At 61.6% G+C, this 43,115-nt stretch carries 38 protein-coding genes and 1 pseudogene; 27 read left to right on the top strand and 12 right to left on the bottom strand.

What is annotated here, in order from left to right:
* Nucleotides 1-490 precede the first annotated feature (490 nt).
* Nucleotides 491-2,536: a phenylacetic acid degradation bifunctional protein PaaZ gene (paaZ, locus tag L2I46_RS25340; protein WP_065805966.1), complete on the bottom strand. Its 2,046-nt coding sequence runs from the start codon at nt 2,534-2,536 to the stop codon at nt 491-493.
* A 286-nt stretch (nt 2,537-2,822) separates the two neighbouring features.
* Here paaZ and paaA point away from each other — a divergent pair, with 286 nt between their 5' ends.
* From paaA to paaY, 13 genes are all read left to right on the top strand, one after another.
* Nucleotides 2,823-3,752 (top strand): 1,2-phenylacetyl-CoA epoxidase subunit PaaA, encoded by a 930-nt coding sequence (paaA, locus tag L2I46_RS25335; protein WP_032452647.1) that lies wholly within the window; start codon nt 2,823-2,825, stop codon nt 3,750-3,752.
* 11 nt (nt 3,753-3,763) lie between these two features.
* Nucleotides 3,764-4,051, top strand: coding sequence for a 1,2-phenylacetyl-CoA epoxidase subunit PaaB (gene paaB / locus L2I46_RS25330; RefSeq protein ID WP_023289451.1), 288 nt, complete (start codon nt 3,764-3,766; stop codon nt 4,049-4,051).
* 7 nt (nt 4,052-4,058) lie between these two features.
* Nucleotides 4,059-4,814: a 1,2-phenylacetyl-CoA epoxidase subunit PaaC gene (gene paaC / locus L2I46_RS25325; protein ID WP_032452648.1), complete on the top strand. Its 756-nt coding sequence runs from the start codon at nt 4,059-4,061 to the stop codon at nt 4,812-4,814.
* 11 nt (nt 4,815-4,825) lie between these two features.
* Nucleotides 4,826-5,323, top strand: a complete 498-nt coding sequence (gene paaD / locus L2I46_RS25320) for a 1,2-phenylacetyl-CoA epoxidase subunit PaaD (RefSeq protein ID WP_023289453.1) — start codon at nt 4,826-4,828, stop codon at nt 5,321-5,323.
* A gap of 7 nt (nt 5,324-5,330) precedes the next feature.
* Nucleotides 5,331-6,401, top strand: a complete 1,071-nt coding sequence (paaE, locus tag L2I46_RS25315; RefSeq protein ID WP_023289454.1) for a 1,2-phenylacetyl-CoA epoxidase subunit PaaE — start codon at nt 5,331-5,333, stop codon at nt 6,399-6,401.
* Nucleotides 6,398-7,165 (top strand): 2,3-dehydroadipyl-CoA hydratase PaaF, encoded by a 768-nt coding sequence (gene paaF, locus L2I46_RS25310; protein ID WP_117134106.1) that lies wholly within the window; start codon nt 6,398-6,400, stop codon nt 7,163-7,165. The genes paaE and paaF overlap by 4 nt, the downstream gene beginning before the upstream one ends.
* A gap of 2 nt (nt 7,166-7,167) precedes the next feature.
* Nucleotides 7,168-7,956: a 2-(1,2-epoxy-1,2-dihydrophenyl)acetyl-CoA isomerase PaaG gene (gene paaG / locus L2I46_RS25305; RefSeq protein WP_050534152.1), complete on the top strand. Its 789-nt coding sequence runs from the start codon at nt 7,168-7,170 to the stop codon at nt 7,954-7,956.
* Entirely contained in the window at nt 7,957-9,381 is a 1,425-nt protein-coding gene (locus tag L2I46_RS25300) for a 3-hydroxyacyl-CoA dehydrogenase (RefSeq protein ID WP_236948305.1), read from the top strand.
* Nucleotides 9,371-9,793 carry a hydroxyphenylacetyl-CoA thioesterase PaaI gene (paaI, locus tag L2I46_RS25295; RefSeq protein WP_236948302.1) on the top strand — a complete coding sequence of 141 codons (423 nt, stop codon included), beginning with the start codon at nt 9,371-9,373 and terminating at the stop codon, nt 9,791-9,793. The genes L2I46_RS25300 and paaI overlap by 11 nt, the downstream gene beginning before the upstream one ends.
* On the top strand, nt 9,793-10,998 hold the full coding sequence (gene pcaF / locus L2I46_RS25290) for a 3-oxoadipyl-CoA thiolase (RefSeq protein ID WP_044522629.1): 1,206 nt from the start codon (nt 9,793-9,795) through the stop codon (nt 10,996-10,998). Before paaI ends, pcaF begins: the two co-directional genes overlap by 1 nt.
* A gap of 26 nt (nt 10,999-11,024) precedes the next feature.
* Nucleotides 11,025-12,341 carry a phenylacetate--CoA ligase PaaK gene (paaK, locus tag L2I46_RS25285; RefSeq protein WP_023289460.1) on the top strand — a complete coding sequence of 439 codons (1,317 nt, stop codon included), beginning with the start codon at nt 11,025-11,027 and terminating at the stop codon, nt 12,339-12,341.
* A gap of 99 nt (nt 12,342-12,440) precedes the next feature.
* The gene (paaX, locus tag L2I46_RS25280; protein WP_072199087.1) at nt 12,441-13,367 is read left to right on the top strand and encodes a phenylacetic acid degradation operon negative regulatory protein PaaX; all 927 of its coding nucleotides are present in this window, start codon (nt 12,441-12,443) and stop codon (nt 13,365-13,367) included.
* A 9-nt stretch (nt 13,368-13,376) separates the two neighbouring features.
* Nucleotides 13,377-13,973, top strand: a complete 597-nt coding sequence (gene paaY, locus L2I46_RS25275) for a phenylacetic acid degradation protein PaaY (RefSeq protein ID WP_032452657.1) — start codon at nt 13,377-13,379, stop codon at nt 13,971-13,973.
* A 32-nt stretch (nt 13,974-14,005) separates the two neighbouring features.
* Here the strand turns inward: paaY and nadS are convergent, their stop codons facing one another.
* The 3 genes from nadS to azoR form a co-directional block, all read right to left on the bottom strand.
* Complete coding sequence (gene nadS, locus L2I46_RS25270; protein WP_032452658.1) at nt 14,006-14,290, bottom strand: NadS family protein; 285 nt, start codon at nt 14,288-14,290, stop codon at nt 14,006-14,008.
* Between the two features lies 1 nt (nt 14,291).
* Complete coding sequence (locus L2I46_RS25265) at nt 14,292-14,624, bottom strand: type II toxin-antitoxin system RelE/ParE family toxin (RefSeq protein WP_236948304.1); 333 nt, start codon at nt 14,622-14,624, stop codon at nt 14,292-14,294.
* A 243-nt stretch (nt 14,625-14,867) separates the two neighbouring features.
* Entirely contained in the window at nt 14,868-15,473 is a 606-nt protein-coding gene (azoR, locus tag L2I46_RS25260) for an FMN-dependent NADH-azoreductase (RefSeq protein WP_002902889.1), read from the bottom strand.
* A 203-nt stretch (nt 15,474-15,676) separates the two neighbouring features.
* On the opposite strand from azoR, the gene hrpA reads away from it, so the two are divergent.
* A complete protein-coding gene (gene hrpA / locus L2I46_RS25255; RefSeq protein ID WP_272909873.1) occupies nt 15,677-19,579 on the top strand; it encodes an ATP-dependent RNA helicase HrpA in 3,903 nt (1,300 codons plus the stop codon).
* Nucleotides 19,580-19,639: 60 nt separating this feature from the next.
* Here hrpA and L2I46_RS25250 read toward each other — a convergent pair whose 3' ends face one another.
* The 6 genes from L2I46_RS25250 to L2I46_RS25225 form a co-directional block, all read right to left on the bottom strand.
* Nucleotides 19,640-20,314 carry an O-methyltransferase gene (locus L2I46_RS25250; RefSeq protein ID WP_072199069.1) on the bottom strand — a complete coding sequence of 225 codons (675 nt, stop codon included), beginning with the start codon at nt 20,312-20,314 and terminating at the stop codon, nt 19,640-19,642.
* Nucleotides 20,315-21,694 (bottom strand): efflux transporter outer membrane subunit, encoded by a 1,380-nt coding sequence (locus L2I46_RS25245; protein WP_236948301.1) that lies wholly within the window; start codon nt 21,692-21,694, stop codon nt 20,315-20,317.
* On the bottom strand, nt 21,691-22,776 hold the full coding sequence (locus tag L2I46_RS25240; protein WP_032452665.1) for an HlyD family secretion protein: 1,086 nt from the start codon (nt 22,774-22,776) through the stop codon (nt 21,691-21,693). The genes L2I46_RS25245 and L2I46_RS25240 overlap by 4 nt, the downstream gene beginning before the upstream one ends.
* Nucleotides 22,777-22,804: 28 nt before the next feature.
* Nucleotides 22,805-24,457: an MFS transporter gene (locus L2I46_RS25235; protein WP_060590855.1), complete on the bottom strand. Its 1,653-nt coding sequence runs from the start codon at nt 24,455-24,457 to the stop codon at nt 22,805-22,807.
* Nucleotides 24,457-24,888 carry a MarR family winged helix-turn-helix transcriptional regulator gene (locus tag L2I46_RS25230; RefSeq protein WP_023289469.1) on the bottom strand — a complete coding sequence of 144 codons (432 nt, stop codon included), beginning with the start codon at nt 24,886-24,888 and terminating at the stop codon, nt 24,457-24,459. The genes L2I46_RS25235 and L2I46_RS25230 overlap by 1 nt, the downstream gene beginning before the upstream one ends.
* A gap of 134 nt (nt 24,889-25,022) precedes the next feature.
* Nucleotides 25,023-25,937, bottom strand: a complete 915-nt coding sequence (locus L2I46_RS25225) for a LysR family transcriptional regulator (RefSeq protein WP_023289470.1) — start codon at nt 25,935-25,937, stop codon at nt 25,023-25,025.
* Between the two features lie 100 nt (nt 25,938-26,037).
* On the opposite strand from L2I46_RS25225, the gene L2I46_RS25220 reads away from it, so the two are divergent.
* Genes L2I46_RS25220 through L2I46_RS25190 form a run of 7 tightly spaced genes read left to right on the top strand, consistent with a single transcriptional unit; the run spans nt 26,038 to nt 33,520 of the window.
* Nucleotides 26,038-27,036, top strand: coding sequence for an aldo/keto reductase (locus L2I46_RS25220; RefSeq protein ID WP_023289471.1), 999 nt, complete (start codon nt 26,038-26,040; stop codon nt 27,034-27,036).
* A 49-nt stretch (nt 27,037-27,085) separates the two neighbouring features.
* Nucleotides 27,086-28,273, top strand: a complete 1,188-nt coding sequence (locus tag L2I46_RS25215; RefSeq protein ID WP_023289472.1) for an MFS transporter — start codon at nt 27,086-27,088, stop codon at nt 28,271-28,273.
* Complete coding sequence (locus tag L2I46_RS25210) at nt 28,270-29,334, top strand: aldo/keto reductase (protein ID WP_023289473.1); 1,065 nt, start codon at nt 28,270-28,272, stop codon at nt 29,332-29,334. Before L2I46_RS25215 ends, L2I46_RS25210 begins: the two co-directional genes overlap by 4 nt.
* Before the next feature lie 60 nt (nt 29,335-29,394).
* A complete protein-coding gene (locus L2I46_RS25205; protein WP_032452667.1) occupies nt 29,395-30,879 on the top strand; it encodes an FAD-dependent oxidoreductase in 1,485 nt (494 codons plus the stop codon).
* A gap of 2 nt (nt 30,880-30,881) precedes the next feature.
* Entirely contained in the window at nt 30,882-32,087 is a 1,206-nt protein-coding gene (locus L2I46_RS25200; RefSeq protein WP_023289475.1) for an acetyl-CoA C-acyltransferase, read from the top strand.
* Nucleotides 32,088-32,100: 13 nt separating this feature from the next.
* A complete protein-coding gene (locus L2I46_RS25195) occupies nt 32,101-32,886 on the top strand; it encodes an AfsA-related hotdog domain-containing protein (RefSeq protein ID WP_023289476.1) in 786 nt (261 codons plus the stop codon).
* On the top strand, nt 32,867-33,520 hold the full coding sequence (locus L2I46_RS25190; protein ID WP_236948300.1) for an HAD family hydrolase: 654 nt from the start codon (nt 32,867-32,869) through the stop codon (nt 33,518-33,520). Before L2I46_RS25195 ends, L2I46_RS25190 begins: the two co-directional genes overlap by 20 nt.
* Nucleotides 33,521-33,582: 62 nt before the next feature.
* Here L2I46_RS25190 and L2I46_RS25185 read toward each other — a convergent pair whose 3' ends face one another.
* Both L2I46_RS25185 and L2I46_RS25180 read right to left on the bottom strand, forming a co-directional pair.
* Nucleotides 33,583-34,857 (bottom strand): Glu/Leu/Phe/Val family dehydrogenase, encoded by a 1,275-nt coding sequence (locus L2I46_RS25185; RefSeq protein WP_032452671.1) that lies wholly within the window; start codon nt 34,855-34,857, stop codon nt 33,583-33,585.
* Nucleotides 34,858-35,069: 212 nt separating this feature from the next.
* Nucleotides 35,070-35,216: pseudogene (locus tag L2I46_RS25180) on the bottom strand (hypothetical protein).
* 169 nt (nt 35,217-35,385) lie between these two features.
* On the opposite strand from L2I46_RS25180, the gene L2I46_RS25175 reads away from it, so the two are divergent.
* From L2I46_RS25175 to L2I46_RS25150, 6 genes are read left to right on the top strand one after another with little or no spacing between them, the layout of a single operon-like run.
* Nucleotides 35,386-36,591, top strand: coding sequence for a bifunctional succinylornithine transaminase/acetylornithine transaminase (locus L2I46_RS25175; protein WP_032452672.1), 1,206 nt, complete (start codon nt 35,386-35,388; stop codon nt 36,589-36,591).
* An 18-nt stretch (nt 36,592-36,609) separates the two neighbouring features.
* On the top strand, nt 36,610-37,632 hold the full coding sequence (gene astA / locus L2I46_RS25170) for an arginine N-succinyltransferase (protein ID WP_077253900.1): 1,023 nt from the start codon (nt 36,610-36,612) through the stop codon (nt 37,630-37,632).
* Nucleotides 37,623-39,089 carry a succinylglutamate-semialdehyde dehydrogenase gene (gene astD / locus L2I46_RS25165; protein WP_023289481.1) on the top strand — a complete coding sequence of 489 codons (1,467 nt, stop codon included), beginning with the start codon at nt 37,623-37,625 and terminating at the stop codon, nt 39,087-39,089. Before astA ends, astD begins: the two co-directional genes overlap by 10 nt.
* Nucleotides 39,090-39,110: 21 nt before the next feature.
* Complete coding sequence (gene astB, locus L2I46_RS25160; protein WP_032452675.1) at nt 39,111-40,451, top strand: N-succinylarginine dihydrolase; 1,341 nt, start codon at nt 39,111-39,113, stop codon at nt 40,449-40,451.
* A gap of 10 nt (nt 40,452-40,461) precedes the next feature.
* Nucleotides 40,462-41,457 carry a succinylglutamate desuccinylase gene (astE, locus tag L2I46_RS25155; RefSeq protein ID WP_105490541.1) on the top strand — a complete coding sequence of 332 codons (996 nt, stop codon included), beginning with the start codon at nt 40,462-40,464 and terminating at the stop codon, nt 41,455-41,457.
* Between the two features lie 9 nt (nt 41,458-41,466).
* On the top strand, nt 41,467-42,897 hold the full coding sequence (locus L2I46_RS25150; protein ID WP_032452677.1) for an amino acid permease: 1,431 nt from the start codon (nt 41,467-41,469) through the stop codon (nt 42,895-42,897).
* Nucleotides 42,898-43,115: the final 218 nt, after the last annotated feature.

Genomic DNA, 43,115 nt, shown 5'->3' with positions numbered 1-43,115 from the left:
CTACCTGTCCGGGTCTGACTGCCAGTAGGCCCGCGCAAGCGCAGCGCCGCCGGGCAAGGACAGCGGGCACGGAGCCGGTTTTGTGCCGGGTGGCGGCTGCGCCTTACCCGGCCTACCTGTCCGGGTCTGACTGCCAGTAGGCCCGCGCAAGCGCAGCGCCGCCGGGCAAGGACAGCGGGCACGGAGCCGATTTTGTGCCGGGTGGCGGCTGCGCCTTACCCGGCCTGGAGGGTTCGTGCGACCTGTCCTTGATTTACCCACTTGCGCGACTAAAACTGCCGGGGCTGGCCGGAGCCCGGGGGTACAGGGGGCGGCGGCGACGGGCCGCCGCCTGTGCGCTCCCTGCGTCGTAAGAGACATAACGCAGAGGACTAACCGGCAGCGCAAACTACGCTGAAGCCGCAGATAACATAAAGGACTTCCCGCGGCGAAACCGTTGCACACCGCTTGCAGTCTCAATGGCTCAAGGTTCGGCCAACAGATTCCGCCATTACGCCGGGAAATCCCCCTGCTGGCGCGCCACCAGGGTCAGAATGGAATACAGCGCCACCGCCTGCTGGTGCTGGTTGAAAATCTCCACCGCCCATTCCACCACGCCGGTAGCTTTCTCCTCGGCGCTACGCTGACGTTTAACGGTTTTCCGCTTACAGGTCAGACGCACCTGGATGGTGTCTCCCGGCTTGACCGGTTCAATAAAGCGCAGGTTTTCCATGCCGTAGTTGGCGATAACCGGCCCGACGCCGGCATCGACGAACAGACCGGCCGCCGCGGAGATCAGGAAATAACCGTGGACCACGCGCTCGCCGAAAATCGAGTCGGCGGCGGCGATTTTGTCCATGTGGGCGTAGAAATGGTCGCCGCTCAGACAGGCGAAGTTAACGATATCCGCTTCGGTCAGGGTCCGCCGCGGGGTCAGCAAACTGTCGCCGGGCTGGATCTCTTCGAAATATTTGCGGAACGGGTGAATGCGGTCTTCGCTCACCTGGGCGCCGCGCACCCACTGCTGGCCAATGGTCGCCAGCATCGTCGGGCTGCCCTGGACGGCGGTGCGCTGCATATAGTGTTTCACCGAACGCAGTCCGCCGAGCTCTTCGCCGCCGCCGGCGCGGCCGGGGCCGCCGTGCACCAGCTGCGGCAGCGGCGAACCGTGGCCGGTTGACTCGACCGAGGACGCCTCGTTCAGTATCTGAATACGGCCATGGGCGCGGGCGGCGCCGAGGATAAACTCGCGCGCCAGTTCGCCGCTGGCGGTGACCAGGGTGCCCGCCAGGCTGCCGCCGCCGGCGCGAGCCAGCGCCAGGGCATGCTGGCGATCCTGGTAGGGCATCAGGGTCGCCACCGGACCAAAGGCTTCAATGGCGTGAACCGCTGGGGTTTCATCCGGCTGCGCGCAGTAGAGCAGCGTCGGCGGGAAAAAGGCCCCGGCCGCGCTGAGGTCCGCCTGTCCGCCAAGCAGCGCTTCGCAGCCGGCGGCAATCAGTTTATTGACGCTCTCCTGAACGTCCTGACGCTGCTCGTGATTAACCAGCGCCCCCATCTTAATCCCTTCCTGCGCCGGGTCGCCGACGGTCACTTTATGCAGGCGGGCGATCAGCGCATCGCTAACCGCATTGATCTGCGCCAACGGTACGATGATGCGGCGGATAGCGGTACATTTTTGCCCGGCTTTCGCCGTCATCTCGCGGACCACTTCCCGGATAAACAGCGCGAACTCCGGCTGCTCCGGCTTGACGTCTTCGCCTAACACACAGCAGTTGAGCGAATCCGCTTCCATGGTAAAGGGAATCGATTTGGCCACCAGGTTGGGGTGCGACCGCAGCTGCTGGCCGGTGGCGGCTGAGCCGGTAAAGGTCACCACGTCCTGGCTGTCGAGATGGTCGAGCAGATCGCCCGCGCCGCCGCAAATCAGGCTGATGGCGCCTTCCGGCACCAGGCCGCTGTCGACAATCGCCTTCACCATGGCCTGGGTGAGCTGGGCGGTGGCGGTGGCCGGTTTAACGATCGCCGGCATGCCGGCCAGCCAGGTGGGGGCCAGTTTTTCCAGCATTCCCCAGCAGGGGAAGTTGAAGGCGTTGATATGCACAGCGACGCCTGATTTTGAGGTCAGCACGTGACGCGCGGCAAAACCGCCCTGTTTAGAGAGCGGGATCAGCTCGTCTTCCGGCCACAGGATATCGTCCGGCAGTTCGCGACTACCGAGCCCGGCATAGGTGAAAAGGGTGCCGATGCCACCTTCGATATCCACCCAGCTGTCGGCGCGGGTGGCGCCGGTTTGCGCGGAAATCGCGTAGAACTGGTCTTTCTGCTCCAGCAGATGTTTCGCTACCGCTTTTAACATCGCGCTGCGTTCAATAAAGGTCATGGCTTGCAGAGCCTGACCGCCGCGCTCAATTGCGAAGCGGCGCGCCTGCGCCATATCCAGGCCTTCGCTGGTCACCTCCCACAGCGCCGCGCCGGTGATGGCGTGATGGATAGTACGGGCGCGGCCCCGGCCGGTCTGCCAGGCGCCGGATAAGTAGCTGGCTAACTGCTGCATCGCGAATCTCCAAATATGTTACGTGGAATGTCTATAAATAGTTCTTTTATGAATCATAAAATGCAAGCTCGTATTTAATAAATTATTAACATTGTGATCGCGATGACGTTATGTTTTCGGCCTAATTAACTGTATTTGTTGAGGTTTACAAAAGGTTTTGCGGAGGCTATCACAAAAAGAGCAAACAAAATTTGTGGTTTTCTTTAACCAATATGTAACCTTCAATAAACAAAGTGATTCACATAAACGATTGTTGTGTGAATATCGGAATCATAAAGGTGATGACGTGACAGAAGAACAACGCTTTGACCAGCGCATCGCGCAGGAAACGGCCATCGAACCGCAGGACTGGATGCCGGATGCCTATCGTAAAACCCTGATCCGTCAGATTGGTCAGCATGCGCACTCGGAAATCGTCGGCATGCTGCCGGAAGGCAACTGGATCACCCGGGCGCCCACTCTGCGCCGCAAAGCGATCCTGCTGGCTAAAGTGCAGGATGAGGCCGGCCACGGGCTGTATCTCTATAGCGCCGCTGAAACCCTTGGCTGCGCGCGGGAAGATCTGTATCAGAAGATGCTCGACGGGCAGATGAAATACTCCTCCATTTTTAACTACCCGACGCTGAGCTGGGCCGATATCGGCGTGATCGGCTGGCTGGTCGATGGCGCGGCCATCGTCAACCAGGTGGCGCTGTGCCGGACGTCCTACGGCCCCTATGCCCGGGCGATGGTCAAAATCTGCAAAGAAGAGAGCTTTCACCAGCGCCAGGGATTCGAAGCCTGCATGGCGCTGGCGCAGGGTAATGACGCCCAGCGGCAGATGCTGCAGGACGCCATTAACCGCTTCTGGTGGCCGGCGCTGATGATGTTTGGCCCCAACGACGACAACTCGCCGAACAGCGCCCGCAGCATGGCGTGGAAAATCAAACTGCACTCCAACGACGAGCTGCGTCAACGCTTCGTCGACAACACCGTGCCGCAGGTGGAGATCCTCGGCATGACCGTCCCGGACCCGGAGTTGCACTTTGATGAAGCCAGCGGCCACTACCGCTTCGGCGAGATCGACTGGCAGGAGTTTAACGAGGTGATTAGCGGCCGTGGCGTGTGCAACCACGAGCGGCTGGCCGCCAAGCGTAAGGCCTGGGAAGAGGGCGAGTGGGTACGCGAAGCCGCGCTGGCCCATGCGCAAAAACAGCAGGCCCGCAGCGCGGCATAAGGAGAGACAACATGAGCAAAGTTTACTGGCCGTTATATGAAGTGTTCGTTCGCAGCAAACAGGGGCTTTCCCATCGTCACGTCGGCAGCCTGCATGCCGCTGACGATCAAATGGCGCTGGAGAACGCCCGCGACGCCTACACCCGCCGCAGCGAAGGCTGCTCCATTTGGGTGGTGAAGGCCAGCGAAATCGTCGCCTCGCAGCCGGAAGCGCGCGGCGAATTCTTCGACCCGGCGGAAAGCAAAGTCTACCGTCATCCGACCTTCTATACCGTGCCGGACGGCATGGAACACATGTGAGGCGGCGATGAATAACCCCAATCCTGTAGCCACCTACGCTCTGCGTCTTGGCGACAACGGCCTGGTGCTGGCCCAGCGCTTAGGCGCCTGGTGCGGCCATGCCCCGGAGCTGGAGATCGATCTCGCATTGGCCAACATCGGCCTCGATCTGCTTGGCCAGGCGCGCAACTTTTTGAGCTATGCCGCCGAGCTTAACGGCTGCGGCGATGAAGATACCCTGGCCTTTGGCCGCGATGAGCGCCAGTTCAGCAACCTGCTGCTGGTGGAGCAACCGAACGGCAATTTTGCCGACACCATCGCCCGCCAGTTCTTTATCGACGTCTGGCACGTCGCCCTGTACAGCCGGCTGGTGAACAGCCGTGACGCGCAGCTGGCGGCCATTGCCGCCAAAGCGCTGAAAGAGGTGCGCTACCACCAGCGCTTCAGCCGCGGCTGGCTGGAGCGTCTTGGTCACGGCACCGAGGTTTCAAATCGCAAAATGCAGCAGGCGGTCGACAATCTGTGGCGATTTACCGGCGAACTGTTCCTTGCCGATGACCTGGAGCTCAGCCTGGCCGGGCAGGGCATTGCGGTTGATCCGCGCGAGCTTCAGGCCGAATGGCAAAGCACCGTGCATACCGCGCTGCTTGACTCAGGCTTATCGGTCCCGCAGGAAGCGGCCTTTCGCAGCGGCGGCAAACAGGGGCTGCACAGTGAACATCTCGGCCCGCTGCTGGCGGAGATGCAATATCTGCAGCGTTCCCATCCCGGCCTGCAGTGGTAAGGGAGGGGACGATGCAACGTTTAGATGACATCGCTCCCGCCGAGGTGCGCGCCATCTGGGGAGTGTTAAGCGCGATCCCGGATCCGGAAGTGCCGGTACTCACCATCACCGATCTCGGCATGGTGCGTAGCGTCGCGCGCCACGGCGACGGGTGGGTGATTGGCTTTACCCCGACTTATTCAGGATGCCCGGCGACGGAGCATCTGCTGAGCGAGATCCGCGCGGTGATGAGCGAGCATGGTTATCTGCCGGTCCACATCGTCCTGCAGCTGGACCCGCCGTGGACCACCGACTGGATGAGCCAGGAGGCCCGCGAGCGCCTGCGCCAGTACGGCATCAGCCCGCCGCAGGGGCACGCCTGCCACGCGGAAATGCCCGCCGAGGTGAGCTGTCCGCGCTGCGGCAGCACCCGCACCTCGCTGATTAGCGAATTCGGTTCCACGGCCTGCAAAGCGCTCTATCGCTGCGACAGCTGCCGGGAACCCTTTGATTACTTTAAATGTATTTGAGGTTGCCATGACGACGTTCCATGCGCTTAAGGTCGCGAGAGTCGAGCCGGAAACCCGCGATGCGGTGACCATTACGTTTGCGATTCCGCAAGCCCTGCAGGCGGAGTACTGCTTTCGTCCGGGCCAGCATCTGACGCTGAAAGCCCGACTGGGCGGTGAAGAGCTGCGCCGCTGTTACTCCATCTGCCGCAGCCCTACGCCGGGAGAGATCAGCGTCGCGGTCAAAGCCATCGACGGCGGGCGCTTCTCGCGCTTCGCCCAGCACGCTATCCAGCAGGGGATGGAGCTGGAGGTAATGGTGCCGCAGGGGCATTTCGGCTATCAGCCGCAGGCTGAACGGCAGGGCGACTATCTGGCGATCGCCGCCGGCTCCGGGATCACGCCGATGATGGCGATCGTTAGCGCCACCCTGGCCACCGAGCCGCACAGCCGCTTCACGCTGATCTACGGCAACCGCAGCAGCCACAGCATGATGTTCCGCCAGGCGCTGGCCGATTTAAAAGACCGCTATCCGCAGCGCCTGCAGGTGGTGCATCTGTTCAGCCAGGAGTCGATGGACAGCGATCTGCTGCAGGGGCGCATCGATGGCGACAAACTGCGCCAGCTCGCGGACCATCTGCTGGATTTCAGCCGTTTCGACGAGGCCTTTATCTGCGGCCCGGCGACAATGATGGATGAGGCGGAAACGACCCTGCGCGAGCTCGGCGTGCCGGAGCACGCCATTCATCTCGAACGCTTCAATACGCCGGGCGGCAGCGTTAAGCGCGCCGCCGGGGTGCAGGCGGAAGGGCGCACGGTAACCATCCGCCAGGACGGGCGCGATCGGCTGATCGCCCTCAGCGCCGAAGACGACAGCATTCTGGATGCCGCATTGCGCCAGGGGGCAGACCTGCCGTTTGCCTGCAAGGGCGGGGTGTGCGCCACCTGTAAATGCAAAGTGCTGCGCGGCGAAGTGGCGATGGCCGCCAACTATAGCCTCGAAGCGGATGAGCTGGCGGCGGGTTACGTGCTGAGCTGCCAGGCGCTGCCCACCAGCGGCGACGTGGTGGTCGACTTTGACGCGCGGGGGATGGCATGAGCGAGCTGATGATCCACCGCCATGGCCGGGTGCTGCAGCTGACGCTCAACCGTCCGCAGGCCCGCAACGCGCTGAACAATGCCTTATTAACCCGGATTGCCGAGGCGCTGGAGGCCGCGGCCGCTGATGACAACGTCAGCGTCTGCGTCATCAGCGGCAATCCGCGCTTCTTTGCCGCCGGAGCCGACCTGAACGAGATGGCGGAGAAAGATCTCCCGGCGACCCTGGATGATATCCGCCCGCGGCTGTGGGCGCGTATCGATGCCTTCCCCAAACCGCTGATCGCCTCGGTCAACGGTTACGCCCTCGGCGCGGGCTGCGAGCTGGCCCTGCTGTGCGACCTGATTGTCGCCGGGGACAACGCCCGCTTTGGCCTGCCGGAAATTACCCTCGGCATCATGCCGGGCGCTGGCGGCACCCAGCGGCTGATCCGCAGCGTTGGCAAGGCGCTGGCCAGCCGGATGGTGCTGAGCGGCGAGAGTATAGACGCCCGTCAGGCGCAGCAGGCCGGACTGGTAAGCGATATCTATCCGGCGGCGTTAACCGATGAATATGCTCTGCAACTGGCGACCACCATCGCCCGCCACGCGCCGCTGGCGCTCCGGGCGGCGAAACAGTCGCTGCGCCTGTCGCAGGAGGTGAGCCTGCAGGCCGGTCTCCAGCAGGAGCGCCAGCTGTTCACTCTGCTGAGCGCCACCGAAGACCGCCGCGAAGGCATCGACGCCTTCTTACAAAAACGTACCCCGGACTTTAAAGGACGCTAATCGTGGAAGCTTTCATTCTCAGCGCAGTGGAACAGGGCGTCATGACCATTACCCTCAATCGCCCGGACCGCCTCAACAGTTTTAACGACCTGATGCATCAACAGCTGGCGGAATGCCTGAAGCAGGCCGAGCGCGACGACGGCGTGCGTTGCCTGCTGATCACCGGCGCCGGCCGCGGCTTTTGCGCCGGCCAGGATTTGAACGACCGCAACGTCGACCCCAGCGGCCCGCCGCCGGATCTCGGCCTGTCGGTGGAACGCTTTTACAACCCGTTAGTGCGTCGTCTGGCGGCGCTGCCGAAACCGGTGATTTGCGCGGTCAACGGCGTAGCCGCTGGCGCAGGGGCCACCCTGGCGCTGGGCTGCGATATCGTGCTGGCCGCGCGTTCGGCCAAGTTTGTGATGGCCTTCAGCAAGCTCGGGCTGGTGCCGGACTGCGGCGGCAGCTGGTTCCTGCCGCGGGTGGCCGGCCGCGCGCGCGCCATGGGGCTGGCGCTGCTGGGCGATAGCCTCAGCGCGGAACAGGCCGCGCAGTGGGGGATGATCTGGCAGCTGGTGGATGATGCCGAACTGGCGGACACCAGTCTGCAGCTGGCGCGCCATCTGGCGGCTCAGCCGACGTTGGGTCTTGGGCTGATTAAAAAGGCGCTGCTGGCGGCGGAAACCAACGGTCTCGACGCGCAGCTGGACCTGGAGCGCGATTATCAACGCCTCGCCGGGCGCAGCGATGATTACCGCGAAGGGGTCAGCGCATTTCTGGCCAAACGGCCACCACAGTTCAGCGGGAAATAGATAATGACGACATCCATAGCCAACGTGGCGGTGATCGGCAGCGGCACCATGGGGGCCGGCATCGCCGAAGTGGCGGCTGCCGCCGGGCATCCGGTGATGATTTACGACATCGATCATCAGGCCATCGCCCGGGCGATCGAGGGTATTGCCAGGCGGCTCGCCTCACGGGTCGAGCGCGGCAAACTGGCGTCAGAGCAGGCCGACGCGCTGCTGGCACGCCTGCATCCGGCCCACGATTTAGCCGCGCTGGCCGACGCAGATTTAGTGATCGAAGCGGCCTCTGAACGCCTGGAGGTAAAAACGGCGCTGTTCGCGCAGCTGGCGGCGATCTGCGCGCCGTCAACGTTGCTCACCAGCAACACCTCGTCGATTTCGATTACCGCCATCGCCGCCGGGGTAAAGCATCCCGAACGCGTCGCCGGGCTGCACTTCTTTAATCCGGCGCCGGTCATGAAGCTGGTGGAGGTCGTCAGCGGCCTGGCGACGTCTGCGGAAGTGGTGGAGCAGCTGTGCCAGTGCGTGAGCGGCTGGGGGAAACGGCCGGTGCGCTGCCGCTCGACGCCCGGCTTTATCGTTAACCGCGTGGCGCGCCCATTCTACGCCGAAGCCTGGCGGGCGCTGGAGGAGCAGGTGGCTGCCCCGGAGGTTATCGATGCCGCTTTGCGTGACGGCGGCGGTTTCCCGATGGGGCCCCTGGCGCTGACGGACCTGATTGGCCAGGACGTTAACTTCGCCGTGACCTGCTCGGTATTTAACGCTTTCTGGCAGGACCGCCGTTACCTGCCATCGCTACTCCAGCAAGAGCTGGCGCTGGCCGGGCGGCTGGGCAAAAAGAGCGGCCATGGCGTCTATCGCTGGCCTGCGGAAGTCAGGACGGCGGCGGCGCTGCCGCCGGTTGCCCATGGCGCTCAATCCGTCATCACTATAAGTGACAGTGTCACCGAGCTGGACGAGCTGCTGTTGCTGGAGACCGAAGGCGAGACTGCCCTGGCGCTGAGCGTTAATCATCGCCGTCCGGTGGTGGTGTATGACCTGTGCGCCAGCGATACGGTGGTGCTGGCCGCAGCGGCGACCAACGCGCCGGCGGCGACGGACAAAGCGGTGCACTACTTCCAGCAGCAGGGCAAGAACGTGCTGCGTATCGCCGATTATCCCGGCCTGCTGGTGTGGCGCACGGTGGCGATGCTGATTAACGAAGCGCTGGATGCACTACAGAAAGGGGTGGCCAGCGCACAGGATATCGATACCGCCATGCGTCTGGGCGTCAATTACCCGCAGGGCCCGCTGGCGTGGGGGGACAGCCTCGGCTGGCACCGCGTGCTGCGCCTGCTGGAGAACCTGCACCACCATTATGGCGAGGAGCGCTATCGCCCCGGCTCCCTGTTGCGCCAGAAGGCGCTGATGGAGAAGCACCATGAGCAATGACGCCTGGCGCAACGCGCGCGCGATGTACGAAAAAGATACCTGCGCCAGAACGATGGGGATCGAACTCATCGAGATGGACGACGGTTTTGCGCAGATGACCATGACCGTCTCGCCGGGCATGCTTAACGGCCATCAAACCTGCCACGGCGGTCAGCTATTTACCCTTGCCGATACCGCTTTCGCCTACGCCTGTAACAGCCAGGGGCTGGCGGCGGTGGCTTCGGCGGCCAGCATTGATTTTCTCCGCCCGGCGTTTGCCGGCGACCGGCTGGTCGCCACCGCCAGAGTCAAACAGCAGGGCAAGCTGACCGGGGTCTACGACATTGAAATTGTTAATCAACAGCAAAAAATTGTGGCCCTGTTTCGCGGCAAATCGCACCGCATCGGTGGCACAATCACAGGAGAAGTGTAATGCGCGAGGCCTTTATTTGTGACGGGATCCGCACGCCGATTGGCCGCTACGGCGGCGCGCTGGCCAGCGTGCGCGCCGACGACCTGGCGGCGATCCCGCTGCGTGCGCTGCTGAGCCGCAACCCCAGGCTTGACCCGACCGCGATCGATGATGTGATTTACGGCTGCGCGAATCAGGCGGGCGAAGATAACCGCAATGTGGCGCATATGGCGACGCTGCTGGCCGGCTACCCGCATACGGTGCCGGGTACCACCCTCAACCGCCTGTGCGGCTCCGGGCTGGACGCCGTCGGTTTTGCCGCCCGGGCGATCAAAGCCGGCGATGCCGATCTGCTGATCGCCGGCGGCGTGGAGTCGATGTCGCGCGCGCCGTTTGTGATGGGGAAGGCCAGCGCGCCGTATCAGCGTCAGGCGGAGCTGTTCGACACCACCATTGGCTGGCGTTTTGTGAACCCGCTCATGGCGCAACACTTCGGAACTGACAGCATGCCGGAAACCGCCGAGAATGTAGCCGAATTGTTAAATATCAGCCGCGCCGATCAGGATGCTTTCGCCTGGCGCAGCCAGCAGCGCACGGCGCAGGCCCAGCGCGACGGCATTCTGGCGCAGGAGATCGTGCCGGTGCAGGTTGTCGGCCGGAAAGGGGCGCTTAGCGACGTGCGCGAGGACGAGCATCCGCGACCGGAAACCACGCTTGAGCAGCTGGCGCAACTGAAAGCGCCGTTCCGTCAAGGCGGCGTCATTACCGCGGGCAATGCTTCCGGCGTCAACGACGGCGCCGCGGCGCTGATCATCGCCAGCGAACAGCAGGCCGCTAGCCAGGGGCTCACGCCGCGGGCGCGGATCGTGGCGATGGCGACGGCGGGCGTCGAGCCGCGCCTGATGGGGCTGGGGCCGGTACCGGCGGTGCGTAAAGTGCTGGAGCGGGCGGGGCTCAATATTAACGATATGGATCTGATTGAGCTGAATGAGGCCTTCGCCGCCCAGGCGCTGGGGGTGCTCAGACAGCTCGGCGTGCCGGACGATGCGGCGCATGTGAATCCCAACGGCGGCGCCATCGCGTTAGGCCATCCGCTGGGCATGAGCGGCGCGCGTCTGGCGCTGAGCGCCAGCCTTGAGCTGCAGCGCCGCGGCGGGCGCTATGCGTTGTGTACGATGTGTATTGGCGTGGGTCAGGGCATCGCCATGATCCTCGAGCGAGTGTGAGCTAATTTACCTGCGAGTACCCTACAATGATAACTACTACAAAATTAGATCCGATTGAAACCGCCTCGCGTGATGAGCTGCAGGCCCTGCAAACCCAGCGTCTGAAGTGGACGCTGAATCATGCGTACAACAATGTGCCAATGTATCGTCGTAAATTCGACGCCGCAGGCGTGCACCCTGACGACTTCCGCGAACTGAGCGACCTGACCAAATTCCCGTGCACCACCAAACAGGATCTGCGCGACAACTATCCCTTCGATACCTTCGCGGTGCCGATGGAGCAGGTGGTGCGCATTCATGCCTCATCCGGCACCACCGGCAAACCGACGGTGGTGGGTTATACGCAAAACGATATTGATAACTGGGCCAATATCGTCGCCCGTTCGCTGCGCGCCGCCGGCGGCACGGCGAAAGATAAAATTCACGTCGCCTACGGCTACGGCCTGTTTACCGGCGGCCTCGGCGCGCACTACGGCGCGGAACGCTTAGGCGCGACGGTGATCCCGATGTCCGGCGGACAGACCGAAAAACAGGCGCAGCTGATCCGCGATTTCCAGCCGGATATGATCATGGTGACGCCCTCATACTGTCTGAATCTGATTGAAGAGCTGGAGCGCCAGATGGCCGGCGATGCCCGCGGCTGTTCATTACGCGTCGGCGTCTTTGGCGCCGAGCCGTGGACCCTGGCGATGCGCGCGGAGATCGAGCGCCGGCTGGGGATCACCGCCCTGGATATTTACGGTCTGTCAGAGGTGATGGGCCCGGGGGTGGCGATGGAGTGTCTGGAAACCGTTGACGGCCCGACCATCTGGGAAGACCACTTCTTCCCGGAAATCGTTAACCCGGACGACGGCACGCCGCTGGCCGATGGCGAACACGGCGAACTGCTGTTCACCACGCTGACCAAAGAGGCGCTGCCGGTGATCCGCTACCGTACCCGCGATCTGACGCGCCTGCTACCGGGCACTGCGCGCACCATGCGCCGTATGGACCGCATCAGCGGACGCAGCGACGATATGCTGATCATCCGCGGGGTTAACGTCTTCCCGTCGCAGCTGGAAGAAGAGATCCTTAAGTTTGAACACCTGGCCCCGCACTACCAGCTGGAGGTGAATCGCCGCGGCCATCTCGATTCGCTGGCAGTGCGCGTGGAGCTGAAAGAGAGCGGGCTGGCGCTGAGTCACGAGCAGCGCTGCCAGATTTGTCACCAGCTGCGCCACCGCATTAAGTCGATGGTCGGGATCTCCACCGATATCACCATCGTCAACTGCGGCAGCATTCCGCGCTCTGAAGGCAAAGCCTGTCGCGTATTCGACCTGCGTAAAGCGGTGGTCAGCGGTTAATTCTCTCCCCGATAACCCGGCTGAGGCCTTTACGCCGTAGGCCGGGTATTTCCTGTGCTATGATTCATAAAGGAAAAATATAACAACAGAATGAATCAGATGAGTAAACTCGACGCCTTTATTCAACAAGCGGTGACGGCGACGCCGATCAGCGGCACATCATTAATCGCCTCGCTGTATGGCGACGCCTTATTACAACGCGGTGGGGAAGTGTGGCTGGGCAGCGTCGCGGCGCTGCTGGAAGGATTAGGCTTCGGCGAGCGTTTCGTCCGCACCGCGCTGTTTCGCCTCAATAAAGAGGAGTGGCTCGATGTCGTCCGTATCGGCCGCCGCAGCTTCTATCGTCTGAGCGACAAAGGGCTGCGCCTGACCCGACGCGCGGAACATAAAATTTATCGCGCGAACGCTCCGGAATGGGACGGCACCTGGCTGCTGCTGCTTTCGGAAGGCCTGGAGAAAAATGTGCTGGCCGACGTCAAAAAGCAGCTGCTGTGGCAGGGGTTTGGCGCGCTGGCGCCGAGCCTGTTAGCCTCGCCGTCGCAAAAGCTGGCGGATGTCCAGTCGCTGCTCCATGAAGCGGGGGTCGCCGAAAACGTCATCTGTTTTGAAGCCCACTCGCCGCTGGCGCTCTCCCGGGCGGCGCTGCGCAGCCGGGTGGAGGAGTGCTGGCATCTCACCGAACAAAACGAGATGTATGAGGCCTTTATCTCGTTATTCCGGCCGTTACTGCCGCTGCTGCGCGACTGCGACCCCGCGGAGTTAACGCCGGAACGCAGCTTTCAGATCCAGCTCCTGCTGATTCATTTCTATCGCCGGGTGGTGCTCAAAGATCCGCTGCTGCCGGAAGAGCTGCTGCCGGCGCACTGGGCGGGGCAGACCGCCCGCCAGCTGTGTATCAATATTTACCAACGGGTGAGTCCCGGCGCGCTGGCGTTCGTCAGCGAGAAAGGTGAAAGCTCGGTCGGCGAGCTTCCCGCGCCGGGCCCGCTCTATTATCAGCGCTTTGGCGGTTTGCCGGGCGCATAAGGAGGTTGCATGCCGATTTATCAGATTGATGGACTGACCCCGGTGGTGCCGGAGGAGAGTTACGTCCACCCGACCGCGGTGTTGATTGGCGACGTGATCCTCGGCAAAGGGGTCTATGTTGGGCCCAACGCCAGCCTGCGCGGCGATTTTGGCCGCATCGTGGTCAAAGACGGGGCCAATATTCAGGACAACTGCGTGATGCACGGCTTCCCCGGCCAGGATACGGTGGTGGAAGAGGACGGACATATCGGCCACGGCGCTATTCTGCACGGCTGCGTGATTGGCCGCAACGCGCTGGTGGGCATGAGCGCGGTGATTATCGACGGGGCGACCATCGGCGAAAACAGCATTGTCGGCGCCTCGGCCTTTGTCAAAGCCAACGCCGAGATGCCCGCTAACCATCTGATCATCGGCAGCCCGGCAAAAGCGATTCGCGTCCTGAGCGAACAGGAGCTGGCGTGGAAAAAACATGGCACCCGTGAATACCAGGTGCTGGTGGAACGCTGTAAGCAGACGCTGCATCAGGTCGAGCCATTACGGGAAGTGGAAGAGGGGCGTAAGCGGCTGGAGTTTGATGAAAACCTGCGGCCAAAAACGCAGCGCTAACTTTCCAGGGCAACCCGGAGGGGCTCAGTGGATTAGTGCTCAGCCAGTTCGCGAAAGAACGCCGGGTTGGCCTGGATAACCGCCAGTACTTTTGCTGCCAGGCCTGTCGGGTTGCGCCGCCTGGACTCCCAACTTTTGATAGTATCCACGCTGGTACCCAGCGCTTTTGCCATTTCCGCCTGCGAAACATTAAGCTGCGTGCGGATGGCTTTCACATCAGCAACTTCATAACGCGTCGCTCGGGCTGGGGCCTTGTAGCCGTCTTTGATCTCAACAGCCTCTTCCAGGGACGCTTTAAGCTCGTCGAAGTAACCCATTTCAAACCTCATTTTTTAGTCGCCGGGTCAGTTTCCTGAGTTCGTTTTTTTCCGCTGCGCTCAGGCTCTCTTTGATGTGCTTCGGGTAGGCTAAGACGAGATAGATAATCTCGCGGGTTGCCAGAAAATAAATCACCCGCACGCCGCCGCTTTTTCCCTGTGAGCCTGTCGCCATTCTTATTTTCCGTAACCCGCCGGTATCCTGGATAAGATCGCCGAAATCCGGATTGCCTATGAGTTGCCTCTGCAGTGCCCTCAGATCTTCATCGCTGGCCAGCTGTTTTATCTGGCGGGTAAATAGCGACGTTTCGATAAATTCAATGGCATGACACACGAAAACGCTCCTTGCTAAGGTACCATGTACACCATCGAGTGTACATAGTACGCGCTCCTGTTTTTGACCATGACAACGGTTGCCGTCAGCGACCGGGAGTGAGCCAGATTCGCGCGGCGACAGCCATGGTACAGGCTGGTGGCTTAAGGCGTTGGAATGATGTGTGAATTTACGAGGCGGCTCGTAAAAGGGCGATGGGCGAGGGGGAAAAAACACTCCCACCGGGCGGCGGGAGTGGAAATATTAGGCTGCAACCACGCTGTCGATGGCCGCTTTCGCGTCAGACTGCGCTTTGGCCGCGACTTCCGGGCCGTAAGCGATACCTTCGGCGAACACGAAGTTCACGTCGGTGATGCCGATAAAGCCGAGGAAGGTGGACAGGTACGGGGTGACCAGGTCGGTCGGGGTATCTTTATGGATACCGCCGCGGCTGGTTACGACGACCGCGCGTTTACCGGTCACCAGACCTTCCGGCCCTTTCTCGGTGTAGCGGAAGGTCACGCCGGCGCGAGCCACCAGGTCAAAATAGTTTTTCAACTGCGTCGGAATGTTGAAGTTGTACATCGGCGCAGCGATAACAATCACATCATTGCCTTTCAGTTCGGCGATCAGCTCGTCGGAAAGGGCCAGCGCTTCCTGCTGACGCGGCGTCAGCGGCGCGTCGCTCGGACGCAGGGCGCCAACCAGTTCACCATCCAGAACCGGGATCGGATTAGCGGCCAGGTCACGTACGGTGATCTCGTCGCCCGGGTGTTTTTCCTGCCATTGTTCAACAAAATAGTCGGAAAGCTGACCAGATTGTGAGTACCCTGCCAGAATACTGGATTTCAGAACTAATACTTTGCTCATGGGTGTTTCCTTTTTTAATGTGATTGACGGGTCAGTGCCCTGGTGCTTGATGACACTGTATTCACAATCGCGCCACAGAGATAGCGCAATATATCGAATCCTATGTTCAGATTTTTTGAACAAGGCACGGATGGCACAGATGTGGTACTCTAAGGCAATACTTCAAAAGAGATTTTCCCGGCAGAGCTCTGCCCGATAACGCTATGACAGAACAACAAAAAATCACCTTCCCCCAGCTTTATCAACAGCTCGACGGCCTGATGCTGCGCGACAAAACGCGCTTTGCCCGCCGTCTGCACGGCGTGAAGAAGGTTAAAAATCCTGAATCGCAACAGGCCATCCTCCAGGAGATGGCGCAGGAGATAAGCCAGGCAGCCGGTAAAGTCCTGCTGCGCGAAGCGGCGCGACCGGCCATCACCTATCCGGAAAACCTGCCGGTTAGCCAGAAAAAACAAGAAATTCTCGAGGCGGTACGCGATCACCAGGTGGTGATTGTCGCCGGGGAGACCGGTTCGGGTAAAACCACCCAGCTGCCAAAAATCTGCATGGAGCTGGGCCGCGGGCTGAAAGGGCTGATCGGCCATACCCAGCCGCGTCGTCTCGCCGCGCGAACCGTCGCCAACCGTATCGCCGAGGAGCTGCAAACGGAGCCGGGCGGTTGTATCGGCTATAAGGTCCGCTTTAGCGATCACGTCAGCGACAACACCATGGTCAAGCTGATGACCGACGGTATTCTGCTGGCGGAGATCCAGCAGGATCGCCTGCTGATGCAGTATGACACCATCATTATCGATGAAGCGCACGAGCGCAGCCTGAACATCGACTTCCTGCTCGGCTATCTGAAAGAGCTGCTGCCGCGCCGTCCTGACCTGAAAATCATCATCACCTCGGCGACCATCGACCCGGAACGTTTCTCAAAGCATTTCAATAATGCGCCGATTATCGAAGTCTCCGGGCGGACTTACCCGGTGGAAGTGCGCTACCGGCCGATAGTGGAAGAGGCGGACGATACCGAGCGCGATCAGCTGCAGGCGATCTTTGATGCCGTCGACGAGCTGGGGCGCGAAGGGCCAGGGGATATTCTGATCTTTATGAGCGGCGAGCGGGAGATTCGCGATACCGCCGATGCGCTGAATAAGCTGGATCTGCGCCATACCGAAGTGCTGCCGCTGTACGCTCGCTTGTCCAACAGCGAGCAGAACCGCGTCTTCCAGCCGCACAGCGGACGGCGCATCGTGCTGGCGACCAACGTGGCGGAAACCTCGCTGACCGTGCCGGGCATCAAGTACGTTATCGATCCCGGTACCGCGCGTATCAGCCGCTACAGCTACCGCACCAAGGTGCAGCGCCTGCCGATCGAGCCGGTTTCCCAGGCCTCCGCCAACCAGCGTAAAGGCCGCTGCGGCCGCGTCTCGGAAGGGATCTGTATTCGTCTTTATTCAGAAGACGATTTCCTGTCGCGCCCGGAATTTACCGACCCGGAAATTCTGCGCACCAACCTGGCGTCGGTCATCCTGCAGATGACCGCCCTGGGCTTAGGCGATATCGCCGCCTTCCCGTTCGTTGAAGCGCCGGATAAGCGCAACATTCAGGACGGCGTGCGCCTGCTGGAAGAGCTGGGCGCGATCACCACCGATGAGCAGGCCACCGCCTATAAGCTAACGCCGATGGGCCGCCAGCTCAGCCAGCTGCCGGTGGACCCGCGCCTGGCGCGGATGGTGCTGGAGGCGCAGAAGCACGGCTGCGTGCGGGAAGCGATGATCATCACCTCCGCGCTGTCGATTCAGGATCCGCGCGAGCGGCCGATGGATAAGCAGCAGGCCTCCGACGAGAAGCACCGCCGCTTTCACGATAAAGAGTCTGATTTCCTCGCCTTCGTCAATCTGTGGAACTACCTCGGCGAGCAGCAGAAGGCGCTGTCGTCGAATCAGTTCCGCCGCCAGTGCAGGGTCGATTTTCTGAACTATCTGCGCGTGCGCGAGTGGCAGGATATCTACACCCAGCTGCGTCAGGTGGTGAAAGAGCTTGGCCTGCCAATCAACAGCGAACCGGCGGAATACCGCGAGATCCATACTGCGCTGCTGACCGGTCTGCTGTCGCACATCGGCATGAAGGATGCCGATAAACAGGAGTTTACCGGCGCGCGTAACGCCCGCTTCTCCATCTTCCCGGGGTCCGGTCTGTTTAAAAAGCCGCCGAAGTGGACGATGGTGGCGGAACTGGTGGAAACCAGCCGGCTGTGGGGCCGCATTGCCGCCCGCATTGAGCCGGAGTGGGTGGAGCCGGTCGCGCAGCACCTGATCAAACGCTCATACAGTGAGCCGCACTGGGAGCGGGCGCAGGGCGCGGTGATGGCGACGGAAAAGGTCACCGTCTATGGCCTGCCGATCGTTGGCGCGCGTAAGGTCAACTACAGCCAGATCGATCCGGCGCTGTGCCGCGAGCTGTTTATCCGCCACGCGCTGGTGGAGGGTGACTGGCAAACGCGCCACGCCTTCTTCCGGGAGAACCTGAAGCTGCGGGCGGAAATCGAAGAGCTGGAGCATAAGTCGCGCCGCCGCGACATTCTGGTGGATGACGAGACCCTGTTCGAATTCTACGACCAGCGCATCAGTCACGACGTCATCTCCGCCCGGCATTTTGACGCCTGGTGGAAGCAGGCCAGCCGCGACACCCCGGATCTGCTCAACTTTGAGAAGAGCATGCTGATTAAGGAAGGGGCGGAGCAGGTCAGCAAACTGGACTATCCGAACTTCTGGCACCAGGGCAATCTGAAGCTGCGTCTGACCTATCAGTTCGAGCCGGGCGCCGACGCCGACGGCGTGACGGTGCATATTCCGCTGCCGCTGCTTAATCAGGTGGAGGAGGCCGGGTTTGAATGGCAGATCCCGGGTCTGCGCCGGGAGCTGATTATCGCCCTGATAAAATCGCTGCCGAAGCCGGTGCGGCGCAATTTCGTCCCGGCGCCCAACTATGCGGAAGCGTTTCTTGGCCGGGCGACGCCGCTGGAGCTGCCGCTGCTCGACTCCCTCGAGCGCGAACTGCGGCGGATGACCGGCGTGACCATCGACCGCGAAGCCTGGCAGTGGGATCAGGTGCCCGATCACCTGAAAATCACTTTCCGGGTGGTGGATGATAAAAACAAGAAGCTGCAGGAAGGGCGCTCGCTGCAGGCGCTGAAAGAGGCGCTGAAGGGCAAAGTTCAGGAGACGCTGTCGGCGGTCGCTGATGACGGCATCGAGCAGAGCGGGCTGCATATCTGGAGCTTTGGCACCCTGGCGGAGAGTTACGAACAGAAGCGCGGCAACTATAAGGTAAAAGCCTGGCCGGCGCTGGTGGACGAGCGCGACAGCGTGGCCATCAAGCTGTTTGATAATCCACAGGAACAGCAGCAGGCCATGTGGCGCGGTCTGCGTCGCCTGCTGCTGCTTAACATTCCGTCGCCGATTAAGTATCTGCACGAGAAGCTGCCGAACAAAGCCAAGCTCGGGCTCTATTTTAACCCGTACGGCAAAGTGCTGGATCTGATTGACGACTGCATCTCCTGCGGCGTTGATAAGCTTATCGACGAGGCGGGCGGGCCGGTGTGGACGGAAGAGGGCTTTAGCCAGCTGCATGATAAAGTTCGCGCCGAGCTCAACGAGACGGTCGTGGAGATCGCCAAACAGGTCGAGCAGATCCTCACCGTGGTGTTCAATATCAACAAACGGCTGAAAGGCCGGGTGGATATGACCATGGCGCTGGGGCTGTCGGACATCAAAGCGCAGATGGCGGGGCTGGTTTACCGCGGCTTTGTCACCGGCAATGGCTTCCGTCGTCTTGGCGATACGCTGCGCTATCTGCAGGCGATTGAAAAGCGTCTGGAGAAGATGGCTATCGATCCGCACCGCGACCGCGCGCAGATGCTGAAAATCGAGAGCGTGCAGCAGGCGTGGCAGCAGTGGCTGAATAAGCTGCCGCCGAACCGCCGTGAAGACGACGATGTCCGGGAGATCCGCTGGATGATCGAGGAGCTGCGGGTGAGCTTCTTCGCCCAGCAGCTGGGGACCCCGTACCCTATCTCGGACAAACGCGTGCTACAGGCGATGGAGCAGATTACGCCGTAACCTGGCCGGTTGTCCCCGGTGGCGCTGCGCTTACCGGGGCGACGGGCCAGGCGTCCACGCTTAAGCGTTGACCCACGCCAGGGTAAAGCCGTCCCAGCCTTTCGTGCCCACGGTTTGCAGCGCCGTTGCCGTCAACCGTGGCTCGGCGCCCATCATCTCAATGAACTGACGCACGCCCTGAACGCGCTCGTCGGCGCTCTGTGGGTTGACCACTTCGCCGTCGCGTACCACGTTATCGCCAATAATTAAGGTTCCCGGGCGGGAATAACGCAGCGCCCAGCGCAGATAATGGGGGTTATTCGGCTTATCGGCATCGATGAAGATCAGGTCGAAAGCGGGACATTCGCCAAGCGCCTCCAGGGACTGTAGCGCGGGCCCCTCCCGCAGCGTGACCCGCTGGTCAACACCCGCCAGCTGCAGATTCTCCCGCGCCACGCGGGCATGATGCGCGTCGGCCTCCAGGGTGAGGAGTTGGCCGTCGGCAGGAAGCTCGCGCGCCATCCAGATGGTGCTATAGCCGCCGAGGGTGCCGATCTCCAGGATCCGCTTAGCCTGGGTAAGCCGTACCAGCAAGGCGAGAAACTGACCCTGATTGGCGGCGACATCGTGTGCCGGGAGCCCGGCACGATGGTTGTTTTCCAGTACCCGATCGAGCATAGGATCGCTGGGAATTAAGGCCTCAATCAAATAATTGTCTACTGCAGACCACTGTTGTTGCATATGACGCTTCCCCATTTAGCTCCCTGATGAGTCAGACCAGCCGCCTCCCAGCGCCCGGTATAGATCGATCTGCGCCAGCAGCAGGTTATTCTTCACCTGTACCACGCTAAGCTGGGTGGAGAACAGCGTTCGCTGGGCATCAAGCACATCCAGATACGAAGAGTAGCCGTTACGGTAGCGGTTCTGCGCAATGCGCAATGTTTCTTCCGCCACCGCCTCCTGCCCCTGCAGTTCGGTCAGCTGTTCGCCGTAGCGGCTAATGGCGTCCAGGCTGTCATTGACCTCTTTAAACGCGCCGCGCACCGTTTTCTCATAGCTGTACAGCGCCTGGTTGCGCTGGGCCATGGAGACATCCACCTGGGCATTTAACGCCTGGCGGTTAAGCAGCGGCGCCAGGATGCTACCGCCAATGCTCCAGAGTCGCAGCGGGTTGTCCAGCAGATCCGGCAGCGTCCGGTCCTGCAGGCTGCCGGTGGCGGTCAGGTTGATAGACGGCAGCAGCTGCGCCTGGGACGAGGCCAGGGTGGCATCGGCGGCGACCAGCTGACGCTGGGCCTGTACGATATCCGGGCGGCGGTTGAGCAAGGTGGACGGCAGCTGCGAGGGCAGACGCAGCGGGGTGAGCCCGGCGAATTCGCCGCGTTTTATCGCGCCGGGGTTATCCCCCAGCAGCACGCTGAGGGCGTTTTCCTGCTGCGCAATCTGGTGCTGCAGCGGCGGGAGCTGCGCCCGCGTGGAGCGCAGCTCCGAATCCGCCTGCATCAGCTCAAGGCGCGAGGTATACCCGGTTTCATACTGACGTTTGGCCAGGCGCCAGGCGTCTTCCCGCGCCTGGAGCGTCTGCTGCGTGACCCGCAGTTGCTCATCCAGCGACAGCAGCGTCACGTAGCCCACGGCCACCGAGGCGGTGACGCTCAAATTGGCCGCGTCGGCAGCGGCTTTCTGCGCCTCGAGGCTGGCCCCGGCGGCGCTGGCCGCGCTGCGGTTCGCGCCCCAGATATCGACATCATAGCTGGCGGTCAGGCCGCCTTTATACACCGTACTGTGGATCGGCAGGCCGGTGGCGGCGGACTGCGCTCGGGCGCGGGTGCCGGTCAGGCTGGCATCCAGCGAGGGAAAAAGACTGCTGTCGGCGGCATACGCCCGCGCCTGATACTCATTCACCCGCTCGCGGGCGATCAGCACATCGCTGTTATAGCGCAGCGCCCGGTCGACATACTGATTCAGCGCGCTGTCATGAAAATTGCGCCACCATACGCCTTCCACCGGGCTGGCAGGGCCAACGTCGGCCCGCCAGGCGGCAGGGATGGCGAGCGTCGGCTGGGCGCGCTGCACATCGGCGGACTGACAGCCGACCAGCGCCAGGACGATGGCAAGGGTGACCGGGCGGATCATGGCTGCTTCTCCGCGCGGGTATCAATGGTCACCTGCACCGACATGCCGGGGCGCAGGCGCTCGCTGTTGCGTTGCCCCTCGTTAACCGTGATGCGTACCGGGATGCGCTGGGCGATCTTGACGAAGTTGCCGGTGGCGTTGTCCGGCGAAATGGCGCTGAACTCCACCCCGGTCGCCGGGGAGATACTCTGCACCTTGCCGTGGAAGGTCTCGCCGTTGAGCGCGTCAACGGTGAAGGTAACCGGCTGGCCGATACGCACATCGGCCAGCTGGGTCTCTTTCAGGTTGGCGATCACCCAGTGCTGCGGCGGCACCAGCGAAGTCAGATGGGTTCCGGCGCTGACGTAAGCGCCAAGACGCACCGAAATCTGCCCCAGCTGGCCGCCGGTGGGGGCGATGATCTGCGTATTCTGCAGGTCGATCTGCGCCAGCTCGAGGGCGGCTTTGGCGCTGGCCACGTCGGCCTCCAGTGAATCGCGATTGACGATGGTCGATTCGCGGTCCTGGCGCGACATCTCCAGCGCCGCTTTCGCCTGTTCAATATCCGCTGCTCCCTGGGCGGCGCTGGCGCGGGCGGAATCCCGCTCGCGGATCGACAGCGATCCATCGGCGGTCAGCTCCTGCACCCGTTTTAAATCCGCCTGGATTTTCAAATTCTGCGCGCGGGCGTTTTGCAGCGCGGCTTCATTTTTGGCGATCGTCGCCTCGGCGCTTTTGCGCTGCTGCAGGTTGTTGCGCAGCGCCGCCTCCTTCATCGCCAGGGTGGCCTGGGCCTGGTGCACCCGCTGCTTATAGATGCGATCGTCTATCTGGAACAGCACCTCGCCCGGCTGAACGATGGCGAAATCCTTGACGTTGACGGCAGTAATGTAGCCGTTGACCTGCGGACTGATAAAGGTGGTCTGCCCGCGCACGTAGGCGTTGTCGGTAAACTGGCTATGGCGGGTGAACGGCGGCAGTTGCCAGGCATAGAGGATCACCAGTACGCCGACGAGGCCTATCGCCGCGGCGGTAAAAATGGAGACCACGCGAATGTTGTTCCGGGTGTTGGCCTGTTGTTTGGCCGCATCCTGCTGACTCATAACGACTCCAGAGATGAAATGATGATAATTATTTGCTGCCGGTGGCGCGTTTTAAGGCGATACGGGCGGTCAGTCGTAAGCGAATTAAGCGCCAGAAAACCCACACTAACGTCCCGGCGGAGATCGCCGCCGTCAGCAGATAGGTGTCATTCCAGGCGAGAATATTGGCCTGCAGCGTCGCGGCGTTTTGCAGCAGGGTGGTGGCCTGAACGTTAAGCAGCGTGCTGTCGCCGATCTGGCTCTGGTACATCTGGCTGTACTGCTGCAGCCGCTCGACGATCAGCGGGTTGAGCGTGGTGATCTGGTCCGCCAGCTGGCTGGAGTGAAATTTCTCCCGCCAGGTCTGGAAGGTGCCGAGTATCGCCGACCCCAGCAGACCGCCGATGTTCTGGCTCATGCCGAACAGCACCGAGAAGCTCACCAGGTTGCGCGGATCGGCGAACACCCCGCCAATGCCGGCGAGCATCGCCGGCGCCAGAAAGAAGGCGCTGCCGAAGCCAAGCAAAAACTGGCTGAACATCAGCTGTTCCGGACGGGTGAGGGCGTTGGACTGGCTGTCGAGCAGCGAGGCCACCATGATCAGCGCCAGGGCGGTGGCGGTCGGCCAGTAGAGCTTCTGCGGGTTAAGCGTCAGGCAGCTGGCGATGATCCCGCACAGAATGCCGGCGAAAATTGACCACGCGAGGTTGATCATCTGTTCGTTTTGCAGGCCAACGTACTGCAGCCAGCCGATCACCCCGGTATTCTGCTCCGCCAGCACGATGCGGATCAGCAGCATAATCAGACCGAGGCGCAGGATACTGCCGCTGGAGAGCCATTTGGTATTGAGCAGGGGATTGCTGCGGTTATGCTCAAAGGCGATGGCGGCGACGATCAGCACCACCGCCGCGGCCAGCGACCAGCCGATCCACGGCGCTTCGAACCACCACTCGAGCCGCCCCAGCGAGAGCACCGCGCAGACCAGCGCCATGCCGGGGGCCAGCAGGAAGAAGGTAATAAAATCCTTCTTCTCGAACACCTTTTTACGATCGCTCGGCGGCAGCTTCAGGGCGATGACGCAGGCCAGCGACACCAGCGCCAGCCCCAGCTCAAAGAAGTAGAGCCCGCGCCATTCATCGATCTGCAGCAGCTCGGTGGAAAAGAGGCGCGCCAGCGGAATGGCCAGCGACGAGCCGGTGATACCGATAGTCAGCCCTTTCAGGCGGTGGCGGGCGGGCCAGGCCTGCACCTGATAGTAGATCCCCAGCGAGCTGAGCGCCGCGGCCACCATGCCGTGGGCGGCGCGGACCATCATCGCCGAGCTGAGATCGTTGACGAACAGGTGGAAGAAGGTGACCAGCACATAGAGCACCAGAAAGCCTTCGGTAAAGGCGCGCAGCCCGAACTGCTGACGAAATTTCACCAGCAGCAGGTTAATGGAGACATTGGTCATGACATACACCGCCGGTAGCCAGGCGATCTCCGTCGACCAGGCGGCGAAGGTGCCCTGCAGCAGCTGCAGATTGGCGGTGACCACCGCGTTGCCCAGCGCGCCGGTGAGGCACACCAGCAGCCCGACCACCCCGTAGGCCAGGCGCTTCGCCGGGCTGTGCAGCGGCGTCGATGGCGAGCCGAGCAGGGCCGGTTTTTCATGCGGCGCCCAGTCATGAGGGACGTAGGGGTTACTCTGGCGACGGGGCATTATTTCTTCTCCACTTCGCGCAACAGCTTTTCCAGCACCCGCTGAGTTTGTTCCCGCTCCTGCGGCGTGATCGCCGTCAGGATCTCTTCACGCAGATCGTCCGCCACCGTTTTGACCTGCTCGAAGAGGGCCTGCCCCTGGTCGGTGACCACCAGCAGCCGCTTGCGTTTATCGCGGTCGGTGGTGACGCGCTCCACCAGGCCGAGGGCCACCAGGCGGTTGATCAGCGGCACAATGGTCGGGCTCTCCACTCCCAGCTCCTGCGCCAGTTCGCTTTGCGACAGCGGCTGGTGGTGGCGGGCGATGGCGGCGACCGCCACCCAGCTGGCCTGGCTGAGACCGAGGTTTTTCAGCCGACGATTAACCGCCAGCCGCCAGTGATGGGCGGTCAGATATAAAAGATGGGAGAAGTTAAGCTGTCGATGGTCCATAGGTCGTCTGCCAAAATCGTTAGAGCTCTAACGAGTTTATGTCTGACAACCGGCGGAATTCAAGGGAAAGGATAAAAAATGGTTAACGGTGTGTGCGTTTATTGTGGCGACAGGAGGATACCCCCTCAGGCCATTTACTCATGGAGGATGCTCTTATTCTGCGCCATCACCCAGGTGATAAAAGCGCGCAGGGGCGCGGGAATATGTTTGCGACTCGGATAGTAGACGCAGAAATGATCCGCCGGGTAGCGGTAGCTGGGTAATAAGCGGACCAGGCTGCCGGCGTTCAGTTGCGCCGACACCAGCGACTGATAGACGAAGGCGATCCCCAGTCCGCTCTCCGCCGCCTGGATCATCGCCGTATCGGAATCGACGACCAGATCGCCCTTGACGGCGACTTCGCCTGGCTCGCCGTCGGGGCTGATAAATTCCCACCGGTACTTTTCGCCGCTGGGAAAACAGCGGTTGATGCAGCGGAAATTGACCAGCGACTGCGGGGTGTCGGGCGCTCCGGCCTCGTGGAGATAGTCCGGGCTGGCCACCGGGATCAGCGACAGCTTCTCGCCAAAGGGGATGGCAATCATATCTTTGGGCACGTCCCGGGAATAGCGAATGCCAGCGTCAAAACCGGACTCGATAATATTCACTTTCCGATCGGTGGTAAACAGCTCCAGCGTCACGTCAGGATAGGCGGTTTTAAATGCAATAAAATAGCGCTGAAAGAAAAGGTCGAGAACAATGCGCGGTAAATTGACTTTCACCACCCCTTCCGGGGTCAGACGGTGATAATTCAGACTGTCGACCACCCGGCGATAATCATTCACCACCGGCGTCATATTATTAAGAAATTCCTCACCCACCGCGGTTAAAGACAAACTGCGCGTCGAACGATTGAGCAGGCGCACGCCTAATTTTTCTTCCAGATGATTAATAGCGCTGGTGAGGGCCGGCGGTGAAAGATTTAATGCTCTGGCAGCTTGCCGAAAACTGCCATGTTTCACTATGAGTATTAATATTTCAATTTGTTGCAAATCAGGCAACGTTTTCATTGTTAATTTCCAGCTAACACCGCGTTCGGAATAGATTAATTGTTATCAATGTAAAAGGGAAGTATATATTTAATAACATTCAGCACGTAAGGAAAATAAGGTGAAAACACGTTATCTCGGAAAAGAGAAGTTCCAGGTTTCCGCATTGGGTCTCGGGTGTATGGGAATGAGTTTCGCCTATGGCGGCGCTGAGGAGTCGCAGGCGATAAATACCATCCATGCCGCAGTGGACATGGGGGTGACCTTCCTGGATTCCGCCGAAGTGTATGGGCCTTTTGACAATGAAGTCCTTGTTGGGAAAGCGATTAAAGGCATCCGCGATAAGGTGCAGATTGCCACCAAATTTGGCTTTCGTATTCTGCCGACCGGCCAGGGGCTGGAGCGGATGGCCGGCGTCGACAGCCGTCCGGAACATATTCGCGAGGCGGTGGAAGGGTCGCTGAAGCGGCTGAATATCGAGACCATCGATCTGCTCTATCAGCACCGCGTCGATCCTGCGGTGCCGGTGGAAGAGGTGGTGGGCACCATGGCCGACCTGGTCAAAGAGGGTAAAATTCGCCATATCGGGCTGTCGGAAGTGTCAGCCCAGACGCTGCGCCGGGCCTGCAAGGTGCATCCGATCGCTGCGGTGCAGACGGAATACTCGCTATGGACCCGTGAGCCGGAGGGCGGCATCCTCAAGGCCTGCCGCGAACTGGGCGTGGGCTTTGTCCCTTACAGTCCGCTGGGCCGCGGCTTCCTGACGGGCCAGATCACCGACCCCGGCGTCTTCGCAGCCGATGATTTTCGTCGCAATCTGCCGCGCTTCCAGGCCGAAACCATGCGCAAAAACCAGCAACTGCTCGACCGTCTGCAGCAGGTCGCCAGCCGCTACGAGGCCACCCTGGCGCAGATGGCCCTCGCCTGGGTGATGAGCAAAGGGGAAGATATCGTGCCGATCCCCGGGGCGCGAAAAATGAACCATCTGCGCGATAATGCCGCTGCAGCCGATATTATGCTCTCCCCTGAGGATATTCTCGCCATCGATCATATTTTCGCTCCCGAAAACGTCGCCGGATTACGCTATAACCAGGGCGACTTTAATTTAATCGATAAATAATCTCCTGAATACGCTCCTCCCGCCGGTCTGGCGGGAGATAAGGTAACTTATGACTATTGCTGTTTCCCGTCCGGCGGGATTGCCTGCGGCGGTGTATGCGCTTTCCGTGGGTTCATTTGGTATTGGCACCACCGAATTTGTGATTATGGGTTTATTACTCGATGTAGCCCATGACTTTCATATATCCATTACGCTCGCCGCCTGGTCTATTACCGCTTATGCCTGTGGGGTGGTGATTGGCGCGCCGCTGCTTACGCCGCTATTAAGCCGTTATCGCAAAAAACCGGCGCTGTTATTTTTAATGATCTTATTTTCCATTGGAAATTTAGGCTGTGCGATCGCCGGTAATATGACCATGCTAATTATTGCCCGGGTAATAACTGCGTTCGCTCACGCCTCGTTCTTCGGAATAAGTTCGGTCTATGCCGCGGAGCTGGCGCCGGTGGATAAACGGGCTTCGGCGGTCTCCGCCGTGTTTCTCGGCGCCACCCTGGCCAATATTCTGGGCGTGCCGCTCGGCGCCTGGGTGGGGCAGTACCTTGGCTGGCGCTATACCTTCTATATGGTCACGCTGATCGGCATTCTCTCCGCCCTGGCGGTGATCGCCCTGGTGCCTGGCCGTCAGGCGCAGCCGTCGGCCCAGAGCCGGATCCGCGATGAGCTGAAGGTGCTCCGTCATCCCGCGGTGCTGCGCAGCCTGCTGATCACCGCCCTCGGGTTCTCCGGCGTCTTCGCCGCCTTCACCTACATCGCGCCGATGCTGAAAACCGTCACCGGGATGAGCGACCACCTTATTCCGCCGGTGCTGATGCTGTTCGGCGTCGGGATGGTCGCCGGGAATCATCTTGGCGGCCGACTGACCGACGGCGGCGTCCGCCGGGCGCTGCTGCTAACTCTCGCCTTGCTCAGCGTCGTCCTGTGTCTTTTTCCGTGGGCGATTCAGACGCTGCCCGGCGCCTGCGCGGCGGTGTTTCTGCTGGGGGCGGCGATGTTCTCCACCATTCCGCCGCTGCAGATGCAGGCCCTGGACAGCAGTGAGAGCGGCAAAAGCATGGTCTCTTCGTGCAATATCGCCGCCTTTAACCTCGGCAATGCCGGCGGCGCCTGGTTTGGCGGGCTGCTGCTCGCCTCCGGCGTTTCTCTCTCGCACATTCCCCTGGCCGGTGCTTGCCTGACCGCCAGCGGATGGGTTATCGCTAGTGTGACGTTGTCACCTTTAAAAGGAAGTCAAGCATGAAGTATCGATATTTAGGTTCCACCGGGCTGTCGGTTTCGGAGCTCTGTTTTGGCGCCATGACGTTTGGCGAAAAAGGGGCCTTTCTCGGCGCGCCGGGGCGCAACTGGTCGGAATTCGGCGTGGTGCCTGAGCAGACGGCCTACGATCTGGTGTACAAAGCGCTGGACGCCGGGATTAACTTTTTTGATACCGCGGACTGTTATAAGAACGGCCAGGGCGAAGAGCTGCTCGGCAACGCGCTGAAGGGAAAACGCCAGCAGGTGATTATCGGCACCAAAGGACGCTGGCAAACCGACCCCAACCCGAACGCGCTGGGGGCGTCGCGCTACCATATCATCAATGCCGTCGAGGCCAGCCTGCAGCGGCTGAAGACCGATTATATCGATATCTATCACCTTCACGGGTTCGATCCGCGCACCGCGCTGGAGGATACCCTGCGCACGCTGGATACACTGATCCGCGCCGGGAAAATTCGCTATATCGGGGTCTCCAACTACGCGGCCTGGCAGCTGGCGAAGGCGCTGGGGATCTCGGAGCGCCTTGGGCTGGAGAAATTCTGCGTCTATCAGGGCTATTACAATATCGCCGCGCGTGAACTGGAGCATGAGATTATTCCGCTCAGCGTCGATCAGAACGTCGGCATCACCGTCTGGAGCCCGCTGGCCGGGGGCTTTCTCACCGGCAAATACCCACGCAATCAGGCGTTTCCCGAGGGCAGTCGCCTGGCGAACGCCACGCCGTTCGAATCCGCGCCGATCGCCAACCGCGAGCAGGCCTGGCAGACCCTGGAGGTGATGCAGGAGATTGCCCGCCAGCGCAACGCCAGCGTCGCGCAGGTGGCGCTCAACTGGCTGCGTACCCGTCCGGGGATCGCTTCGCTGGTGATCGGCGCGACCAAACTGGCCCAGCTGGAGGATAACCTGGCGGCGCTGAACTGGACGCTGAGCGACGAGGAGACGGCGATCCTCAACAGCGTGAGCGAGAAAGAGAAACCATACCCCTACTGGCATATCTGCAATGTCGCCGGCGATCGTCGTCTGGCCGATGATATCTATCCCTAATCACCCTACACCCAGGCAACACGCGTATGCCCCGCACGGGGCATACAGAGAGGCTCGATCGTGAAAAAAGTACTCATTGTTGGCGCCGGCCCGGTAGGGTTAATCATTGGCTGCTATCTGAATAAGTATGGAATTGATTTTGATATCATTGATAAAAATACCCACAGCACCACCTGGTCCAAAGCGCTGAGCGTCAGTCCGGCGACCATTAAAGCCTTCCACGGCTTAGGCCTTGCCGGGGAACTGATCGCCCAGGGAAAGCAGGTTCAGTCAGTCTACGCTTACTATAAAAACCGCAAATTCCTGCATATCGATAACCGCCGACTCGCCACCTGCTACCCCTTCCATGTCAGTATCCCGCAGCCGCGGACGGAGAAGATCCTCGAAACGGCGTTGGCCGACGCCGGGCGGGTGGTAAAACGTGGGCACCAGCTGGTCTCCTGGCGCCGGGAGGGGGAACGCTATCACGTCTCCCTGCTCGACGATGCCCGCCGGGCCTATTCCGCCGCTTATGACTATATTATCGGCGCCGACGGCGCGGCCAGCACCGTCCGCGAGCTGGCCGGGATCGGCTTTAGCGGTCATGACTATCCGCTGCATTTTGTGATGGCGGACGTGCAATTCGACCGCGCGGCGGCGCTCCCGGGAACCTCCTACCATATTGATGAGCAGGGCTTTTTGATTTTCCTGCCCATGCCGGACAATCAGGTCAGGATCGTGATTAAAAAAGCCGGGCGCCTACCGACGCCGCGTCCGGTGCCGGACCTGCAAGAGATCAACGCCGCGCTGGCGCGGTTCTGTCCCGAGGTTCCTCCGGCGCAGGCGCTGACCTGGTCTTCCAGCGCCAATTTCTATAACCGCATCGCCGATGACAATCTGCAGCATCATATTATGCTGGCGGGAGATGCCTTCCACCTGTTCAGTCCCATTGGCGGGCAGGGGATGAACACCGGCGTCCAGGATGCGGTGAACCTCGCCTGGAAGCTGGCTTTCTATCTGCACGGCGTGGCCACTGACCGACTGCCGGCGTCCTATCGCGCCCAGCGCTTCGCGGCGGTGAGCGGCGTGCTTCGCTCCACCGATCGCGATACCGGCCTGATTGCCGGTCTGGTGCCGAGAAATCATATCGACGGGGTCTACTTTCCGGAGTTCTGCAACCGTCACTACTATCGTCACCAGCTGCCGCTGCAGTACGCCGGTTTCACCGCAACGCAGGCGCAGCACCCGGACGGCCTGGCAGGGCACCATGTTCCCTGGTACGTTTTTGCCTCGCCGCAGGCGATGTTTCGCAACAGCTATGACGTCTTCGCCAGCGGTAAGGTGGTGATCTTTTCCGCCCGCGCCGCTTGTCCTCCTATGTCCCGCCTGAAGCAGGCCGGCTGGTTTATATTCTGCCCCCTCGAACCGGCGGACGAGGCGTTTCTCGAAGCGCTACAGATCGGCCCCGATGACTATGCGGTGGTCAATCCCGATGGCTATGTGGGCTTTACCGGCAGCGAAGCCGGGACACGGCAGTATCTTTCCTCGCTCTACGTAATGGAATAATCATGAACAAAGTCTATATCGTCGCGGCCTGCCGTACGCCGGTGGGGCGCTTTCTTGGCGCCCTGAAAACGGTCTCCGCGGTGGAGCTGGCCGCGCTCACCGTCAGGCACAATCTGCAGCAGGCCGGCATTGACCCGGCGTGGATCGATGAGGTGATCTGCGGCTGCGTCCTTGCCGCCGGGCAGGGGATGGGACCGGCGCGTCAGGTTGCGCTGCGGGCGGGGATCCCGGTGCAAAAGCCGGCTTACACCCTGAATATGATCTGCGGTAGCGGCATGAAAAGCCTGACCGAAGGGGCGATCCATATCCAGAGCGGTTATGCCGACCTGGTGGTCGCCGGCGGAATGGAAAATATGAGTCAGGCGCCGTTTTTGCTGCGGGGAGAGATAAGGGGCGGGATGAAATTCGGCGCGTTCAGCAGTGAAGATGTGATCCAGCGCGACGGATTAACCGATCCGCTGCTGCAGATCCCGATGGGGGAAACGGCGGAGGCCATCGCCGCGCAGGAGCAGATCTCGCGCGCGGCGCAGGACCAGTATGCCCTGGAGAGCCATCACAAAGCCTCCGCCGCCAGCCGCGCCGGCTATTTTGCCGATGAGATGGTGCCGGTGACGGTCAGCGCGAAGCGGGGCGTCAGCACGGTCCGCGAGGATGAGCCGATCCGCCATGATCTTAGCGCCGAGCAGCTGGCGGCGTTGAAACCGGCCTTTCGCGCTGACGGCAGCGTCACGGCGGGCAATGCATCCGGGCTGAACGATGGCGCCGCGTCGGTGATCCTCGCGTCGGCGCGCGCCGTTGCCCGCTATGGCCTGCAGCCGCTGGCGGAGATTGTCTCCTTTGGCGAGGGCGGCGTCGACCCGTCCATGATGGGGCTTGGCCCGCTGCCGGCGATAGCGTGCGCCCTGCGCCGCGGGCGTTTTCAGCTCAGCGATATGGCCCGGCTGGAGATCAACGAAGCCTTTGCCGCACAGGTGCTGGGGGTGGTCAAGGGACTGGCCAGAGCGCATCAGATGACGGAGGAGGAGATTGCTTCCCGGCTGAACGTCCACGGCGGCGCGATCGCCCTCGGCCATCCGCTGGGCAGTTCCGGGACGCGGATTGTGGTCAGCCTGGTGCACGCGCTGCGCCGGGAGAATCAACCGACCGGCCTGGCGTCGCTGTGCATCGGCGGCGGGATGGGGATTGCGTTACTGGTGAAAACGATCTGAGGAGACAAGCGCCATGGAAAAATTAATTGTGGTGGGTGAGAAATTTACCGATTTTGCCCGGCGGCATGAGAATGTGCTGACGGTGAATGAGTTTGAGCGGTTTGTCTGGAGCGGCGAGCTGGCCGGGGTCGATAAAATCGTTATCGGTCAGGGGGTACAGCTCGACGACATCTCCCGCACCATCTGCATTATTCGTCAGCACTATCCGGACACAATGCGCCAGATCGTCAATCTGCAGGATCTCTATTATCAAAACAATCGCGATCATCAGCGGCTGGTACATAAACGTAAAAAAGCGAATATCCTCATCACCTCGCCGGAAAAACGCGATGAGGATAGCTATTGCGCGCGCCTGATCCTGCAGGATGCCTCGGAGCTGCTCTGCGACCACCAGACCGGGCAACATATTCAGGGGATGGTGCTGATCGAGGCGGCGCGGCAGACCATCATCGCCACCACGGAAAAATTCCTGCTGGCGGAGGCCGGCGTGGCGATGGCGGAGAAGTACTTTACCCTGAGCTCGCTGCAGGTGGCCTTTTCCTGCTTTGTTTTTCCGCTGCCGGTGACCATCGTCCTCAACGTGGTGTCGCGCAAAAGTTCAGCCCATGGCCGCTTCACCTGTGAATGCTCGGTGGGGTTTGACCAGACCGGCACTCGCAAAGCGGAAGTTGGCTTTAGCTTCAGCGTCTATGACCTTAACTACATCACTCGCAAAGAGTGCGAGCAGGCGGCGCAGTGCCATCAACATTATCTGGTCAGTATTGAGCAGGGGGACGGGGATGAGCATCGCCTTTTTTGATGTGGATGAAACGCTGATTACCGGCAAAAGTATGTTCCTGTTTCTGCACCGCTATGCCGCGGAATATCCGCTGCAGTGCGGTTTGACGGCCGCGGCGATTGTCCGGCAGCTGCAGGCGCTCAGCGAAGCGGGTCAGCCGCGGGAGGCGATCAACCGCTACTATTACTCGCTGTTTCGCCACGAGTCGCGCCCCCGGGTGCGGGCGGTCGCCGAGCGCCTGTATCACGAAGGCGGATTTGGTTTTCACCGCGAGGTGGCGGCGCGCCTCAGGCAGCACCAGGCGCGGGGGGATGACGTGGTGTTTGTCTCCGGGTCGATGACCGACATTCTCTGGCCGGCGATGGCGGCGCTGGGGGTGGAGCATGCCCTGTGCTCAGAGCCGGTCGTGGTGGATGACCGCTATACCGGCGAGCTCTGGCGGACCGCCATCGGCGAACACAAGGCGGCGCATGCCCAATGCTATGCGCAGGAACAGGGCCAGCCACTGGCGGCATGCTACGCCTTCGGCGATCATATCTCGGATCTGCCGCTGCTCGCCGCGGTCGGCCACCCCTGCGCGGTGAATCCCTCTCCGGGGCTGCTGGCGGAGGCGCAGCGTCGGGGATGGCCAGTGCTGTGGTCCACCGGCGGCTGACGGCGCGACGGCAAAAAAAAGGGGCGGCGCAATGCCACCCCTGATTCGCTCCCTGACGGGGATCAGCCCGGGTAGATGCCGCGGTCTTTACGCGCCATCAGGATGCGCTCGCAGGCCACGATATAGGCGGCGGTACGCAGGGTACATTCTTTCTCGGCCGCTTTATCGCAGACGTGAATAATGGCGTCGGTCATGATGCGGTCCATCTTGGCGTTGATCTCCTCTTCGCTCCAGAAGAAGCTGGCCATGTCCTGCACCCACTCAAAGTAGCTGACGGTCACCCCGCCGGCGTTGCAGATAACGTCCGGCACCACGATCACCCCGCGCTCGGCCAGCACATCGTCCGCTTCCGGATAGGTTGGGCCGTTAGCCCCTTCCAGCACCAGTTTGCAGCTCAGTTTCTCAGCGCGCTCGCGGGTGATTTGCCCTTCCAGCGCCGCCGGGATCAGGATGTCCATCGGGGTGGTCCAGAATGCCTCTTTATCGATCTCCTGGGCGCCCGGGAAACCGGCGATCTGCTTTTTCTCCGCCTGCCAGGCGGTGAGGGCGGTCATATCAATCCCGCCTTCGTTGTACAGGGTGGCGGTGTGATCCTGAATGACCACTACGCGGGCGCCGACGCCGGCGAACAGGCGCGCCGCTTCGCTACCGACGTTACCAAAGCCCTGCAGCGCCACTTTAGCGCCTTCAATTTCGATGCCGGCGCGACGGGCCACTTCCCGGCCGGTGACGAACACGCCGCGTCCGGTGGCTTTTTCACGACCGAGGGAGCCGCCGAGGTGGATCGGCTTGCCGGTGACCACGCCGGTGATGGTGGTGCCATGGTTCATGGAGTAGGTGTCCATCATCCACGCCATCACTTTGCCGTTGGTGCCAACGTCCGGCGCCGGAATATCTTTCTGCGGCCCGATGATAATGCCGATTTCGCTGGTATAGCGGCGAGTCAGGCGTTCCAGTTCACCTTCCGACAGCGAGAAGGGGTCGACGCGGATGCCGCCTTTGGCCCCGCCGTAAGGAATATTGACCGCGGCGCACTTAATGGTCATCCAGGCAGAAAGTGCCATGACTTCGTTAAGATCAACATCCGGATGGTAGCGAACACCACCTTTACCCGGCCCACGCGAAAGATTGTGCTGAACGCGATAGCCCTCGAAGTGGCGAATGGTGCCGTCGTCCATCTGCACAGGGATGTCAACGATCAGCGCACGCTTCGGATGGCGCAGGGTTTCCACCCAGTAGGCAAGATCGCCAAGATAAGGCGCGACACGGTCGATCTGGCGCAGGTAGGTGGTCCATGGAGATGTACTACTTTCAGATGCGTAAGATAACTTTTCCATAAGAGTCCTGTTTCTCAGTGTTATTTATGTCGTGTAAAACCGTGGAATAGCTACAGCAGTAAACTCTGTGCAATGAATGGTATCACCAATTTTATAAAGCGGTATTTGACGGCAATTCCGATTTTTAAATTTTTGTTAGAAATTTTATTTTTTAAGTGAATAACTACGCACGAGAACCACCCGCAAGCTGTGCATTTTAATTCACTTTTTATTCACTTAAGTGCATAAGAAAATATTTTTTCTATGTTTTTCATTATCTTGATGATCTTCAAAAAGTGAATAAATTGCGTTTCCCCATATTGACAATCTTATTGTTCACAGGCCAGCATTAGCCCACACAACAACATGGCGTTAACCATGAATTAACAAATACCCGTAAAAAGAATAGGGCTTAAGTTTTCTGTGGTGAATATTTTTACCATCGCAGCGGGCGCGCTCGTGCCCAAAATAAGCCGAGGGTCAGGGTTAATGTCGATTGTCCAACGCGGCGGGAGCATTTTCCGTCGTCTTACGTTCCGGAGATGAATGATGTCAGGCAGTATGACTCGCGAAGATTTTGACGCTTACCTGGTTCCCTGTTTTGCCCCCGCGCCGTTTATTCCGGTGAGGGCGGCGGGCTCCCGCGTCTGGGACCAGCAGGGGAAAGAGTATATCGATATGGCCGGCGGCATCGCAGTGAACGCCCTCGGCCATGCCCACCCGGCGCTGGCTGAGGCCCTGCAGGGGCAGCTGGCGAAACTGTGGCATATCGGCAATGGCTATACCAACGAACCGGTGCTGCAGCTGGCGAAAACCCTGGTGCAGTCCACCTTTGCCGACAAGGTGTTCTTCTGCAACTCCGGCGCTGAAGCGAACGAGGCGGCCCTTAAGCTGGCGCGGAAATATGCCCACGATAAGTTCGGCGGTGAAAAAAGCGAAATCATCGCCTTCAACCACGCCTTCCATGGCCGCACGCTGTTCACCGTCTCCGTCGGCGGCCAGCCGAAATATTCCAGCGATTATGCGCCGCTGCCGCAGGGCATTACCCATCTGCCCTATAACGATATCGAGGCGGCCACCGCGGCGATCTCCTCACGTACCTGCGCGGTGATCGTCGAGCCGATTATCGGCGAAGGCGGGGTGATCCCGGCGGACCCGGCGTTCCTCCAGGCGCTGCGCGCCCTCTGCGATCGCCATCACGCCACCCTGATATTCGATGAGGTGCAGACCGGCGCCGGGCGTACCGGCCATCTCTACGCCTACCAGCATTACAACGTCGTCCCGGACATCCTCACCAGCGCCAAAGGGCTGGGGGGCGGCTTCCCGATCGGCGCGATGCTGGCGAAAGAGGCCTGGGCGCAGGTCTTCCAGCCAGGCACCCATGGCACCACCTTCGGCGGTAACCCGCTGGCGGCGACCGTCGCCAACGCCGTGCTGGCCCATCTGGATGCGCCGCTGCTGGCGGGCGTCGGCGAGCGCCATGCGCTGATCGTCGACCAGCTGAATGCCCTCTCTGCCCGCTACGATGCGTTCAGCGCCGTGCGCGGCGCCGGTCTGCTGATCGGCGCCGAGCTGGCCGGACCGCTGCGCGGGAAGGCCAAAACCCTGACCAACCTGGCGGCGGAAGAGGGGGTGATCGCCCTGATTGCCGGTCCGGACGTGCTGCGCTTCGCGCCGGCGCTCAATATCCCGCTGGCGGATATTGCGCAAGCCTTCGTGCGCCTTGATCGCGCCGTTGCCCGCTTAACCCGCTAACCGGGAGGACGGCCTGTGATGCTATTTCGTCCCGTAAGGGAAAACGATCTTGACGACATCGTCCGCCTTGCCGCGCGGGCGGGGGTGGGCATGACCTCTTTACCCCATGATGCCGGGCGCCTGGCCGCCCGGATACGCCGCAGCATTGACACCTTCGCCGGCGTGCTGCCGCGCGGCCAGCAAGGCTTTCTGTTTGTGCTGGAAGACACCGCGCTGGAGCGGGTGGTGGGGGTCAGCGCCATTGAGGTGGCGGTGGGCCTGGACGAGCCCTTTTACAATTTTCGCATTCAGAAAACGGTTCGCGCCTCGAAAGCGCTGGGAGTCTATAAGCCTCAGGAGCTGCTCAATCTGAGCTATGACCACACCGGTCACAGCGAGCTGTGTACGCTGTTTCTCGACCCCGGGTATCAGCGCAACCGCAACGGTCTGCTGCTCTCCAAGGCGCGGTTTTTGTTTATCGCCGCCTTCCGCGAGTGGTTTTCGCCGCACCTGTTTGCCGAACTGCGCGGCTGCAGCGATGAGCAAGGGCAGTCGCCGTTCTGGGATGCGCTGGGCCATCACTTCTTCGAGATCCCGTTCGCCGATGCCGACCGGCTGACCGGCACCGGCATGAAAACCTTTATTGCCGAGCTGATGCCGGCGTACCCGATCTATATCTCGCTGCTGCCGGAGAATGCCCGTCAGGTCATCGGTCAGGTGCATCCCAACACCGCCCCGGCGCGGGCGATCCTCGAGAAAGAGGGGTTCAGCTGGCGCGGCTCGGTGGATATTTTCGATGCCGGTCCGGTGCTGGAGGCGGAGACCGATCAGATCCGCGCCGTGCGCGACTGCCAGTGCCTGCCGGCTCAGCAGCTGACGGGCACGCTGTCGGCGCCGACGCTGGTCGCCAACGGTCAGTTCGATAATTTTCGGGCGCTGCTGGTGGCCCACGAAGAGCAGGTCTCACTGGACGCCGCCGCGCTGGATGCGCTGCAGGTCACTGAAACCGACCGCGTTTACACGGTAACCCTGAACCCAGAGGAAAACAGATCATGGCGGTAAAAGCACAGTTCATAGCCGGGCAGTGGCAGCCGGGCAGCGGCGCTACGATGAGTAAACTGGCCCCGGAGGATCAATCTCTGCTGTGGCAGGCGGCCAGCGCGGGGGCCGACGACGTCCAGGCGGCCTGCGCCGCGGCGCGGGCGGCGTTTTATCCCTGGTCGCACCGCCCGCTGGCCGAACGTATTGACGTCGTACAGCGTTTCGCCGCGCTGCTGGAGACGCACAAAGAGGCGCTGGCGACCCTGATCTCCCGGGAGACCAGCAAGCCGCTGTGGGAGACCCGCACCGAAGTGCAGGCGATGATCGGCAAAGCCGCCATCTCCGTCGAGGCCTATCACCAGCGGACAGGCTTTCACGAGTCGACCCTGCCGGACGGTAAAGCGCAGCTGCGCCACAAGCCGCACGGCGTGATGGCGGTCTTCGGTCCCTACAACTTCCCGGGCCATCTGCCCAACGGGCATATCATTCCGGCGCTGATCGCCGGTAACACCGTGGTGTTTAAACCCAGCGAGCTGACGCCGGCCACTGCGGAACTGACGGTCCAGCTGTGGCAGCAGGCGGGCGTCCCCGACGGGGTGATTAACCTGCTGCAGGGCGGGAAAGCCACCGGCCAGGCGCTGCTGGAAAACCGCGATATCGACGGCGTGCTGTTCACCGGCAGCGCGGCGGCGGGTTTCCACTTCCATCGCTACTTCGGCGGTCAGCCGGAGAAGATGCTGGCCCTCGAGATGGGCGGCAACAACGCGCTGATCGTGGCCGACGTGGCCGATGTCGATGCGGCGCTGCATGTGATTATCCAGTCGGCGTTTATCTCCGCCGGACAGCGCTGCACCTGCGCGCGCCGGCTGATCGTTCAGCGCGGCGAGCAGGGGGATGCGCTGCTGCGGCGACTGGTGGAGGCCAGCGCGCAGATCCGCGCCGGGAAATGGGATGACCAGCCGGCGCCGTTTATGGGCGGGGTGATTTCTCTTGAGGCGGCGCAGAACATGCTGGCGGCGCAGCAGAAACTGGAGGCGCTCGGCGGCAAGGTGCTGCTGCGTATGCGCCAGCCCGACCCGCACTCCACGGTGCTGACCCCGGGGATCGTCGACGTCACCGGTATCGAGGTGCCGGATGAAGAGTACTTTGGTCCGCTGCTGACGGTTATCCGTTACGACGACTTCCCGGAGGCGATTCGCCTCGCCAACCAGACCCGCTATGGCCTGGCCGTGGGGCTGATCTCCCGCGATGCGGCGCAGTTTGACCAGCTGGCGGACGAGGCGCGAGCCGGGATCGTCAACTGGAACAAGCCGCTGACCGGCGCTTCCAGTAAAGCGCCGTTTGGCGGGGTGGGCGCCTCCGGCAACCACCGCGCGGCAGCGTGGTACGCCGCCGATTACTGTGCCTGGCCGATGGCCTCTCTGGTCAGCGACACGCTGACGCTTCCGGCGAACGTATCGCCGGGCCTGCCATTCTGATAACGGATCCTGTGAGGACATATGTCTGGTTTTGAAGCTAACTTTGATGGCCTGGTCGGCCCGACGCACCACTACGCCGGACTCTCCGTCGGCAATGAAGCCTCGCAAAATAACCGCGATGGTCTCTCTAACCCGAAAAAGGCCGCGCTGCAGGGGCTGTATAAAATGAAAGCCCTGGCCGATCGCGGATTCGTGCAGGGGATCCTGCCGCCGCAGCCGCGGCCGAACCTGCGCCTGCTGCGCGACCTGGGATTCGAGGGCAGCGATGAGCAGGTCATCCGCCAGGCGGCCCAGGCGGCGCCGCAGCTGCTCTCCGCCTTCAGCTCCGCCTCGTCGATGTGGACCGCCAACGCGGCGACCGTTTCGCCGTCGGCGGACAGCGCCGATGGCAAAGTCCATTTCACTGTCGCCAACCTGAACAATAAGCTGCACCGCATGCAGGAGGCGCCCACCACCTCGGCGATCCTGCGCGCCACCTTCGCCGATCCGCGCTTCTTCGCCCACCACGCGGCGCTGCCGCAGCATGGCGACCTCGGCGACGAAGGGGCGGCCAACCATAACCGCTTCTGCCGGGAGTACGATCGTCAGGGCGTGCAGCTGTTTGTCTACGGTCGACGCGCCAGCGGCGGCATCGCCCCGGTGAAGTATCCGGCGCGGCAGACCCTGGAGGCCAGCGAAGCGGTGGCCCGTCTGCACCAGCTGGATCCGCGCTATACGGTGTTTGCCCAGCAGGCGCCGCAGGCTATCGATCGCGGCGTGTTTCATAACGACGTTATCGCGGTCAGCAATCGCCATGTGCTGTTCCACCATCAGCAGGCGTTTGTCGATCAGTCGACAGTATTGGCGACGCTGCGGGCAAAAAGCGACCGTCTCGATATCCCGTTTACCAGCGTGGAAGTGCCGGACGAGCGGGTGTCGCTCGATGACGCCGTGGCCTCCTATCTGTTCAACAGCCAACTGCTGAGCAAACCCGACGGCAAGATGCTGATCGTGGTGCCAGAGGAGTGCCGGCAGCGGGAAAACGTCTGGCGCTACCTGGGCGACCTGGCGGCCGACAGCGCGTCGCCGATCGATGAAGTGGCGGTTTTTGACCTGCGGGAAAGCATGCGCAACGGCGGGGGCCCGGCCTGCCTGCGGCTGCGGGTGGTGCTCAACGAGGCGGAGCGCGACGCGGTCAACGCCCACAGCCTGATGAACGACGAGCGTTACCAGCAGCTGACGGCGTGGGTGGAAAAACACTACCGTGACCGGCTGCACGCCCGCGATCTGGCGGACCCGCAGCTGCTGCGCGAGGTTTATCAGGCGCTGGATGAGCTGACGCAGATCCTGCGTCTGGGCCCTGTCTATGATTTTCAGCGTTAAGGAGCGGCAGATGGAGCATCTGGTTAACGATTTACTGCACTGCCGCCTGCAGGAGTGGACCTTTCCGGCGGACATCGAGGCCCGCTGGCTGGGCGAGGGCATCCTGCAGCTGTTGCCGTCCACGCCGTGGCGTCAGGCGACGATCCTCTCCGCTGGCGTTCATGGCAATGAGACCGCGCCGACCGAGCTGCTGCTGCAGCTGACCCACGATCTGAGCCAGGGGCGGCAGCCGCTCACCCAGGCGCTGCTGATCGTCTTTGGTAACCTGCCGGCGATCCGCGCCGCGCGTCGCTATCTGCACAACGACCTCAATCGCCTGTTCGGCGGCCGCCATCTGGCGGTCTCCCCGGGCAATGAGTCGCGGCGGGCTTTTGCCCTCGAGCAGGCGGTGCAAGCCTTCTATCGCGCCGCCGACGCGGCGGGGCCGGTCAGCCGCAGCCATCTCGATATGCATACCGCCATTCGCGGGTCGCTGTATCGCCAGTTTGCGCTGCTCCCGGCCCACGCGGAGGATTTTTCGCCCGGCTTCTACCAACTGCTGCAGACCAGCGGGATGGACGCCATCGTGCGCCATACCGAAGCGGGCGGCACCTTCACTCATTTCACCTGCGAAAAATTCGCCGCGCAAAGCGCCACCCTTGAGCTGGGAAAAGTGATGCCGTTCGGCGCCAACGATCTCAGCCTGTTCGCCGCCGCCGACGCGGCGATCCGGGCCTGGATTTCTGACACGCCGCTGCCCACGCGCGACAAAGCGCCGGTGGATTTCTTCCTGGTCGAGGAGAGCATCATCAAGCGCGAAGGGGAATTTACGCTCAATCTCGCGGCCAACGTCGAGAACTTCACCGCGCTCCCGGCAGGGTATGAGATCGCCCGCCAGGCAGAGAAACGGTGGGTGGTGCAGGCCCGGGCCCCCTATATCCTCTTTCCCAATGCCGGGGTCGCCACCGGCCAGCGCGCCGGGCTGCTGCTCCGCGCCGCGGCGCTTCGCCTCCCGCAACCAGCCTGAGGAAACACCATGACTGAACATCAACATCAGGCGCCATCTGCCGCCGGAGGTGAAGGCGCGTCACAGCTTAAGCGCGGGCTTGGCGCCCGCCATATCCAGATGATCGCCCTCGGCGGCGCCATCGGCACCGGGCTGTTTATGGGGGCGGGGCGCAACATCGCCGTCGCCGGCACCTCGATTCTGGTTATCTATGTGCTGGTCGGGTTCTTTACCTATATGGTGATGCGGGCGATGGGGGAGCTGCTGCTCACCCGCCATGACTACCGCTCGTTTGCCGACTTTGTCGGCGAGTATCTCGGACCGCAGGCCAGCTTTTATCTCGGCTGGACCTACTGGCTGAGCTGGGTGGTGACCTGTATCGCCGACGTGGTGGTGTGCGGGAGCTATATGCAGTACTGGTTCCCCGAGCTGTCGGCGTGGATGCCGGCCCTCAGCATGCTGGCTATCCTGTTTCTGCTCAACCTGCTGTCGGTGAAAATGTTTGGCGAGGCGGAGTTCTGGTTCGCCCTGATCAAGGTGATCACCATTATCGCCCTGATCGCCACCGGCGGCTGGATGATTGCCACCGGCTGGACCTCTCCGGACGGCGTGACGGCTTCTCTGAGCCATCTCACCGACCCGACGGCCTTTATGCCTCACGGTATCACCGGCTTTTTCGCCGGCTTCCAGATAGCGATCTTCTCCTTTACCGGCATCGAACTGCTGGGGACGATGACGGCGGAGACCCGCGATCCACAGCGCATTTTGCCCAAGGCGATCAATGCCCTGCCGCTGCGGATTATCATCTTCTATCTGCTGTCGATGGTGGTGATCATCGCTGTCGCCTCCTGGCCGGGAGTGTCGGCGGAGACCAGCCCCTTCGTGACGCTGTTTGCCAAAGCCGGGCTGCCCGCGGCGGCGGCGGTGATTAACTTCGTGGCGCTGACCTCGGCGATGTCCTCGGCCAACAGCGGGGTCTTCTCCAGCACCCGCATGCTGTACGGCCTGTCGGTGGAGAAGCATGCGCACTGGCAGTTCCGCATTCTGTCGCGCAGCACCCGCATCCCGGTGCGCAGCCTGCTGTTTTCCTGCTTCTGTATGCTGATCGGTACGCTGCTACTGTTCCTGGTGCCGAATGTGATGACCCTGTTTACCATCGTCTCGACCCTGGCGGCGATTATGGTGGTGTTCAGCTGGGGGATGATCCTCGTGGCCTATCTGGTTTATCGCCGTCAGCGTCCGGACCTGCACGCCGGTTCGATCTTTAAGATGCCCTTTGGCGTGGCGATGAGCTGGGTGAGCCTGCTGTTCTTCGCGTTCGCCATCTTCATCATGATCTTTGATCCGGACACGCTGCTGGCGCTGCTGGCTTCTCCGCTGTGGTTTATCGCGCTGTGGGCCTTCTGGAAGCTGAAGCAGCGGCGCGAGGGGCAGCTTCAGCTGGACAATCAGAGCGCCTGACACCCGCCGGCCCTGGCGGCCGGCTACAACTCGTCTTAACCGTTGTTCTCGTTTGTCTGCCCGGTGGCGGCTGGCGCCTTACCGGGCCTGGATGCTTACCGGGCCCGGAAGGGTGCAGTTTCACCCGCGGTATGATCCCCCGTAGGCCCGCGCAAGCGCAGCGCCGCCGGGCGGGATAGTCGGCTTCGCAGCAGCTTTACTGCCCGGTGGCGGCTGGC

The organism is Klebsiella sp. 2019SCSN059 (genome assembly GCF_021739525.1).
Classification (GTDB): domain Bacteria; phylum Pseudomonadota; class Gammaproteobacteria; order Enterobacterales; family Enterobacteriaceae; genus Klebsiella; species Klebsiella quasipneumoniae.
Note: the sequence above shows the minus strand (reverse complement) of the source record. Positions and strands in the feature narration are given on the sequence as shown.

What these genes read in the sequence shown, in the direction of transcription:
- L2I46_RS25200 (WP_023289475.1), top strand. Translation starts at nt 30,882, where the DNA reads ATGAACAAAGTCTATATCGTCGCGGCCTGCCGTACGCCGGTGGGGCGC.
- paaE (WP_023289454.1), top strand. Translation starts at nt 5,331, where the DNA reads ATGACGACGTTCCATGCGCTTAAGGTCGCGAGAGTCGAGCCGGAAACC.
- astA (WP_077253900.1), top strand. Translation starts at nt 36,610, where the DNA reads ATGCTATTTCGTCCCGTAAGGGAAAACGATCTTGACGACATCGTCCGC.
- L2I46_RS25195 (WP_023289476.1), top strand. Translation starts at nt 32,101, where the DNA reads ATGGAAAAATTAATTGTGGTGGGTGAGAAATTTACCGATTTTGCCCGG.
- nadS (WP_032452658.1), bottom strand. Translation starts at nt 14,290, where the DNA reads ATGGGTTACTTCGACGAGCTTAAAGCGTCCCTGGAAGAGGCTGTTGAG.
- astE (WP_105490541.1), top strand. Translation starts at nt 40,462, where the DNA reads ATGGAGCATCTGGTTAACGATTTACTGCACTGCCGCCTGCAGGAGTGG.
- L2I46_RS25235 (WP_060590855.1), bottom strand. Translation starts at nt 24,457, where the DNA reads ATGCCCCGTCGCCAGAGTAACCCCTACGTCCCTCATGACTGGGCGCCG.
- L2I46_RS25245 (WP_236948301.1), bottom strand. Translation starts at nt 21,694, where the DNA reads ATGATCCGCCCGGTCACCCTTGCCATCGTCCTGGCGCTGGTCGGCTGT.
- paaB (WP_023289451.1), top strand. Translation starts at nt 3,764, where the DNA reads ATGAGCAAAGTTTACTGGCCGTTATATGAAGTGTTCGTTCGCAGCAAA.
- L2I46_RS25225 (WP_023289470.1), bottom strand. Translation starts at nt 25,937, where the DNA reads ATGAAAACGTTGCCTGATTTGCAACAAATTGAAATATTAATACTCATA.
- paaD (WP_023289453.1), top strand. Translation starts at nt 4,826, where the DNA reads ATGCAACGTTTAGATGACATCGCTCCCGCCGAGGTGCGCGCCATCTGG.
- paaK (WP_023289460.1), top strand. Translation starts at nt 11,025, where the DNA reads ATGATAACTACTACAAAATTAGATCCGATTGAAACCGCCTCGCGTGAT.
- paaX (WP_072199087.1), top strand. Translation starts at nt 12,441, where the DNA reads ATGAGTAAACTCGACGCCTTTATTCAACAAGCGGTGACGGCGACGCCG.
- astD (WP_023289481.1), top strand. Translation starts at nt 37,623, where the DNA reads ATGGCGGTAAAAGCACAGTTCATAGCCGGGCAGTGGCAGCCGGGCAGC.
- L2I46_RS25215 (WP_023289472.1), top strand. Translation starts at nt 27,086, where the DNA reads ATGACTATTGCTGTTTCCCGTCCGGCGGGATTGCCTGCGGCGGTGTAT.
- L2I46_RS25230 (WP_023289469.1), bottom strand. Translation starts at nt 24,888, where the DNA reads ATGGACCATCGACAGCTTAACTTCTCCCATCTTTTATATCTGACCGCC.
- L2I46_RS25175 (WP_032452672.1), top strand. Translation starts at nt 35,386, where the DNA reads ATGTCAGGCAGTATGACTCGCGAAGATTTTGACGCTTACCTGGTTCCC.
- azoR (WP_002902889.1), bottom strand. Translation starts at nt 15,473, where the DNA reads ATGAGCAAAGTATTAGTTCTGAAATCCAGTATTCTGGCAGGGTACTCA.
- paaC (WP_032452648.1), top strand. Translation starts at nt 4,059, where the DNA reads ATGAATAACCCCAATCCTGTAGCCACCTACGCTCTGCGTCTTGGCGAC.
- L2I46_RS25250 (WP_072199069.1), bottom strand. Translation starts at nt 20,314, where the DNA reads ATGGGGAAGCGTCATATGCAACAACAGTGGTCTGCAGTAGACAATTAT.
- hrpA (WP_272909873.1), top strand. Translation starts at nt 15,677, where the DNA reads ATGACAGAACAACAAAAAATCACCTTCCCCCAGCTTTATCAACAGCTC.
- astB (WP_032452675.1), top strand. Translation starts at nt 39,111, where the DNA reads ATGTCTGGTTTTGAAGCTAACTTTGATGGCCTGGTCGGCCCGACGCAC.
- L2I46_RS25185 (WP_032452671.1), bottom strand. Translation starts at nt 34,857, where the DNA reads ATGGAAAAGTTATCTTACGCATCTGAAAGTAGTACATCTCCATGGACC.
- L2I46_RS25190 (WP_236948300.1), top strand. Translation starts at nt 32,867, where the DNA reads ATGAGCATCGCCTTTTTTGATGTGGATGAAACGCTGATTACCGGCAAA.
- L2I46_RS25210 (WP_023289473.1), top strand. Translation starts at nt 28,270, where the DNA reads ATGAAGTATCGATATTTAGGTTCCACCGGGCTGTCGGTTTCGGAGCTC.
- pcaF (WP_044522629.1), top strand. Translation starts at nt 9,793, where the DNA reads ATGCGCGAGGCCTTTATTTGTGACGGGATCCGCACGCCGATTGGCCGC.
- L2I46_RS25240 (WP_032452665.1), bottom strand. Translation starts at nt 22,776, where the DNA reads ATGAGTCAGCAGGATGCGGCCAAACAACAGGCCAACACCCGGAACAAC.
- L2I46_RS25150 (WP_032452677.1), top strand. Translation starts at nt 41,467, where the DNA reads ATGACTGAACATCAACATCAGGCGCCATCTGCCGCCGGAGGTGAAGGC.
- paaY (WP_032452657.1), top strand. Translation starts at nt 13,377, where the DNA reads ATGCCGATTTATCAGATTGATGGACTGACCCCGGTGGTGCCGGAGGAG.
- paaZ (WP_065805966.1), bottom strand. Translation starts at nt 2,536, where the DNA reads ATGCAGCAGTTAGCCAGCTACTTATCCGGCGCCTGGCAGACCGGCCGG.
- paaF (WP_117134106.1), top strand. Translation starts at nt 6,398, where the DNA reads ATGAGCGAGCTGATGATCCACCGCCATGGCCGGGTGCTGCAGCTGACG.
- paaI (WP_236948302.1), top strand. Translation starts at nt 9,371, where the DNA reads ATGAGCAATGACGCCTGGCGCAACGCGCGCGCGATGTACGAAAAAGAT.